The sequence below is a fragment of the Arthrobacter sp. A2-55 genome, assembly GCF_025548615.1.
Taxonomy (GTDB): domain Bacteria; phylum Actinomycetota; class Actinomycetes; order Actinomycetales; family Micrococcaceae; genus Specibacter; species Specibacter silviterrae.
The window spans coordinates 1-55,258 of the sequence record NZ_JAJLOZ010000016.1 but is presented as its reverse complement, the minus strand read 5'-3'; the positions used below and the strand labels follow the sequence as shown (position 1 = coordinate 55,258).

The window sequence follows — 55,258 nt, the reverse complement described above, 5'->3', positions numbered from 1 at the left end:
CCGGATGCCACATTTGGTCTGCAGCAGAATTTTCTCCCTCAGCCCGGGAGTTGCGGCCAGGACCTCGCCGAAAACAGCCTCCGATTTGCCGCTGCGGTAGATGTCGGCGTGATCAAAGAGTCCCACGCCTGCCTGGCGCGCCGCCTCGATGGCAGCCGCGGCCTGGTCCACCTGGGCCGTGCCGTAGTCGCTGCCGCTCCACTCGCCGCCCAGGCCCATGCAGCCATAGATGAGACGCTGGGGCACTTGCTGTTGATCGTGGTTCATGGCTCTACTTTGCCATCCTTGGCGCGCTTTGCCCTAGACGCCACGGGCCGGTTTGACTAGCGTTGTGCCAAAGCCGGGCAACGCTGCCGGCGCGAGCAACAGGGCCTGTCCGCACGGGCCTGAACCTGCCGCAATTTCATGCAAGGACACACAAGGAGCTGCACATGGTTGTCAAGAGGACCTCACACACCGGATACACCGTCCCGGGCCTTTCCCTGCAGGACGGGCACAAGGTGGCCGAGGTTTTGCAGCCCCGGCTGCACGCCCTCAATGACCTTGCCCTGACGCTCAAGCACGCCCACTGGAACGTGGTGGGCCGGGACTTCATTGCCGTGCACGAGATGCTTGACCCGCAGGTGGATCAGGTGCGGGGCATGATTGACGAAACTGCCGAGCGCATGGCCACCCTGGGCATGTCCCCCAACGGGCTGCCCGGCGCCCTGGTGGCCGCGCGCACCTGGGACGATTACGCCATCGGCCGGGCCGGCACCGCCGCCCACCTGGCCGCCCTGGACGTGGTCTACACGGGCTTCCTGAAGAGCCACCGAAAGGCCCTGGCGGAGATTGGCGCCCTGGACCCGATCACGGAGGACATGATCATCAACCAGTGCGCCAAGCTGGAGCTTTTCCAGTGGTTCATGCGCGCCCACCTGGAGGACGACGACGGCGACCTCCTGAACGCGGGTGCCAAAACGGAGCGTTCGGCCGCCAACAAGGCAAAGTAGCCGGACTGTGGGTGTCCCGGTGCCCGACGTCGGCGCTCCCCCCGCCGGTTACCCACGGTGTGCCATAGTGACCGGTGCCGACAGCGGCATCGGCAAGGCCACGGCCCTGGCCTTGGCGCGGGACGGCTTCAACGTCGGCTTCACCTGGCACGACGACGAAGCGGGCGCCGCCGACACCTCCTTGCGCATTGGGCAGCTGGGACGCCGCAGCACCTCCGTGTGGCTGGACACCACCGAGCTTGACACGTGCGCGCCCGCCGTCAGCAGGCTGGCCGGGACACTCGGCGGCCTTGGCGTGTTCGTGAACAACGTGGGGGTGGGGCTGAACAGTTCCGTGCTGGACACCTCCCCGGCCGACTGGCAGCGAGTCCTGGACACCAACCTCAACGGCGCCTTCAGGTGCCTGCAGCAGGCGGCGCGCCTGCTGGTCGACGGCGGCACAGGCGGCAGGCTCATCGCGGTCACCAGCATCCACGCCCACCAGCCCAGGTTTGGCTTCGGCGCGTATTGTGCCTCAAAGCACGGCCTCGAAGGGCTGGTCAAGGTGCTGGCGGTGGAACTGGCCCAGCATGGCATCACGGCCAATTCCGTGGCGCCCGGGGAGATTGCAACACATTTGCCCCCATCGGAGCTCCGGCATGCACACGACATCCCCCGGCCCGGCATTCCGCTGGGCCATGCCGGCACGGCGGAGGAGGTGGCCGACGTGGTCGCGTTCCTGGCCTCCCCCGCGTCCGGCTACGTCACGGGCGCCTCCTGGGAGGTCGACGGCGGCATGGCCCGGATGGGAGCGCAGGCCAGCTCCCACCTGCCGGACAACTCATGGCGCTCGGCCACCCACCATGGCACCAGCCGGGCAGGCTGATCCCGCCGGCACGCTACATCCTGCCCTTCACCTTTGCCGTGGGCCGCGCCGTCCACGGATCCTCGGGCCACGGGTGCCTGGGGTAGCGTCCGCGCATTTCGGCGCGGACCTGGGCATAGGGTCCGGACCAGAAGGAGGCCAGGTCGGCCGTCACCGCGAGGGGGCGGCCGGCCGGAGAGAGCAGGTGGAACAGCACGGGCACCCGCCCGGACACCAGGCGCGGCGTCTCCACCCAGCCGAAGCATTCCTGCAGCTTCACGGCCACGACAGGCGTTGCGTCGGCGTCCGCAACGTCCGGATAGTCGATCGTCACCCGGGACCCGCTGGGAACTTCCAGCCGCTCGGGTGCCAGCTCGCCCAGGCGGGCTGCTTCGGGCCAGGGCAGCAGCCGCCGCAGCGGATCAGCCAGCCGGATTGAAGCCGCGGGCGTCCCTCCGGCGATCCGCTCCAGTTCGGGGGCCAGCCAGTCCTCAAGCCGGTCCAGGAGCGCCGTGTCGTCCATCGCGGGCCACGGCTCCCCCAGGATGCGGTGGAGCAGGCCCAGCCGGCGCCGCAGCGCATCTGCCGGGCCGGACCAGTCCAGCAATGCCAGCCCGTCCGTCTGCAGTGCCGTGGCAACGGCAGCCCGCCCCTGTGCGCGGGAGGGCTTGAGCGGGGTCGAGGACAGGAGAATGGCGCCAAGGCGCCGCTCCCGGCGGGCCGTGACCACGCCTTTGGAAAACTGCGCCTCCACTGATTCCACGAACAGCGCCCGTGCCGCATCCAGCACGGCAGCCTCTTCCAACGGAGCGGCGGACCGGATCACGGCCCCGGTGCCGGCAGCGTCCCGCCCCTGGGCGCGGGACACCTCGGCCACCGCCAGCCAGGTGTGTCCGGCCAGCGCGCTCCCGGCCGGCAGGCCCGCCCGGGTGCCCGACGCCAGCAGATACTGGTTTCCCGGTCCCGGGACCTTCCGGGCCACCCGGTCCGGAAATGCCAAGGCCACCACGAAGGCCACTGACTCCCCCTCAGCCACCGGGAACGTTGGGGCCGGCCGCGCAGCACCGTCCGCCTTCCGTGCGATCCCCTCAAGCCGCCGCACATCGTCGCCCCAGCGGGCGCCACCCGGGTGGTGCCCGGCCCGGAGTTCACGCAGCAATGACGTCAGGTCAGCCCCGGGCGCGCGAAGGTCCCCCGCTACAAGTGCCACGGCCTCGGCCGCCCTTTTGACCCCGACGGCGGCGGCCCCGTCCAGCAGGGCCCGGGCCAGACGGGGGTCGGCGGGTATGCGGGCAAGGGTCTTGCCCAGAGGCGTGGCCAGGGCATCCACGGCATCCCCTGCGGATGCCACGGCACCCAGCCCGCGCAGCACGGCGGCGGCATCGGCCATGGCTGCCGCGGGCGGCGGGTCGGGAAGGGCCAGGCCACGGCCGGCGGGCGCACCCCAGCACGCCAGGATGAGGGCTGCCTGGGTCAGGTCGGCCACCGCCATCTCCGGTGTCTGGTGGGCGGGAGCTGCACCGAAAGCCCTTTCGTCGTAGCAGCGAACCACGGTTCCGGGACCCTGGCGCGCTGCGCGCCCGGCCCGCTGCCGGGCCGACGCCTGCGAACAGGACACCGTCACCAGCCCGGACATGCCCCGTGCAGCATCGCGGCGGGGCTCCCGGGACAGGCCGGAGTCAATGACCAGGCTCACGCCCGGCACTGTCAGGGACGACTCCGCAAGGGAGGTGGAGACAATGATCCTCGCCGGCCCGCCGGGTTCCCGTCCGGAAATGGCCCGGTCCTGGGCCGCCGGGGGGACCTGCCCGTGCAGCTCAAGGACTTCCGTCCTGCGGCCGCTACCCGCCGTGAGGGCGCGCAGGCTCGCCGCAATGTGGGCCACTTCCCAGGCGCCGGGGGCAAAAACCAGGGCGTCCACGCCTGCATCGTTGGCCAGGGCTGCGGAGTGGGCGGCAGCGGCGGTGCGAGCCACATGGTCCAAAAAGGACCGTGCCACCCCGCGCCCGTCCAGCCGGGGTTGCGGGGCGGGGGCCCACGTGACCTCAAGGGGGAACAGCGCAGACGGGCAGTCGACCACGGGGGCCGAGACGCCGCCGTCGTCCGTCAGGAGCGCGGCAAACCGCGGTGCGTCCAGGGTGGCGGACATGGCCACCAGCGTCAGCTCGCTGCGCAGCTGGCGGACCTCGGCGAGCATGCCCACCAGGAGGTCGGTTTCCAGGCCGCGCTCGTGCACCTCGTCCAGCACGACCGCGGCCGTGCCGTCCAGCCCCGGATCGTCCAGGAGGCGGCGCAGGAGGATGCCCGGGGTGACAAACTCGACCACGGTGCCGGGGCCCGTGTGGCGTTCGCCGCGCACGGTGTACCCCACCCTGCCGCCGAGGGGGCTGCCGTCGAGGGCCGCCAACCGCCGCGCCGCCGCCCTGGCGGCCACGCGGCGCGGCTGGGTGACAACGATGCGCCGGCCCGGCCCCGCATCCAGCAGCGTGGCCAGCAGCGGCGGCACCAGCGTGGTCTTGCCTGTCCCCGGGGGCGCCTGGACCACGGCCGCCCCGGTGGCGTGCGGGCCCGTGAGGCTGCGGGTGAGTGCGGGCAGGGACGTGGCGAAGGCCAGCCCGGCACCGATTGCGTCAAGGTCGAAGGGCAATGGGGTTCAACCGGACTGCAGGCCGGCGGCAAAGTGCTGGAATTTCACCACTATGGAGTACATGCCACCAGCTTAGGTGACGCGGCTACCAGCCCCGCTCGCGCCACTGGGGAAGGGCGGGCCGCTCCGCTCCCAGCGTGGTGGGATCGCCGTGGCCGGGCAGCACCACCGCGGCGTCGCCATAGCGGCCAAAGAGCCGCTGCTCCACGTCGTCCAGCAGGGAGGTGAAACGCTGCGGGTCCTGCTCGGTGTTGCCCACGCCGCCGGGAAAAAGCGAGTCGCCGCTGAAAATCAACGTGCTGCCGGCGTCGTGCAGGACGTAGGCGATGGAGCCCGGGGTGTGGCCGCGCAGGTGCACGGTGTCCAGTTCGATCCCGTCCACGGCGAGGACGCCGCCGTCGTGCAGCGGGCGGTCCGTGGACACGCCGCATTCGGCGGCAATGCCTGCGGCGTCGTCGGCGCCGGCGGCTGTGGGCGCCCCGGTCTCTGTCACAATTTCCGCCAACGCCCGCACGTGGTCCCAATGGCGGTGCGTGGTGGCAATCAGCTTCACGGCGGGAACGGCCCGTGCATCCGCCGCCGCGTCTCGGAGGAGCGCGCGGATGGCGGGGGCGTCGTCGGCCGCGTCGATGAGGATCTGGGCTCCCGTCGCCTTGGCCGTGACCAGGTAGACGTTGTTGCCCATGCTGGAGACGATGGTGCGCCGCACCGTAAAGGACGGGAGGTCGTGAATGAGGGATGAGTGCTCGGTCATGCCCCCACCCTAGCGTGGCTGCCGGGCCGCGTCCCCACCGCGCCCGGCGCCGCGGAGGAATCTCGGACCACCAGTTCCGTCGCCAGCTCCACATGGGCCGAATCAAGCGCCTCCCCCCGGGAGAGCTTCATGACGGAGCGCAGGGCGGCCCGGCCCATGTCCCGCAGCGGCTGGGCCACCGAGGTGAGCCGGGGCAGGGTCTGTTCGCACAGCGGGGTTCCGTCAAATCCCACCAGGCTCAGGTCCCCCGGCACGGACAGCCCATGGCGGCGGGCCTCGTCCAGGACGCCGAGGGCAATGACGTCATTTCCGGCAAAGATGGCCGTGGGGCGTTCGGCGAGGGCCAGCAGCGTGCGGGTGCCGGCCACGCCAAAGTCCTGCCGGAAAGTGCCCGTGAGCACGTACTCGGGGCGCGAGGCAATGCCGTGCCCCATGAGGGCGGCAAGGTAGCCGTGCAGCCGGGCCACGCTGCATTCGGCGGCGTCCGGGCCTCCCAGGAAGGCGATCCGGCTGTGCCCCAGGCCCAGCAGGTGCTCTGCCGCGGCCTTTCCGCCGGCAAAGTTCGTGGCGCCCACGCTGACAATGCCGGCCCGCGGCGGGTTGAGCGGGTCGATCACCACCACGGGGATGTTCCGGCGCTGGAAGGACTCCAGCTGCCGGGCCGTAACCTGCGAAGTGACCAGGATCAGGCCCATCCTGCCGGCCTCCACCATGCGCTGCGCCCATTCCTCATGGTTGGCCCGGTGCAGCTTGGCAGGCGTCACATTGCTGACCACCACTTCCACGTCACTGTCCGCGGCGTAGGCCAGCAGGCCCGCCAGGACCTCGATCGAGTAGTGGCTGCCCAGCCCGTCGATGACCAGGTCCACCATGGCCGGCCCCGCCGAGCGGGCCCGCCGCTGGACTGGTGACTCATAGCCCAGCTGGTCCAGGGCCGCCTGGACCCGCGCACGGGTTGCCGCCGCAACGTCATCCCTGCCGTTGATGACCTTGGACACTGTGGGGGCCGAAACTCCGGCCAAGGCCGCCACTGTGGCCAGCACCGGCTTGGACCGCTGTTCACCTTTGCTCAACACAACTCCCGGTTTTCGAAATGTTTCTCTTCCTGAATTCTGCTGTCATCACCATGTTGGCGTCAAGTCCGCTAAAAATGTCCTTGACATGTGACGCGGAACACGGCTAGCTTTTTCCCAATCGCAGAATTAGTTGCGAAATGTTTCGAACCGCCAATGACGGCCCACTTCCAACGGAGACACCATGGAACCAATTTCACCCTCCCGCAGGTCATTCCTTTCCCTCGCTGTGGCTGCGCCACTGGCCGCCTGGGGGCTGAGCGCCTGCGGGACTGCCGGCCCGGGCGGTGCAGGCGCCACCGGCGGCGCCAGCATGTGGTCGCTCACCGGCCAGCCCAACGAAGGCATCCGCAAGAACACCGTCGATGTCTTCAACAAGGCCAACGCGGACAAGCAGATCAAGCTCACGTTCTTCCAGAACGACGCCTACAAAACCAAGATCAAGACGGCCATCGGCGCCGGCCAGGCTCCCACCATCATCTACGGCTGGGGCGGCGGGACCCTGAAGTCGTATGCACAGGCCGGGCAGGTGGAGGACCTCACCGCCTGGTTTGACGCCAACCCCGACGTCAAGGCCAAGTTGTTCCCCTCGGCATTTGGCGCCGCCACCGTCGACGGGAAGATCTACGCCATCCCCACCCAGACCGTGGCGCCCATCATCTTTTACTACAACAAGGAACTGTTCGCCAAGGCCAAGGTCCAGCCGCCGAAGACCTGGTCCGACCTCATGTCCCTGGTCACCACGTTCAACGCCATGGGAATCGCCCCGCTCTCCCTGGGCGGGCAATCGCGCTGGACCTCCATGATGTGGCTGGAATTCATGTTCGACCGCGTGGGCGGCCCCACGGTCTTCAACGACATCTTCGCGGGCAAGCCCAACGCCTGGTCAAACCCCGCAGCCCTGGAGGCACTGACCAAGATCCAGGAGCTGGTCTCCGCCAACGGCTTCATCAAGGGCTTCTCCTCGATCACAGCGGACAGCAACGCCGACCAGGCACTCCTGTACACCGGCAAGGCAGCCATGATGCTCCACGGCGCGTGGACCTACGGAGGCATGAAGAACGACGGCGGCGGGTTCGTCCAGGCGGGAAAGCTGGGCTGGGTGGACTTCCCGACGGTGGAAGGCGGCAAGGGAGACCCCAAGAACACCGTGGGAAACCCCGCGAACTACCAGTCCATCTCGGCCAAGGCCACCGACGCCGAGAAGGAGACTGCCAAGAAATTCTTCAAGGAGGGCCTGTTCACGCCCGCGGAGATTGACGCCTACATCCAGAACGGCGGCGTCCCCATTGTCTCCGGGATTGAGGGCAAGCTGGCCGCCACCGCGGACAAGGACTTCCTGACGTACGTGTACACACAAAGCAAGGACGCCCCCAATTTCCAGCAGTCCTGGGACCAGGCGCTGAGTCCCACCGCCGCCGAGGCACTCCTGAACAGCATTGACCAGCTCTTCGTGAAGTCGATTACGCCGGAACAGTTCGCCGCCACCATGAATGCGACGCTGGGCAAATGAGTGCCGGCACCACCGCGGCGGCGGGCCCCGGCAAGGGACGCACAGGGCCCCTTGCCTGGCTGGCCATCCCGGCCCTCGTGTTCTTCCTCGCCTTTGCCGTGCTCCCCCTCCTGGGCGTCCTCCTGCTCAGCTTCACCACCTGGGACGGCATCGGCGCCATCTCCCTGGCCGGCCTGGCCAACTGGTTCGGCATCTTCACGGACCCGCTGATGTACAACGCGCTGTGGCTGACGCTGATCATCATGGTGGTGTCCTGGCTGGTCCAGACCCCCATCAGCCTGCTGCTGGGCACCTTCACGGCTGGGAACCAGAAGTACCGGGCGCTGCTGGCGGTGCTGTATTTCCTGCCCCTGCTGCTTTCTTCAGCCGCCATCGCGATCGCCTACAAGGCACTCCTGGACCCCAACTTCGGCTTGGCCGAGGGGCTGGGGCTGCCTGTCCTGGCACAGGACTGGCTGGGACGGCCGGAGCTGGCGCTCTTCGTGGTCATCTTCGTCATCGCGTGGCAGTTTGTCCCCTTCCACACCCTGATTTACCAGGGCGGCGTCCGGCAGATCCCGAAGTCACTCTATGAGGCAGCCGAAATTGACGGGGCCGGGCGGGTCAAGCAGTTCTTCTTCATCACCCTGCCCCAGCTGAAGTACACCATCATCACCTCCTCAACCCTGATGGTGGTTGGTTCCCTGACGTACTTCGACCTGGTCTTTGTCCTCACCGGAGGAGGGCCCGGCAACTCCACCAGGATCCTGGCCCTGGACATGTACCTCAAGGGCTTCAAGGCCAACCTGATGGGCCCGGCCAGTGCCGTGGCCGTCATCCTGGTGGCCATCGGCCTGGCCCTGGCCCTGCTCCTGCAGCGGATCGGCGGCAAGGACAACTCCGGCAGCCAATTGGAAGGTTTGTAACATGGCAACTGTCATCACCAAAAGGGCCGCAGCCGCACCCGCAAGCGACGTTCGCGTGCGGGGAAGGGCCGGGGTGCGCCTGCGCAGGCTCAACCTGCCCGCCGGCGCGGCCGGCTGGCTGTGGCTGGCCGTCATCATCATCCCCATCTACTATGTGGCCATCACCAGCCTGAAGACGCAGGCAGGCTATTTCGGCCAAAACCCGCTGGCCCTGCCCAAGGCGCCCACCCTGGACAACTACAGGATGGTGCTGGCGTCGGATTTCGCCAGGTACTTCCTCAACAGCGCCCTCATTACCGCAGGCACCCTAGTCCCGTCGCTGGCCTTTTCCTTCATGGCCTCCTTTGCCATCGTCCGCGGCCGCGGCCGCTTCCTCAAGGCCGTCAACGGGCTCTTCCTCATGGGCCTGGCCATTCCGCTGCAGGCGGTGATCATTCCGATCTACCTGATGATCATCAGAATGCACCTGTATGACAGCCTGCTGGCGATCATCCTGCCCTCCATCGCCTTTGCCATTCCGCTCAGCGTGCTGATCATGGCCAACTTCATCCGCGACGTGCCCAACGAACTCTTCGAGTCCATGCGCCTGGACGGCTGCAGCGAGTGGCAGACCCTGTGGCGCCTGGCCCTCCCGCTCACCAAGCCGGCCATCGTCACGGTGGCCATCTACAACGGGCTGGGCGTCTGGAACGGCTTCCTGCTGCCGCTTATCCTGACCCAAAGCCCGGAACTGCGCGTCCTGCCCCTGGCCCTTTGGACGTTCCAGGGTGAATACAGCGTCAACATCCCGGCCGTGCTGGCCTCCGTGGTGCTGACCACGCTGCCCATCCTGGTCCTGTACGTGGTGGGCCGGCGCCAGCTGCTCAGCGGCCTCACGGCCGGGTTCAGCAAATGACGGTGGCAACCCGCGCGGAAACCGCCACGGATCCGCGCCCCGCACTCCGGGTGGGCATGGTGGGACATGCCTTCATGGGCGCCATGCACTCCCACGCCTGGCGCACCGCGCCGCATTTCTTCGAGCTGCCGCTGGTCCCGGAACTTGCAGCCATTGCCGGGCGCAACCGGGCCGGCGCGGAACAGGCCGCACAGCGCATGGGGTGGGCCTCCGTGGAGACGGACTGGCAGGCGCTCATCGACCGTGACGACATCGACCTCATCGACATCTGCACGCCGGGCAACACGCACGCGGAAATCGCCATCGCCGCCCTGAGGGCAGGCAAGCACGTCCTGTGCGAAAAGCCGCTGGCAAACAGCGTCGCGGAGGCGGAGCAGATGACAGCCGTTGCCGAAGAAGCCGCCGCACACGGGGTGTTTGCCATGTGCGGCTACTCCTACCGGCGCACGCCTGCACTGGCCCTGATGAAGCGCATGGTGGCGGACGGGCGGCTCGGCACCGTCCGCCAGGTCCGTGCGCAGTACCTCCAAGACTGGCTCAGCGATGCGAATGCGCCCCTCACGTGGCGCCTGGACAAGGCCAAGTCCGGTTCCGGGGCACTGGGCGACATTGGCGCCCACAGCATTGACGCCGCCCAGTTCGTCACTGGGCTGAACATCACGGGCGTCTCGGCGCTGCTGGAAACCTTCACGAAGGAACGCCCGATGGGCGGCGAATTCGTGGGCCTGGGCGGCCACGGCGACGTCACGGCGGACACGCCGCGCGGGCCGGTCACCGTGGATGATGCTGCCCTGTTCACTGCGAGGTTTGACGGCGGCGCCATCGGGGTGTTTGAGGCCACCCGCACCGCCCTGGGCCGGAAGAACGCCATGCGCCTGGAAGTCAACGGCTCACTGGGCTCGGTGGCGTTCGACTTTGAGGACATGAACTTCCTGCAGTTCTATGACGGCACCGACGCCGAAGATGCGCGCGGCTTCCACCGCATCCTGGTCACTGAGCCTGTCCATCCCTATGCCGGACACTGGTGGCCCACGGGCCACGGCCTGGGCTACGAACACGGCTTCACCCACCAGGTTGCCGACCTCCTGACCGCACTGGGCAACAAAACCGCGCCAACGCCGTCGTTCCGGGACGCCCTGGGCGTGCAGCGCGTGCTGGCCGCGGTGGAGGACAGCGCCGCCAACAACAGCCAATGGACCACCATCGAGGAAAGCAAGCCATGAACCACAAAAATGCACTCATTGTCCGCGGCGGCTGGGACGGGCACCAGCCCGTCGAGGCCACCAACCTCTTCATCCCGCACCTGGAAGCCAACGGCTACACGGTCCGGGTCGAGGAAGGCCCGGCCGTATATGCCGACGCCGGCTACATGGCCACTGTGGACCTGCTTGTCCAGTGCAACACCATGAACACCATTGAACGGTTGGAGTTCGAGGGCCTGCGCGCCGCCATCGAGGCAGGGACGGGCATGGCCGGCTGGCACGGCGGCATTGCGGACTCCTACCGCAACAACTCGGACTACCTGCACCTGATCGGCGGCCAGTTCGCCTGCCATCCAGGCAAGCACCCGGACGAACGCACCGGAGGGCAGGGCGACAACTACGTGCCGTACACGGTGAACATGGCCCCGGCCGCCGCCACGCACCCCATCACGGAGGGCATCGGCGACTTCGAGCTCACCACCGAGCAGTACTGGGTCCTCGCGGACAGCTACATCGACGTCCTCGCCACCACGACGCAAATGGTGCGTGAATGGGACCCCTGGCACCGCGAGGTCACCTCCCCCGCCATCTGGACCCGCCAGTGGGGCAAGGGCCGCATCTTTGTCGCGACCCCCGGCCACCACGTGGACATCCTGCAAAATTCCAACGTCAAGACCATCATCGAAAGAGGCATGCTGTGGGCCAGCCGCTAAACACCCCCAACACCACCCCCCTCAACGTCGGCATTGTGGGCTGCGGCAACATCATTGCCCAGTACCTGGCCACATTCCCCGCCCTCCCCGCCGTCCGGCTGGTGGCGGTGGCGGACCTGGACCCGGCCCGGGCCAGCGCCGTGGCAGAAGGCCTGCCGGGCGTCCGCGCCCTGGGCGTGCAGGAGCTGCTGGACGACGCCGAGGTGGACTTGGTCCTGAACCTCACCATCCCCGCCGCGCATGCGCAGGTGGCGCTGGCCGCCATTGCCGCAGGGAAGCATGTCTATGGCGAAAAGCCCCTGGCCGCCACCACGGCGGAGGGCCGGGAAGTGCTGGCCGCCGCCGCGGCGGCCGGCGTCCTGGTGGGCAGCGCTCCCGACACGGTGCTGGGCACGGGCATACAGACCGCCCGCAAGGCGATTGACGACGGTCTGATCGGCGCCCCCGTCGCCGCCACCGCCACCATGGTGACGCCCGGGCACGAGCGCTGGCACCCCAACCCCGATTTCTACTACGTCCCCGGGGGCGGGCCGCTGCTGGACATGGGGCCCTACTACGTTTCGGCCCTCGTCACCCTGCTGGGGCCGGTCGCTTCCGTCATCGGGGCGGCCAGCCACACCCGCACGGAACGCACCATCGGCACGGGCCCGCGTGCCGGGGAAGCCATCCCGGTCACCACCGACACCCATGTGACCGGCGTGCTGGTCCACCGGTCGGGGGCGCTGTCCACGCTGGTCATGAGCTTTGACGCTGTGGCCACCCGGGCCAGCAACATCGAGGTGCACGGGACGGCCGGTTCGCTGGTGGTGCCGGACCCGAACCACTTTGACGGCGACGTGCTGCTGCGGACCCTCGACGGCGGCGCCTGGGAAACCCTGCCCGTCTCCGGCGGCTACGTGGACTCCGGCCGCGGCTTCGGCCTGGCGGATCTGGCCCTGACCCCGGCCGGGGAGGAACCGCGCGCCGGCGGACGGCTCGCCTTCCACGCCCTGGACGTCATGGAGTCGCTGCTGGAATCCGCGCGCACGGGCCGCTCCGTGGCCATCGCCAGCAGCTGCGAACGCCCCGCGGCCGTGCCGCTCACGGAAGCCGTCCCCGTTTAGGAACTTACGACAGGACGTCCTTGGTAGTGAAGCGGCCGTAGGCGAGTGCCCCGAACACTGCCACATAGCCCAGCTGCAGCAAGGCGTTGCTGCCAAAGGACGACCATTCGACGGGCTGCCGCAGCAGGTCGGCAAAGCCCAGCCACCAATGGCTGAACAGCCAGGGGTGGAGCCAGTCCAGCTGCGGCAGCGCGTCAAGAACCTGGGAGGCAATGGCAAGCACCACGGTGGCGGCCATTGCCCCGACGGGGACATCGGTGAGAGTGGAAATGAACAGGCCGATGGCACCCAGGCCCAGCAGGGAGAGCACAACGTACGCGCCCACCAGCAGGATCCGGCCCTCCGCCGTCCAAGCATCCACGAGGTCCCCGGACAGCAGCGGCACCGGCCCCACCGGGAACAGCAGCAGGCCAATGGCCGTGCCTGCCAGCACGACGGCGGCCACCGCCGCCAGTGTGAAGGCGGCGGTCCCTGCGAACTTGACCAACAGGAGACGGGCGCGCCCGGCGGGGGCCGCCAGCAGGTAGCGCAGCGTCCCCTGCCCGGCCTCCCCCGCAATCGTGTCGCCGGAAACCACGCCCACCGTGAGCGGGAGAAACAGCGGGGTGCACAGGACCAGCGACGTCAGAACCACGAACAGGCCGTTCCCTGTGATCCTGTCCAGGAACACCGGCCCGTGGCCGGCGCGGGTGCCATTCGTCAGCCGGACTGCCACGGCAATGAGCACGGGCACGGCGGCGAGCACCGCCAGCATGGCCCAGGTGCGCCTTCGGCGGAACATCAGCGACAGTTCGGAGACCAGCAGCGGCGCAGTCCGGGCGCGCGGGCGCGCTGCCGGGGGCCTTGCCGGGATTCCGGCCGGCGGAGCGGATTCAGGGGCGGTGTCAGCGGGCAACGTCGAAACCCTCCCCCGTCAATTCCACGAATCTGTCTTCCAGGCTGCCCTTGTCAACGGAGAAGCCGCGCACCCGCACGCCGAAGCCCACCAGCGCCTCAACAATGTCCTCGGCCGGGACGGCCGCAGCCGGCAGCACGGCCGTGACAGCTGCCGGGCCGGCGCCGTCGTTCACCGGTTCCACCGTGCCGGGGACCAGTCCCAGGCGGGCCAGCACGGTGCGGGCGGCGCCGGCGTCGGGCGTCAGGATGGTGACCTTGGCCTGCCCGGCGGACCGCAGCTCCTCCAGGGTGCCCTGGGCCACGAGCCTGCCGGCGCGCATGACGGCGGCGTGCGTGCAGATCTGTTCGACCTCGGCGAGCAGGTGGCTGGAGACGAAGACGGTGGTGCCGTCGTGGGCCAGCGAGGCAATCAGCTTCCGCACCTCGCGCGTGCCCTGGGGGTCAAGGCCGTTGGTGGGCTCGTCCAGGACCATCAGTTCACGCGGGCGCAGCAAGGCGTTGGCCAGCCCCAGCCGCTGCTTCATGCCCAGTGAATAGGCCTTGACCTTTTTCCCTGCCGCCGCGCCCAGCCCCACACGGTCCAGGGCCTCCTCGACACGGACCCGGCGGGTGGCGGTTGGTGCGTACGGGCAGGCCGCGTCCAGCCGTTGCAGGTTGGCCCGACCGGTCAGGTAGGGGTAAAACGCCGGTCCTTCGACGAGGGCGCCCACCCTCGGCAGCACGGCGTCGAGCGCTCGCGGCATGGCCTGGCCCAGCACGCTGGCCGTGCCGCTGGTGGCGTTGGCCAGGCCCAGCAGCATGCGGATGGTGGTGGTTTTGCCGGATCCGTTGGGGCCCAAAAAGCCAAAGACGGCGCCGGCGGGGACCCTCAGGTCCAGCTTGTCGACGGCTGCTTGGCTGCCGTAGCGCTTGCCCAGGCCATGGGTTTCGATGGCCGCGGTGCCCGGTGTTCCCCCGGCCGCCGGGCCGCCCTTCACCGGGCCGCCGAGGCCGGCTGCAGGGCAGCGAGCGGGACGGCGCCTGCGTAGAGGGCCCCGTCAGGGGTGACCAGGACGGTGAACAGGCTCGTTGAGAGCGCATGCCCGCCGGGGACTGCCTGCAGCAGCTGGGCGAGGACCGGCGTGGACGTCATGCCAGCCGGGACTGTGCCTGCGGGGGCCTGGAGGATGGCGGCCCAGCCTGTCCCGCTCACGGACACCGGCGCCTTGCCGCCGTCGAGCGTCTTGCCGGAGGAGCGTTGCGGCAGCGGCACCGCGGAGTTGGTGACTGTGGCCCCGGGCGGGGGCGTGAAGGTGAACATTGATGCCGCCGGGGCCGCCAGGGTGAGCTGGCTGAAACCGACCTCAAAGGCGGCCTTGTCCTGGCCCTTGGCCTGGACGGTGACCCTCAGGGGCATGCCGTTGTTGGCGTCGACGGCGATGGTGACCTTGGCGACCAGCGTGGCTGCCGTCCGGGGCACCAGCTCCAGGCTGTACGCCGGCTCCCTGGCAACAGTCACGTTGGCCCCCAGGCTCACGGCCGTGCCGGGGTCAAGGTTTTTCAGGATGTCCGCGGCGATGGCGGCCGGGGTCTGGACGGGGGAACCGGGGACCTGGTTGGCGTCGTGGGGCGCCATGGGCGGCAGGGTCGCCACCCCGGGCACAGGCTTGGAGTTTGGCGGCGCAAGGCCGCCGGTGGCGGCGCCGGGGCGCAGCGGGTTCGACACCGTGTACTTGGTGGCTGTGTTGGCCGCGGAATCATAGGTCCACACCGTGGTGCCGTGATGTACCACGTCACGCTCGGCAAGGCTGTCCATGAGCTGCACGCGCTGGCTTCCTGCGCCGTCCAGATATACGCGCGCCGTGTGCGGCGCGGTCAGGAATGCCACCAGCTGGCCCAGTCCCGCGGCAGGCCCGGCGGCGCCGGACTGGCTCGAGGCGCCGCCCGTGGCGATGGCAGGCAGCTGGGGCAGTCCCAGGTCAGCGGTTTCCTCCAGCGTTCCGGAGAGTGGCTGTGGATGGCTGGCGACGGCCAGTGCCAGCACCTGGGCCGCCGTCCTGGCGGGAACGGTGGCGGGCGCCTGGGCCTGCAGTGGCCCGGCCAGGACCACCCCGGCAACGATCGCCGGCATGGCGGCGGCCGGCATCCACCGCACCCAGCGGCGGCTCATGGCCGCCAGCCCAAGACTGGCCCACACTCACAACACATGCCTTAAGGCTACGCCTTCCGGGCCCCGCGGAACTGTGAATTCACCGCCAAATCGGCTTGGCCGCCACGGCCTCCACCCGGCGCTGGCCGGCTGGCTGTAAGGTCGGCACCATGGGCTCCATCGCCGTCGTCATTCCGTCCCGCAATGACGCCCCCATGCTTGCCGCATGCCTGGCCGCGCTGTCTGGGCAAACCCGGATGCCGGACCAGGTCATTGTGGTGGACAACGGCAGCACCGACAACACTGCCGAAGTGTGTGCCACGGCAGGGGTGCGCAGGATCGTCTCGCCCCTGCCGGGCATCGCGCCGACGTCAGCCCACGGCCTGGATGCCGCGGATGCTGACATCCTTGCGCGGCTGGATGCCGATTCCCGGCCGCCCCGGGATTGGCTGGCGAGGGTGGAGGCGGCCCTGGAGGAAGCGGGGCCGCTGTCCCTGGTGACGGGCCCGGGTGACTTTTATGGCGGCAGCAGGCTGGTCTGCTGGCTGGGGCGGACGGCCTATCTGGGCGGCTATTTCCACGTGGTGGGTTTCCTGCTGGGGCACAAGCCGGTGTTCGGCTCAAACTTCGCCATGACGGCGGACGTGTGGGCCAGGATTGGCCCGGTGGTGGACAGGGAGTCGCCCCTGGTCCATGACGACCTGGACATCTCCTACCGGCTGCGCCCCGACATGCACGTTGTGTACGACCCCACGCTGCGCATGCCCGTTTCGGCCCGCCCGTTCCGCAGCTGGGGTGAGCTGGGCCTGCGGCTGGCCAAGGCGTGGACCACCTTCGCCCTCGAATTCCGCACCGAACCGCCCCTTCGCCGCCGGCTTCAGCGGCGCCGCTGGGCCAGGAACCACCCCGCCTAACCGGACGAGATGAGGGCCAGCAGGTCCCGGGAGAGCTGGTTCGGCGAAGTTTCGCAGGGGCTGTGCCCGCCCGGGTACACGGCCAGCCGGGCTCCCGCAGCCCGGGCAAAGGCGGCGTGCAGAGTGGTAGGCCACAGGTCGTGCTGCCCCACGGCCACCAGCTTGGGCAGCGGGGCGGCGGCGAGCGTGGCCGCCACGTCCGGCGTGTGCTTCATGAGCGCCACTATGTCCCGAACGGACTGCCGCCGCGTCAAGGTGAACCTGTTGCGGACAAACCGCAGCCGGCCCGGCGGGACCGGAATAAAGTTGCGCCGGATCCCCCAGACCATCAACGCCGCACCCACCCGCCCGGTGGCCAGTCCCGTCGCGGGGCCGATCCTGCTGACGCCGCGAAAGGCCTGCCCGGCCAGCGGGGGGCAGCTGAGCAGGGTGATGCTGGCAAAGAGTTCAGGCCGCGCGGCCAGGGCCAGTGCGGCAACCGTGCCGGCAAAGGAATAGCCCACCACATGGACAGGCCGCCCCGCGGCGGCCGTCACGGTGCCGAGCACGGCCAGCACGTCCTCCACAAAGAGTCCGTAGCTGTAGCGGGGCTGTGGCGGCACCAGGTTTTCGGGGCCGGCCCCGCCCGATTCGTATTGGCCGGCCAGGTCAAAACTGATGGCATGGCAGCCGGCCGCCGCGAGAAGGGGCATCATCAGGACAAAGTCCTCCTTGGAGCCCGTGGCACCTGGGACCAGCACCACCGGCACGCCGTCAGGTTCGCCCAGGGCAATGGCAGCCAGCACCCCGCTGGGGACCCGGTAGGTAGTGCGGCGGAAGCCGGCCGGGAGAACGGCCCAATCCAGGTCCGGCAGCCCGGCGTCCAGCCGTGCCTCCGGGTCCGGCACCCCCTCGGCAGCCGGGCCGGGCACGGAAGCCGGCCACGCACCGCCGTCGTGCCTCGTCCTGCCTTGGTGGCGGTGCATCCAAGCCCCCTGCCCCTGGCCCTTTCGGAAACGGCGGATCCGGCGGATCCGCCCGTGCAGCTATGCGGCCACCCGCCGTATAAAGGATTGTAGGCGCCGGTACACTTCCTGGGACTCGGGAAAGCGGAAATTCTGCTGCCAGGTGTGCTCGGTGTTTGCCCTCTCCCACCCGTAGACCAGGGAATCCACCCGCACGCCATGGTTGCGGAGGCTGGCAATCAGGTTCATGTTGGCCCGGTAAAAGAAGTCGCGCTCGGAGGTGGTGATGAAGACCGGCGGGCAGCGGGAATCCAGCCACTCGATGGGCGACATGTAGTGGGCGGCTTCCCGCAGCCTCAGCCGGGCGTCCCTGCCGGCAGGCGCCGAGCCGTGCGGCATCAGCATGCGGATGAAATTCAGGCTCAGGACAAATCCGGGATCAAAGAACACTGAAAAGTCGGCCACGGAGCAGTGCTGCACCAGGCCCCGCACGCTGGCCGTCGGCAGGGCGGGCGCCAGGCGGTAGTGCTGCGCGAGCAGGGGGCGGAACATGGCGGCAGCCATGAGCGCTGCGATTTGCCCGCCGGCCGAGTCGCCGCCCAGCACCATTCGGCCCGGATCCCCGCCCAGCCGGCCAATGTTCGCCCGCACCCAGGCCAGGGCGGCGTTGGCATCCTGGAGCACGTGGCCCAGCTGGAAGCGCGGGGCCTTGCGGTAGTTGACGTTGACCACCACCATTCCCCCGGCCGCCTGGCTGGCACAGTACTTGGTCAGCGGTTCCTTGTCCCCGGACGTCCAGCCGCCGCCGTGAAAGTACACGTAGACGGGCAGCGGGCCCGCCCCGGCCGGCTCGGGTGCCATGACGTCCAGGCGGTGCGAGGGGAGGTGATCGCCCACAAAGTCAATGTCGCGCCAGCTCCGCACCCCGGGCACGGGATCTGCATTGAAACGGACCCGTTCGGCGTTCTTGACGGAGTGCATCAGCAGCCGCCACGCCCAGACGGGGACGCGGCGCAGTACCGCCCGCGCGCGCCGGCCCAGCGAAAATACGCCCCCGGAGCGGGGGCGCAGCCGTTCCTCCATTGGCCCCACGCTACTCCCCGGGGACGGGCGCCGTCAGGGGAAGCGTAGTGTGGAAAGCATGGCTGACATCACTATTTTCACGGTGGGCCACTCAACGCATCCCATGGACCAGTTCCTTGCCTTGCTGGGCGCCCACGGCATCAAGGCACTGGTGGATGTGCGCACCATTCCCAAGTCCCGGCACAACCCCCAGTTCATGGAGGACGTCCTGGCGGCTGAGCTTCCCGCCGCCGGAATCACCTACCGGCGCGCCGAGGCCCTGGGCGGCCTGCGGCCGGCACACAAGGACAGCATCAACACCGGGTGGCGCAATGCGTCCTTCCGCAACTATGCGGACTACATGCAGACGCCGGACTTCGCCGCCGCTGTGGACCGTCTGCTGGCTGGCGCTGCGGATTGCCCCACGACCATCATGTGCGCCGAGGCGGTCCCGTGGCGCTGCCACCGCTCCCTCATTGGGGACGCGCTGCTGCTTCGCGGCGCCACGGTGCTGGACATCATGACGCCGGCGTCGGCCAAGCCGCACCAGCTCACTCCTTTCGCCCACGTGGACGGGCTCACCCTGAGCTACCCGCCGCTGCCGGACGCTGCGCCTGTCCAGGCACAGCGTTGAGCGGCACCGGGACAACGCCCCGCACAGCTCCGCCAGCCGGTCCGTCCGGTGGCCCGGCCCGCAACGCCTTCCTGGCCCTCGTCACGGCTGCGGCCTTCCTGACGTTTGCCCAGGCGTTCATGGTGGCACCCATCCTGCCGCAGCTGGCCGGCGCATTCGGCACTGACGTTGGCATGGCGGGCCTGGCCGTTCCCGCGTACCTGGTGCCGTATGGCGTCATGACGCTCTTTTGGGGGCCGCTCTCGGACAGGATCGGCCGGCGGCCAATTATCGCCGGGTCCATGGTGGTCTTTGCCGCCCTGACTGCCGTCACCGCGCTGTCGCCGTCGGCCGGGGTATTCATCGGCATGCGGGTGGCCACCGGCGTCGCAGCGAGCGGCGTGGTGCCAATTTCGCTGGCCCTGATTGGCGATGTCTTCGCCTTTGCCGAACGCGGAAGGGCTCTCGGCTGGCTCTTCGGCGGCATGGCGGGCGGGATCGCCGTGGGATCCACGGCCGGTGCGCTGGCGGAACCCTTCCTTGGCTGGGCCGGCTTGTTTGTGGCCTCGGGGGCGGGGATCCTGGCCTTGGCCGGACTCGCCGTCCTGCTGCTGCCGGCCCCGCGGCCCGCGTCCGGGGTGCTGCCATGGGCCGCCGTCGCCTCGGGCTACTGGCGCCTGCTGGCCACAGGGCGCGGCGCACGGACCTACGGCTACGTGCTGCTCAACGCCGTGCTGCATTCGGGCATCTACACCTGGTTGGGCGTGTTCCTGGCCCACCGCTTTGGACTGGGCCCCATTGGCGTGGGCCTGGCGCTGCTGGGCTACGGCATACCCGGGTTCCTCTTCGGACCTCTCATCGGCCGGCTCGCGGACAGCTTGGGGCGGGCGCGGATCATCCCGGCAGGCATGCTGGTGGCTGCCGTGTGCGCACTGGTCCTGGCGGCCGCCGCCCCGCTCCCCGTTGTGGTTGCGGCCATCGCGGCATTGTCCCTCGGGTACGACATGACGCAGCCGCTGTTTGGTGGGATCGTTACCGACCTCCCCGGCAGCATCGGCCAGGCCGTGGGTCTCATGGCCTTTGTCCTGTTCCTTGGCTTTGGCACCGGAAGTTTGATCTTCCAGGCCGTCCTGGGGGCAGGCTTCCCCGTGGCCCTGGCCGCTTTTGGCATTGCGGCGCTCGTGGCCGCTGCCGCCGCCGTCCCGTTATTCCGTACCGAACGCCCGCAGTAAACGCCCGCAGTGAAGGCCCGCCAACTCCGCCACCGAACCCCGTCCTGAACCCTGCCCGAATATTTGTGTGCGCAGGCTTCCCGGACCCGTTCGCGTGCCGTAATATTCGAGCCAGCCGGCACCGCACGGGTGCCCTCCCCAGGAGCCGACCATGCCACATGCAGACCATGAAGTGCTCATCCAGCGCAGCCCCGCCGACGTCTTTGACTTCCTGGCCAACGGCCTCAACAACCCGCTGTGGCGCACGGGCGTTTCGCACGTGCGCCTCGCCAGCGGCACCGCCGGAGTTGTTGGTGCGGTCTACAGCCAAAAGATGGCCGGCCCCGGCGGGCGCACCATCGACGGCGACTACAGGATCACCGAGTCGGAGCCCGGCGTCAGGCTGCGCTTTGAGGTGGTGGCCGGCCCCGCCCGCCCCACCGGCAGCTTCACCCTTTCAGGGCACGACGCCGGCACCTCCGTGGCGTTCAGCCTGGACCTTGAGCCGAAAGGGTTCATGAAACTCATGGGACCCATGATCACCAAAACCATGAAGTCCGAAGTCGCCCAGCTGGATAACCTCAAGCGGGTGCTTGAAGAGGGCCGGTAGGGGCCGTTCGCTGCGCACCCTAGACTTCCGGGCCTCCGTTCCCCATGACACCCACACCTGGCGTGCCGGCGGCCAGTTCGTACCGTTGCAGCACCGCGCCCTTGGGCGAGGCGATGACGGGTTCGAGAAGTGTGAGGTTCGCAGGAACCACTCCTTCGGCGAAGACCTTCTTGCCACTGCCCAGGAGGATCGGGTAGACCCACAGGGTGAGCCGGTCGAACAAGCGGTCGGCGAAGAGTGTCTGTACGAAGTCGAGGCTGCCTATGACGTGCAGGCCCTCATGCCGCGCGCGCAGTTCATGCACCCCGGCTGCGATGTCGGGACCGAGCTGCGTGGAGTTGTCCCAGGGAAGGGCATGCGGCTGGCGGGAGGCCACGTACTTGGGGACACGGTTGAACAGCTCCGCTATGGTCCCTTTCTGCTGCGGCCAGTACGCCGCGAAAATCTCATATGTCCTTCGCCCAAGCAGCAGGGCGTCCAGATCTTGCATTCCGGCTTCGACCTGCCCGCCGACAACGCTGTCCATGAGCGGTGCCTGCCAGCCGCCAAACGTGAAACCGCCGCCGGCGTCCTCGTCCGGCCCGCCGGGAGCCTGGGCCACGCCGTCGAGGGTGGTGAAGAGGTCGATGTGGATGAGTCCCATGTCGTGCTCCGTTCCCGCGGAAGCGAGTCAGGCAGCCTTCGGGCGCCAGACGCCGAAGCGGTTCCCCTGCGGGTCGACAAGGTGGGCGAACTCGATGGCGCCGTTGTCAACCAGCGGCACGGCAACGCTGGCGCCCAGCCCCACGGCCTTGGCAATGCTCGCGGCAACATCCTCCACCTGCACGTAGAAGATGGCCCAGTTCCCGCCGCCCATTGAGGAGGTGTCCCACAGGCCACCCTGCTCGCCGTTGACCATGCTGTAGCTGGCCTCCGACGGCGGCCCCACGGGCCAGTCGAACATGCCCGAGTAAAACGCCTTGCTCGCTGCGGGATCCGGCGTGCCGATTTCAAAGTAGTTGACCGAATGGGACATGGCGGACCTTCCGGGACGGGGTGGAATTTTGGTGTACGCCACCAGTTTGGCCTTGCCGGGCGCCCCGCACAAGGGGCCGCTACCGGCCGACGGTGAACAGCCTGCGCACCACCCTCCCGTCGGCGAGCGCGTCAAGCGCCTCGTTGATCTCGGACAGTGGCTTGGTGTCAGTGTGCAGGAGCTCCACAGGCAGGCGCCCCTCCCGCCACATTTGGATGTAGGCCGGGATGTCGCGGGCCGGGTCAGCGTCCCCCATGTAGGAGCCCAGAAGCCGCTTGCCGGTCCCGGCAAATTGCAGCGCCTGGACCTGGAGCAGCTGGTCCGGGTGCGGCAATCCGACCGATACCAGGGCCCCGCCGCGCGTCAGCAGGGCCAGGCAGGCTTCCATGACCCTGGCGCTGCCCACTGCCTCAATGGCCACATCGACACCGTCGCCGGCGTGGTCGGCAACGAGCGCCGGCGCCTGGTCGGGGGTTCCGGCAAAGTGCGCCCCGCACTGCAGGGCCAGGGCCTGCTTCTCGGGCAGCGGGTCAATGGCAATGACAGTGGTGCCGGATATTCCAGCCGCGCCCATGACGGCGGAGAGTCCCACGGCCCCGAGCCCAAACACAATCACGGATTGGCCCGGCGCCACCTTGGCCGTGTGGACCACTGCCCCCATGCCGGTGAGGACGGCACAGCCGAACATGGCGGCAATGTCGAAGGGCACGTCGCCATCCACCACCACCAGCGACTCCCGTGCCACCAGGGCGTATTCGGAAAAGGCGGACACGCCGAGGTGGTGGTTGATGCGCTCGCCGGAGACCGTTCGGAGCACGGCGTCCCCGTGCAGCAGGTCCCCGGTACCGTTTGCTGCGGCGCCCCGGTGGCAGAGGGCGGGGCGCCCGCCGGCGCAGGCCCGGCACTGCCCGCAGCTGGGCACGAAGACCGTCACCACCCGGTCCCCCGGGGCCACCCCCGCGACGGCAGGCCCGACGGCGGCCACGGTGCCGCTGGCTTCATGCCCCAATGCCATGGGCAGCGGCCGGAGCCGGGAGCCGTTGATGACGGACAGGTCGGAGTGGCAAAGGCTGGCGCGCTCAATCTTGACCAGGACCTCGCCCGCCCTCGGCTTGGGCACCGGCAGCTGCTCCATCCCCAACGGTGCGCTTGCGGCATAGGGGCGGCCTTCCTGCGAGGAACGGAGCACGGCGGTGGTCATCAGTTTCTGGTCCATGTGATTCAATCTACAACTCGGCGGCTGCGCCCTCCGGGAATAGCTGACGGCAGGGGAGGCGTTGCCGCAAGCGGACCGCGTTGTCAAAAGATGAGGAAGAAACCTGCCGTGAATTTGTTTTCCCCAGTCACCCTCGGGGACCTGGACCTGCCCAACCGGCTGGTCATGGCCCCTCTCACCCGTTCCCGCTCCGGCCTGGACGGCGTCCCCGGCGACCTTGTCGTGGAGTACTACCGCCAGCGCGCCTCCATGGGCCTGCTGGTGTCCGAGGGCACCTACCCCAGCTTTGCCGGGCAGGCCTTCGTCCGGCAGCCCGGCCTGGTGACGGACGAACACATTGCCGGTTGGAAGCGGGTGACGGACGCAGTCCATGCCGACGGCGGTCGCATCATCGCCCAGGTCATGCACTCGGGCAGGGTCACCCACCCTGAAACAAACGGTGGACGGCAGGTGGTGGCCCCCAGTGCCGTGGCCATTGACGGCGTCACCCGCACCTACGCGGGGAAGCTGCCCTACCCGCTCCCCCATGCCTTGGATGAGGGCGAGCTGCCAGGCGTCGTTGGAGAATTTGTCCAGGGTTCCCGCAACGCAATGGCCGCCGGCTTTGACGGCGTGGAACTCCACGGGGCCAACGGCTACCTGCTCCATGAGTTCCTGGCGCCGTCCGCCAACCGGCGCACGGACGCCTATGGCGGGAGCCCGGAAAACCGGGCCAGGTTCGTCATCGAGACCGCGGCCGCCGTTGCGGAGGCCATAGGCGCCGGGAGGACATGGCTGCGCATCTCCCCCGAACACAATGTTCAGGGCGCCCTGGAGACTGATCCTGCCGATGCCCTGGCCACCTACTCCGCCCTCATGGACGGGCTGGCACCCCTCGGACTGGCCGGGCTGAGCATCCTGCACCAGGATCCCGACGGCGGGCTGGTCCAGGAATTGCGCAGGCGCTTTGGCGGTCCGGTGCTGGTGAACACGGGCTTTGCCACCGTCACCACGCTGCAGGACGCCGAGGCGGTGGCCGGCTGGGCTGACGCCGTGGTGGTGGGCCGTCCCTCACTGGCCAACCCCGACCTGGTCCGGCGCTGGTCCGAGGGCCTTCCCCTCAACGAGCCTGACCACACCACGTTCTACACCGAAGGTCCCGCCGGCTACACCGATTACCCGTTCTGGTCGAATTAAGAGTTGCCCACCCGCCTCAAAACCACAAAACGTTCGACGGCCGCACCCGCGGGAGTGCCGCCGTCGAACTTTGTTGAAAATGATGGATTGGCAAAAAGCAAGGCAATTCTGCAACATGACGCAACATTTCTTTATTATTACGCCGGAGGGGACCACGCTGGTGTCATGAGCACAACACGCACCTTTGTCCCCGTCCTGGACCTGTCAACAGCCCGCGGCGAAGACGGCGGCTTCAACCCGGACTTCATTGACGCACTGCGCGACGCCGCCCACCATGTGGGCTTCTTCCAGGTCACCAACTACGGTGCCCGGGACGGCCAGGCGCAGGAGCTGCTGGACACCCTGGCGGGATTCTTCCAGCTGCCGCTCCAGGAACGCCTGGACCTGGACAACCGGACGTCGGCGCAGTTCCGCGGCTACACCCGGCTGGGCACCGAGATCACCCGGGGCCGCGCCGATTCCCGCGAACAGATCGACTTCGGCCCGGACCGCGAACCGCTGGCCGACGTCCCGGCGGACAAGCTCTTCCTGCGGCTGCAGGGCCACAACCAATGGCCTGCGGGATACCCGGAGCTGGAAAAGGCCGCGGAACAATGGGCGCAGCTCATGTCCGGCATTGGCGCGGAACTGCTGGCCGGGATCAGCACCGCCCTGGGCCTGCCGGAGGACTACTTTGCCGCACCCTTCGCAGGGACGCCGGCGTGGATGGGCAAGTTGGTCCACTACGTGGGCGGCCAGGTCCCGGAAGCCGGCACGCAGGGCGTGGGCTCGCACGCGGACTATGGCTTTGTGACCCTGCTGCTTCAGGACGCAGTGGGCGGGCTGGAAGTCCAGCCCCACGGCCAGGAGGAATGGATCCCCGTCGAGCCCATCCCGGGGGCCCTGGTGGTGAACCTGGGCGAAATGCTGGAGGTTGCCACGAACGGCTACCTGATGGCCACCATCCACCGCGTCACCGCTCCCCCGCCCGGCGTGGACCGGTACTCCGTGCCGTTCTTCTGGTCGCCGCGCCTGGACGCCGTCATCGACCCGGTGCCCCTGCCGCCGGAGCTGGCAGCCGAAGCCCGGGGCGTCAGCGACGACCCCGACAACCCCATGCTGTCCTCCTACGGGGCCAATGTGCTCAAGGGCTGGGTCCGCGCGCACCCGCAGACGGCGGCCATCCACTACCCCGAACTTGGCGGTTAGCCGGCCATGGGCAGCGCCGCGGACACGGGTCCGGCAGCGGCAATCGACGTCATGGACTGGCGGCTGCGCACTTTCGCGCTGTACGCCGCCGTGCGCAGCAGCGCCACGTCCGACGGCGCCGCGGCGTCCCATGCGCTGTGGGTGAGGGAACGCGACAACATGTTCGCCACCCACCCTGCGTCGGCCCTGAACGCCGCGAAGAAGGCCGGATTCGAAGGCCTGAAAATTGCCGCCTACGACCCTTCGTTTCGCTTCGACTGCCGGCTATCCGGCGACGGGGCCGGGGAGGAAATGCTGGTCCGGACCGGCACCGATGGGACGGTTCCGTTCCAGCGGCTGGGCACCTTCGACATCCCCGGCGTGGGCCGGCTGGCAGCGTGGCAGCTGCGCAGTTACGGCGGCGGCATATTTGTGCCCTTCCGGGACGGCAGTTCGGGAAAGCCAGGTGGCAGCTACGGGGCCGGCCGCTACCTGCTGGACACCATCAAGGGCGCTTTCCTGGGGCACGACGGCGGCGAATTCACACTGGACTTCAACTTCGCCTACAACCCATCCTGTGCCTATGACGAGGCATGGGCCTGCCCCCTGGCCGGGCCCGCCAACCGGCTGGCGATCGAAGTTCCCGTCGGCGAGCTGTACCTGCCCGAACTCGCCACCTGACGCGCCAACGGTCACTTAACGTGGATGTTGCAGTAAAACATCCACGTTAAATGCCCGCTCGCGCGAGGTTTTCGCGGGCAGCTACGCAGTCCCGAGCTCGTCCAGGACAGCCATGGCAGCGTTGTGCCCGCCCAGGCCGCTGACCCCTCCGCCGCGGCGGGCGCCGGCACCGCAGATCAGGATCCGCTCATGGCCCGTGTCAACGCCCCACCGCTGCGCCGGGGTGGCGCGCGCCGCACCGTCCTCCAGGAACGGCCACTCAAGCGGCCCATGGAAGATGTTCCCGCCCGGCATGTTCAGGGCGTGTTCCAGGTCAAGTGTCGTCTTGGTCTCCACGCAGGGAACCCCGGCGGCATCGTTCAGCAACAGTTCCTCGACAGGCTCGGCCAGCACCGAATTCAAGGACGCCAGCGCTGCATCCTGAAGTTCCTGCCTCATGGCCTCATTGTTTGACTCGTTGAGCCAGCGGTGGGGTGTGTGCAGCCCAAAGACTGTCAACGTCTGTGCCCCGGTGGCCGCGAGCTCGTCGGAGAGGATGCTGGGGTCGGTCAGGGAGTGGCAATAGATTTCACACGGGAGCGGCCCCGGCATCTCCCCGTCTGAGGCAGCACGGTAGGAGTCCTCCAGGTGCCCGTAGCCTTCGTTGATGTGGAAGGTTCCGCCAAACGCAGCCTCCGCCGAAACAGACTCGTCCCGGAGCCGCGGCAGCCGGCGCAGCATGAGGTTGACCTTGACCTGGGCACCCTCCGGTCCCTGGACACCGGTCATGGCTTCGCCCAGCAGCCCCCGCAGCACGGCGGGTGCCACGTTGGCCAGCACGTGGCGGCCCCTTACCACCGCCTCGGTGCCGAAACGGCGGTAGCTGACTTCGCCGTCGTGCGTCACCCGGGTCACCTCGGCGCGGGTCAGCAGCTGGGCACCGGCTTCGCGGGCCGCACGCTCGAGTTCGGCGGTGACGGCGCCCATTCCGCCGATGGGGAGGTCCCAGTCACCGGTCCCGTTGCCGATGACGTGGTAGAGGAAGCAGCAGTTGGCGGCGAGCGACGGGTCCTCCAGCGAGGTGAAGGTGCCGATCAGGGCATCGGTGGCGATCAGGCCGCGCACCGTGTCGTTGCCGAAGCGGGCAGTGATGGCCCGGCCGATGGGCTGCTCTATCAACTGGTTCCAGAGGGCGTCGTCGCCAAGCAGCGCACGGGCCTCGGACCGGGTCGGCAGGGGTTCGCAGACGGTTGGGAAGAGTGCGCGTGCCAGCCGTGCGGTGTCGGCGTGGAATCCGGCCATGGCGTCAAAGTCCTCGCCTGCGCCGAGCCGGTCAAAGGAGGCCCGGCTCGCCGCCGCGTCGCCGTGGTCCACCAGCAGTCCCGCACCCGGGCGGGCCGGGTCAGGGGTGTAGGAGGAGTAACGGCGTCTGGCCAGCTCCAGCTCGAGTCCCATTTCCTCGATGATGCGCTTCGGCAGCAGGCTCACCAGGTAGGAATAGCGTGACAATCGTGCGTCCACGCCCTTGAAAGCCGTGGCTGAAACCGCCGCGCCGCCAAGGTGGCCGTCCCGTTCAAGGACCAGCACACTTTTGCCTGCGCGGGCCAGGTACGCGGCTGCAGTCAGCCCGTTGTGGCCGCCGCCAACGATGACGACGTCGTGGGTGGTGGGTGCCATGGGCTCACCTTTCGCCAGGGCCGGCCGTGCTCAGCCGTCCAGGAATGCCTCAATGCGGAGGATGTCTGCACGGGCAATGCCCCGCCGGGGATCCGGCGAGATGCCCAGAATACCCCGGCCCAGGAAGGCCATCCACGCGAGGGCGGACTCCTCAAAGCCAAGCTGGTCGTCTATCCAGACCGCGCGCCCCGGGCGGTGGCGGGAAATGTCGCGCTGGATGGCCTCCAGCTTCCACCACTCGCGGGTTCCCTTTTGTTCGCTGTAGCGCAGCACCGGCCAGTGGCGCCCTTCCAGGCCGATGGCGTGGCAAAGGTACTTGGGTGCCATGTCCTCCCAACTGGTCAGCCAGACAAAATGCACGCCGGGGCGGGCGGAGAGCCGGTTGAGCTCCTCCACCAGTTCCGGCGCCCAGTGGACGCCCAGCATGCCAATCTCCACCTGCTCAAACCCCGTCCCCCAGTCCGAAAACCCCTCTGGCCCGAACGGGCAGAGCACCCCGTCAACGTCGAGGTAGACGGTGGCGCGCGGCGCGTCAGTCATCGCCGGTCACCGTGCGCCGCCGCACGCTGAGCAGGTCCATGCCCGGGCGGTACGCCAGGTAGCGTTCCACGGCGTCGAGGACCTCCACCGCGTGGGCCCTGTCTGCGGCCACCAGCGCGGCCCCAATGACCGCGCGCCTGTGCAGCTCCTGGAATTCCACCTCGGCGACGGACACGTCAAAGCGCCTGCGGACTTCCGCAACCACGGGGCGCAGCACGGACCGCTTTTCCTTCAATGACTGGACATCGCCCAGCAGCACGTCGCATTCCATCCAGCCGATCCACATAACACCATGGTCCTCCTGCTCTGCGCGCTGGCACAGTGCGGGAGGATCATGGCTACGGCAACGCCAGGCAAACTCAGGACACGGCAATGCCCTCCATGCCGGAGCCGTTGTCCGCCGACAGCCCCGTGACTGCACCCACGCTGGCCAATGTTCCGTCCTGTGCCACCGAGAATTCATCAATGGCACCGGCCCCCGTGGCGAGTTGGTACAGGAAGTGGCCGTCGGCAGTGGAGGCGATGTCCACCGGTCCGGCGTCGGTTGTGGCGGACACCCCGCTTGGCTGCAACAGGCTCAGCCCGCCCCCGGCACCGACCCGGTAACCGGTGATGGTGGCGCTGCCCGCGTTGGCCGCATACAGGTAGCCGCGGGCATTGGTGGTCCAGCACGTTGCGGCCTGGCCGTTGGCTACCGGCCCGGACACCAGGCTCAGCCCGCCCCCGGCACGCAGCTGGTAGGCCGAGACACTGCCGCTCGCGTTGGCCACCTGCAGGCGCCCGCCGGCGTCGAACGTCAAGGCGAAGGGCACAGCCCCGGCCGACGGCGTGACCACGGGCGCCGCCGTCGGCTCACCGGAGCGGCCCAAGCTGAAGACGTCCAAGGTGTTGTGCGCCTTGGTGGCGACCACCAGGTGGGCCCGGTCAGGGCTGATTGCCACCTGCGCGGGGGCCTGCAGGAAAGCGGGCACGTCCGCGTTGCCCAGGCCCAGTGTCCGGGTGGAACCCGGCAGCGGGACAACCCGGCCGTCCACCTCCCGGAATCCGGAGACCGATCCTTGGCCCCCGGCGTTGAGGACGTAGGCCAGGCCTCCGCTGACGGCCACCGACGTCGGGAACAAGCCCCGGCTGGGCAGGACCTCGCGCAGCTGCAGCCGGTCGCCGTGGACCTTGAAGACGGTCACTGTGTTGCTGCCGGCATTGACTGCGAACAACAATTGGGCCGGGGAGTCGAAGGTCAGCGAACCCTGGGAGGCGAGCGGGTCCACGGCGGCGCCTGTTTCCGCGCCGCCCAGCCCGCCCGTGGCATAGCTTCCCGCCCGCGTCAGGGTGCCGGCGTCGGACCGGTCGAAAACCGTCACGGAGTTGCCGGCGGCGCCATTGTTCTGGACGAACACGGCACCGGCCGGGGACCCGTGCCATTCAGGGCCGGCCGCCACGGACGGCACGGCCCCCAGTAGTCCGGCGCCAAAGGTTGCGGCCGCGGCGGCTGCACCCAGGGCGATCTTTTTGATGGTTGCATGGTCAGTGAACATGTGATCTCCTCAGATTATGGTTTCACTGCATGATCAGTGCGCCGGACCGCCGATTCGTTACACGGGCCCAGCATGTCCGCACTGAAACCCGCCCCAATCCAGCCGGCGCTGCAACCCACCGAGCTGGCCTTGGCCGCCCGGCTGATTGCCGGCGACGAGGCGGCCTTCGCTGAAATCGTGGCCGCCTATTCACCTCTCATGCTGCACGTGGCGCGGGGGTTCGTGGCGACGCGGACCTCGGCGGAGGACGTGGTGCAGGAGACCTGGCTGCAGGTCTGCCGCAGCCTGGAGGGCTTCGAAGGGCGCTCCACCCTGCGCACCTGGGTGCTCGCGATCACCCGCAACGTGGGCCGGCGGCATGGGGCCGCGGAAGCCAGGGAGCTGGCCTGGTCCCAGCTGGACGACGGCGGCGGAACCGTCGATCCGCAACGGTTCCGGGGCAGCCAGGATCCGTGGGCCGGCGGCTGGACCACAGCCGGCGCTCCCGTGGCGTGGAGTCCGGAACAGCTCGCCCTGGACGGGGAGGCCCTGACCCTGGTGACCCGGTGCCTCCGCGAGCTGCCGTTGCGCCAGCGCACGGTGGTGGAACTGCGCGACGTGGACGGCCTTGACGCCGGGGCCGTGTGTGATATTTTCGGCATCAGTGCCAGCAACCAGCGGGTGCTGCTGCACCGCGGCAGGGCCAAGCTGCGCCAGCTGCTCGAAGACTACTACGGCGGCCGGGAGGCGGCACCATGACACCGTCCAGCCCGCTGACCTGCCGACAGGTGGTCGAAATGCTCACCGACTACCTTGAGGGGGCCCTCGCCCCCTCCACGGCGGCAGCCCTTGAGGAACACCTGGCCACCTGCCCCGGCTGCAGCACCTACCTGGCGCAAATCAGCCACACCGTCCGGCTGTTGGGTGCAGTCACCCCGGACGAGCTGCCGGAGTCCACGCAAAAGGGGCTGGTGGCGGCGTTTCGCGGGCTCCGCCCGCCCAAGACCTGACCGCTCTGCGGCGACCGGCCGGCCCGTCACTCCGCCCGTGGCCCTATGCTGGTGCCATGACGAAGACGTCCATTGAGTCCGCTGCAAAGTTGTCTGCCATGCTGGCCTCCACCGGCTACCTGGCCGATGAAGGCCTGGCCACCATCGGCTACCTGTCCCTGGCCATGGAGCGCCCGCTCCTGCTCGAAGGGGAGCCCGGCACGGGCAAAACCTCGCTCGCGGAGGCCATTGCAGAGTCATTTTCCCTGCCCCTGATCCGGCTGCAGTGCTACGAGGGGATCGATGCCTCCCAGGCGCTCTACGACTGGGACTTCACCGCCCAGATCCTGCACCTGCGCAGCGTTGAGGCCCGCGGCGGAGGCGGCCTCAGTGCCGCCGAACTGGAGAGCTCCCTGTATGACGGGCGCTTCCTGCTGGCACGGCCCATCCTGAAGGCCCTCCAACAGAGTCCGGCAGTGCTGCTCATTGACGAAATTGACCGGGCGGACGACGAATTTGAGGCATTCCTGCTGGAAGTGCTCTCCACCTACCAGGTTTCCATCCCCGAATTCGGCACCGTCAAGGCCGCCACGCCGCCTGTGGTGGTGCTGACCTCCAACCGGACCCGCGACCTCCACGACGCCTTGAAGCGCCGCTGCCTCTACCACTGGATCGACCACCCCGGCCTGGCCCGCGAGGTGGAAATTGTGCGCACCCGCCTGCCCGAGGTGCCGGCCCTGCTGGCCCAGCAGGTGGTCCGGGTGGTTCAGCAGATCCGCGCCACGGACGACATCCTCAAGCCGCCGGGCGTGGCAGAGACCCTTGACTGGGCCCGCGCCCTGCACCAGCTGGGCCGGGCCGAGCTGGACCTTGCCTCCGCCGCGGCCAGCATTGGCGCCCTGTGCAAATACCGGGAGGACACGGAGCGTGTCACGGCGGCCTTGGCCAGAATGCTGGGCTGATGCATGCCGGAGCGCTCAGCCATCCTTGAGGCCGCGGGCCCGCCCGGGCACAGTGCCGAGGAAATCCTGTTGGCCTTCGCCGCCGCCGTGCGCGCGGCCGGCGTTCGGGTGACGGCGGACCGGGCCCGCAGTTTTGTCGATGCGGCTGCCAGGCTTTCGATGGGCCAGCCGATGCTGTTGCGCGGCAATGTTTTTTGGGCGGGCCGGGCCACCCTTTGCGGCGCCCCCGAGGACCTGGCCACCTACCAGCGCACGTTTGAGGCCTGGTTTGCACCGCACCACGCGCCGCCGCAGGCCAGCCAGGGTGCCCCCACCACGGTCAGGGAAGCCTCGCTGGAGGACGACGCCGGCACGTCCGGGAACGGCGAGGACCCGGTGCACGCCGTGGCCAGCCGGCTCGAGCTGCTCCGGCACCGCGACGTGGCCACGCTGGACGCCGCCGACCGGGCCCGCCTCAACCGCATGTTCGGCGAGCTGCAGGTTCGCCTGCCCACCCGCCGCACGCGGCGGAAGAAGCTCAATCCGCATGGGGATGTGGACAGGGTCCGCACCCTGCGCGACCAGCTGCGCCGGAGCGGGGAACCGGGCCCGCTGCGCCTGGCCAAGGCCCCCCGGAAGCCGCGGCGGCTGGTGTGGCTGATCGACGTCTCCGGCTCCATGGCCCCGTATGCGGACAGCCTGCTGCGCCTGGCCCATTGCGTGGTGGCTGCGGCGCCGCGGCAGGTGGAAGTGTTCACCCTGGGCACCCGGCTGACCCGTGTGACGGCGGCGCTGCGCGCTCCGGACCCGGACGTGGCGCTCCAGCAGGCCGGGCGCGCCGTCCCGGACTGGTCCGGCGGCACCCGCCTGGGCGAGGTGCTGCGGGCCTTCAACAACCGTTGGGGGCAGCGCGCGGTGGCGAGGGGCGCCGTCGTCGTCATTGCCAGTGACGGCTGGGAGCGGGGCGACCCGGCGCTGCTGGGCCGGCAGGTGGAGCGGCTGCACCAGGTGGCCCGGGCCGTCATCTGGTCCAACCCGCACCGTGGGAAATCGGGCTACGAGCCGGTGCAGCAGGGAATCAAGGCCGTCCTGGCGCACGTTGACTGTTTTATGGGGGGCCACTCGATGAAGGGTTTTGAGGAGTTGTTGGATGTGATGGGCAATGCGTGAAGTGTTGAAGGATTTGCTCGAGGCCGTGGCAGGCGGGCACACCGTGGGGCTGGGCACCGTGGTGCGCACCTTCCGGTCGGCGCCCCGGCCCGCGGGGGCGTCGATGATGGTCGACGCCGACGGCCGGGCGGTGGGCTCCGTCTCGGGCGGCTGCGTGGAAGGCGCCCTGTACGAGCTGGCGACCGCGGTGGTGGAGGACGGCTCTCCCGTGCTGCAGCGCTATGGCATCACCGACAATGACGCCTTCGAGGTGGGCCTGACCTGCGGTGGCATCATGGATGTCTTTGTCGAACCCGTCTCACTGGCCACGTTCCCGGAGCTGCAGGGCGTGGCCGACGACGTGGCAGCCGACCGTCCCGTGGCGGTGGTGACGGTGATCGAACATCCGGATCCGGCCTGGCTGGGCCGGCACCTGGTGGTGCGCCCCGACGGCTTTGAGGGCACGCTGGGCAGCTCCCGCGCCGACCACGCCGTCAGCGACGACTCCCAGGGGCTGCTGGCCGCCGGGCGCAACACCACGCTCATGTACGGCCCGGACGGCGAGCGCCGCGGCGACGGCATGCGCGTGTTTGTGGCCAGTTTTGCCCCGCAGCCGCGCATGCTGGTGTTCGGGGCCATTGACTTTGCCGCCGCCGTGGCCCGGCAGGGCAGCTTCCTGGGCTACCGGGTGACGGTGTGCGACGCCCGCGCCGTGTTCGCCACCAAGGCCCGCTTCCCCGTGGCCGACGAGGTGGTGGTGGAATGGCCGCACCGGTACCTGCAGGCACAGCTCGACGCCGGCCAGGTGGACCCGCGCACCGTGGTGTGCGTGCTGACCCACGACCCGAAGTTCGACGTCCCGCTGCTGGAGGTGGCGCTGCGCCATGACCTGGCGTATGTGGGCGCCATGGGTTCGCGCAACACGCACGACGACAGGCTGGGGCGCCTGCGCGAGGCCGGATTGACCGAGGCGGAGCTGTCCCGTCTCTCCAGCCCCATCGGCCTGGACCTGGGATCGCGCACGCCGGAGGAAACCGCTGTCTCGATTGCCGCGGAGATCATTTCCCTCCGGTGGGGCGGAAAGGGCACCCGGCTCAGCCACATGGACGTGCGCATCCACCACGAACCCCTGGTTGACGGGGCGCACGGGGACCCGGCCGTGGATTCGAAAGTGCCCTAACTAAAAGCCCCCCGGTGGGGTAACGTGGCTCACATCAGGGCTGGAGGCGGGCAGTCGTGCACGTTTCCCGAAACGATGAGGAGATCTCAATGCCGAGTTCCAAATCCATTAGCGTTGACGTTGACGGCGTCACGTACACCGACGACGTCGAGCCGCGGCTGCTGCTGGTCCAGTACCTCCGCGAACGGCTGGGCAAGACGGGCACATTGATTGGCTGTGACACCACCAACTGCGGCGCCTGCACCGTCCATTTGGACGGTGTGAGCGTGAAATCGTGCACCATGTTCGCCGTCCAGGCCGACGGGCACCAGGTGACCACCATTGAGGGCCTCGCCCAGGACGGCAAGCTGGCCCCCATGCAGGAGGCATTCCACCAGTGCCATGCACTGCAGTGCGGCTTCTGCACCCCGGGCATGATCATGCAGTCCACCTCCCTCCTGAAGGAAAACCCCCACCCCACGGAGACGGAGATCCGCGAGGGCCTGGAAGGCAACCTGTGCCGGTGCACCGGCTACCAAAACATCGTGGCCGCCGTGAAGAGCGTGGCCGACGGCGTGGAATACGGCGACTCCGGCGTATCCGTGGCCGAGTCACTGGTTGACGGAAACGCCGAAACGGCAGGTGTGTCATGACCGCCACGGCAGAAACCCGCCCTGAGATCGGCACCGCCCGCCTGCGCAAGGAGGACGCACACCTGATCACAGGCCGGTCCCGCTTCACGGACAACATGGTGCTGCCGGGCATGCTGCACCTGGCCATGGTCCGCAGCCCCTTCGCCCACGCCAGGATCACCGCCATTGACGTCTCCGCAGCCAAGGCCTCCCCCGGTGTTTTCGCCGTGCTGACCGGCGCCGACGTTGCCGGGGAGCAGGGGAGCCTGCCGAACGCCTGGCCGATCACCCCGGACCAAAAGGCGCCCGCCCACCCGGCCATCGCGGTGGACGAGGTGGCTTTTGCCGGGGAGGTTGTGGCCGTCGTGATTGCCCGCAGCGTGGCCGCCGCCCGGGACGCCGTCGAACTGGTGGACGTTGACTATGAGGAGCTGCCCGTGGTCATGGACCTGGAGGAGGCTGCCACGGACAAGGTGCTGGCGCACACGTCACTGGAGTCCAACAAGTCCGCCACGTGGGTGTTTGACTCCGGTGAGGCCGGCACCGGAACGGCCAATGCGGACGCACTGGCCAACTCCGATGTGGTCGTGGAGCGCACCCTGTACCAGCAGCGGCTCATCCCCGCGTTCATGGAACCGCGGTCCATCGTGGTCGACCCCACCGGCCAGCAGATCACCATGTGGAGCGCCACCCAGATCCCCCACATCCTGCGGCTCATGCTGGCGCTGACGCTGGGCATCCCCGAAAGCAAGCTGCGTGTCGTGGCCCCGGACGTGGGCGGCGGATTTGGCGGCAAGCTGCAGGTCACCCCGGAAGAGGTCATCACCCTGCTGGCGGCCCGGCGCATGGGCAAGCCTGTCAAGTACACCGAGACCCGCAGTGAATCCCTGCAGGCGGGGCACCACGGCCGCGCACAGGTGCAGCGGCTGAAGATCGGCGCCACGAAGGACGGCATTGTCACGGGCCTGCACGTGGACCTGCTGGCAGACATGGGCGCCTACCTGGGCCTGGTCACCTCCGGCGTCCCCATCCTGGGTGCGTTCATGTACAACTCCATCTACAAGTTCCCCTCGTACCACTTCGAGTGCCACAACATTTTCACGAACAAGGCGTGGACGGACGCCTACCGCGGCGCCGGGCGGCCGGAAGCCACGTTCGCCATTGAGCGGATGATGGACGAGCTCGCGGTTGAGCTGAACATGGACCCGCTGGAACTGCGCGAGAAGAACTGGATCAAGCACGACGAGTTCCCGTTCGCCACCGTCGCAGGGCTGGAGTACGACACCGGCAACTACGAGGCCGCCACGGCGAAGGCAGTGGAGCTTTTCGGCTACGAGGAACTGCGTGCCGAGCAAAAGCGCCGCCGCGACGCCAAAGAGAAGGTGCAGCTTGGCATCGGGGTCTCCACGTTCACGGAGATGTGCGGACTGGCCCCGTCAAGGGTGCTGGGTTCGCTGAGCTACGGGGCCGGAGGCTGGGAACATGCCCAAGTGCGGGTGCTGCCCACAGGCAATGTGGAAGTTGTCACAGGCTCATCGGCGCACGGGCAGGGCCACGAAACGGCCTGGAGCCAGCTGGTGGCCGACCGTTTGGGCGTGCCGTTTGAAAACGTTGAGGTACTTCACGGCGACACGCAGGTGTCCCAGAGGGGCCTGGACACCTACGGCTCCCGTTCACTCTCCGTGGGCGGGATGGCAGTGCTGGCCGCGGCGGACAAGGTCATTGAGAAGGCCAAGGTCATTGCCGCGCACCTGATGGAGGCCAGCGAGGACGACCTTGAATTCACCAATGGATCGTTCACCGTCAAGGGCACGGACCAGTCAACCGCGTTGGGCGAAATTGCCCTGGCGGTATTCGCCGCGCACAACTTGCCCGACGGCGTGGAGCCCAACCTGGATTCCGAGGCCACCTTTGATCCGGTGAACTTCTCCTTCCCGCACGGCACCCACCTGGCGGCCATGGAGGTGGACACGGAAACCGGCGAGGTCAACGTCCTCAAATATGTCTGCGTCGATGACGTCGGGGTGGTGGTCAATCCGATGCTCGTGGAAGGCCAGGTGCATGGCGGCCTGGCCCAGGGCATCGCCCAGGCCCTGTATGAGGAAGCCGTCTACGACGACGCAGGCACCTTGGTGACCGGTTCCTTTGTGGACTACCTGGTCCCCAGTGCCCCGGACCTGCCGCACTACATCACTGACCGCACCGAAACCCGGGCCACCAGCAACCAGCTGGGTGCCAAGGGTGTTGGCGAGGCGGGCACCATCGCCTCCACGCCGGCCATTGTCAACGGCATACTTGACGCCGTGCGCCACCTGGGCGTGAAGGACATCAAGATGCCGTGCACGCCCTCCCGGGTGTGGCACGCCCTGCAGGAAGCCGAGACCACCGGAGGTGTGCAATGATCCCGAGCGCATTTGACTATGCAGCCCCAGCCACCGTGGAGGAGGCCCTGGGACTCCTGTCCAAGGCGGCCGCCGACGGAAATGACGTCAAGGTGCTGGCGGGCGGGCAAAGCCTGATCCCGGTCATGAAGCTGCGCATGGCCGATCCCTCCCTGGTTGTTGACCTGGGCAGGATCGGCGGGCTCTCCGGCGTCACCGACAATGGCAACTCCTTGGTGATCGGTGCCATGACGCCCCACCACGTGATGGCCACCGACCCACTGGTGGCCCAACACCTGCCGCTGCTGCAGCAGGCCGCGGCCACGGTGGCCGACCCGCAAGTGCGGCACCGCGGAACCTTTGGCGGCGCCCTGGTCCACGCGGACCCTGCCGGCGACATGCCGGCTCCCGTGCTGGCCACCGGAGCGACGTTTGTGCTTGCAGGGCCCGGCGGGGAGCGGCGCGTTGATGCTGCCGACTTCTTCCAGGGCTACTTCACCACGGCCGTGGAGGAGGGCGAGATCCTCACCAGCATCGAGGTGCCCAAGTACACCGGATGGGGTTCGCACTACGAAAAGTTCACCCGCGTGGCACAGCAGTGGTCCATCGTGGCCGTGGCCGCGCTGGTCCGGGTGGAGGGCGGCGGCATTGCCGAGGCCCGGATCGGGCTGACGAACATGGCCAGCACCCCGCTGCGCGCCACAGGGGTGGAGGCGGCCCTGGCCGGGGCACCCCTGACCGTCGAGGCCATCACGGCTGCGTGCTCCCATGCGGGCGAAGGCACCGAGCCGGCCAGCGACCTCAATGGTGACGCCGGATACCGCAAGCACCTGGCCCAGGTGCTTGCCACGCGGGCCGTGCTGGCCGCCGTCGGACTCTAGGAACAGGACTGAAAGGCAGCGATGGAACTCAAGCACCACTTCACCGTCCCCAGTTCGCTGGCGGAAACATGGCACTCCTTCAACCAGCTGGAGGACATTGCCCCCTGCTTCCCGGGGGCCGTGCTGACCTCCGTGGAGGGGGATGCCTTCACCGGCACCGTCAAGGTCAAGCTGGGCCCCATTGCCATGATGTATGCAGGCACTGGCCAGTTTCTCTCCCGTGACGACGCCACCCACACTGTGGTCATCGAGGCTCAGGGCAAGGACAAGCGGGGCAACGGCACTGCCGGGGCCACCGTGACGGCCGTGCTGTCGGACGACGGCGGCGGCGGAACCACCGTTGACGTCTCCACCGACATGAACGTCACGGGCAAGCCGGCCCAGTTTGGCCGCGGAGTCATCCAGGACATCTCGGACAAGCTGCTGGAGCAGTTTGTGCAATGTGTCATCGGCAAGGCCGGCCAGGCTGCCGAGCCGCCGGAATCCGAACCAACGGAGCCGCCGGAATTCGAACCGCCGGAGCCTGCGGAATTCGAGCCACCGGAGCCAGCCGGAGCCGGGACTGATACTCCTAAAGCCGCCGCTCCCAAGCCCGCCGCGAAACACCTGCCGCCAGCGGCACCGGCGGCCGAGCTTGACCTGGGTGCGGCCGTGTGGCCGGTGCTGGCAAAACGCTTTGCGCCGGCCCTGCTCGGGATCCTGGGCGCCCTGGCACTGGCCGTGTGCGTGGCCAGGCGGAAGCGGCGCCGCGGATAGGTCCACACAGCAGCAGGCAGGGGCACCGCCACCACGTGGCGGTGCCCCTGCCTGTACCGGTTAGTTGACGTCGTACTCGCGGTAGGTGTGTCCGTCGAGGGCGTGCATCACAATGTGGGAGGGCCGCTCGCCACACTTCATGTGTGCGGCCGCGACGGCCTCCTTTTGCGTGTGGAACTGCTCGTGCAAGGTGGTGCGGAACTGGTGGAGCTCCCACTTCATTCCGTCGGCACCCTCGCAGGGACGGACATGGTAGACAAAGCGGTGGACGGCCTTCTTCTCAAGCGTTGCAGTGGACATGGAATCCTCCTCCAGATTGGTCAACGTGCTTGCACAGGGCCCCACCGCTCCCATTGAAATGCAGTTGTTGCCCTGACTCCAGTTCACTCCTGCGGGCGGTGATTGGCAAGCAGTGATTTCCACTCGCGGGCACCTGTGGAGCTACACGGGATCAAGCCCGGCAGAGTGGTGGAAAACTTCGGCACAGCTACCTCGGGCAGCCAGGCGCCGGAATTCTGCCGGTTCCAGGGCAGCGGCGCCCGCCGGGAGGCAGGCCAGCAACGGAATGGGCAACGCCTCCAGGAAGTCGAGGTTGCTGCGCTCCACCATGCTTGGCTGGTCCGGCAGGGAGCCCACCACCAGCCCGGCGGCCGTGAGCCCCCGGTGAGTGAGGGCCTCCAGGGTCAGCATGGTGTGGTTGAGTGTGCCCAGTCCGCTGCGGCACACCACCACCACTCCCCCTCCGAGCGCTGCGGCCAGGTCCGCGACGGTGTGCCCATCGCCGTCGAGCTCCACCAGCAGCCCGCCGGAACCTTCCACGAGCACGTGGCGGTGGGTGGCGGCCAGCCTCCGGACGGCTGCTGCGTGGTCCGCCAGCGTGGGCAGGATCCGCCCCTCCAGGGCGGCCGCCGGTACGGGCGCCATGGGCCGGGCCAGCCGGATGCCTTCCTCCGCCGTTGCCGCACCGGACAGCCGCTTAACTTCCGCTGCGTCGCCTGCTTCGTTGCCGGCAACACCTGTTTGAACCGGCTTGTAGACGGCCACCGAGTGGCCGTCGGCGAGCAGTGCGGAGGCGAGGGCCGCCGTCGTGACCGTCTTGCCGACGTCGGTGTCCGTGCCGGTGACCACGGTGACGGCGGAAAAATGCAGGGGCAGGCGGATCATGGTGAGGTCCTTTCGGCGGTGACGGACAGGGGTGTCTGGAAAGAGAGCAGGCGCAGCCACGCGGGTTCCGGGCCGCTCAGGCGCAGGGCGGGCAGTGCCCGCGCGGCGGCCTGCACCACCAGCACGGTCTCCAGCTCGGCCAGTTTGGCCCCGAGGCAGCGGTGCAGCCCGTGGCCGAAAGCCAGCGAATAGGCCGTGGGGGCAACGTCCACCGGGTGCCGGCCGGAGAGTTCAAGCAGGATTTCGGCACCCGCCGGCAACGCCGCGCCGTCCAGGACAGTGTCACGAAGTGCAGACCGGCGCCAGGTGTGGACCGAGGATTCCGTGGCCAGGACGTGGCGCACATGGGCCCTGGCGGCGTCCGCGTCGGCAAGGTCAGCCCACCGCCGGCCGTCGGGGCGGCCCCGGGTTCCTGCTTCGATGCCCCGGTACAGCGCCGTGTTGATCAGCTGGGAGGTGGTTTCCTGCCCCGCGATGACCAAAAAGTACCCGAGCGAGCACGTTTCGGCCGTGGACAGCCCGGCCTCCTGCAGCACGCCAAAGAGCGATTGGCTGCCCTTGCTGGCCAGCACCTCCGCCCGCAGCCAGGCATAAAAGTCGGCGGCGCTGCGGGCCAGTTCCAGCTGCCGGTCGGCGTCAGGCCAGCCCCAAAACAGTTCCAGCGAGTCCCGGCTCCACTGCTTGAGCACCTCCAGCGGCGGGTTGTCCTGGCCGGTGAGCCCGGCCATGATGACTGGCGGAACGTGCCGGGCCAGCGAGTCGGCCAGGTCCACTGGGCCGTTTTCCAGCGCTGCGGCGGTGGCGGCCAGCCGCTGCCGGGCCAGTTCCTTGACGCGGGGCCCGACGGCGGCAACCTTGGCCGGCGTAAAGAAGCGGCCCACCAGCGTCCGCACCGCCCGGTGCTGCTCCCCGGATGCCGAGGCGAGCACCGGCGGCAGGGCAAACCGGGCCCGGCTCAGGATCCTCAGGGCGGCCGGGGTCAGCGGCACCACGGAGGTCAGGGCGTTGCTGGGGGCAAAGTCGTCCGTGCGGCGCATCGCCTCCCGGACCACGGCGGGGCTGCCGACCACGTGGTAGCTCATGACAGGGTCCTTTCCCCGAATGCATGGACGGTTGTGGCGTGGGTGAGCGTCCCTTCGACGGCCCGCCGGACCAGCGCCCCCGCACGTGCAATGCCGCCGGGAGACAGCCCGGCGCTGGCAGCCAGCCGCAGGCGGGAGATCCCGTCCGGGACACTCGGCGGGCGGAAGCAGCCGACCAGCACACCGTGGGAGCGCAGGCTCGCGGCAGCCGCGGCAGCGGCCCCGGCGGAAGCCATGGGGACCGACTGGACAGCGCCGGGCGAGAGCTCAATCATGCACAGCTCCGCCAGCAGCTGTGCATTCCGGTGGAGTGCGGCGGCGAGCTCGGGCTCCGCCAGGACGATGGCGGCCGCCGTTGCCGCGGCCGCGGCGGAAGCAGGGGCCAGGGCCGTATCGAAAATGAAGGAACGGGCCGTGTTGACCAGGTGCTCCCGCAGCACCGCCGGTCCCAGGACGGCGCCGCCCTGTGCGCCCAGCGCCTTCGACAGGGTCACCGTGAGCACCACATGGCGGGCACCCGCCAGCCCGGCGGCATGGACCGCACCCCTGCCGCCGCCGGCAACGCCGATCCCGTGGGCCTCGTCCACCAGGAGCCAGGCGTCGTGGTCGGCGCACGCGGCCGCGAGTGCCGTGAGGCAGGCGGCGTCGCCCAGCACGGAGTACAGGGACTCAACAACCACCACGGCGCGTGGCTGGTTCCTTTCGGCCAGCGCGGTCCGGACAGCGGCCGTGTCGCCGTGGGGCACCGTCACGACGGGTGAACGCGACAACCGGGCCGCGTCCAGCACGGACGCATGCACATGCGCGTCCAGGACCAGCAGCGTGCCGGGGCCCCCAAGGGCCGTCAACACGCCCAGGTTCGCCGTGTAGCCGGAGGAAAACGCCAGGGCTGACTGCGCCCCCGTGAGACGGCACAGCTGTTCCTCCAGGTGGACGTGGACAGGCAGGGTGCCGGTCACAACACGGGAGGCCCGGGCGCCTGCGCCGTGTCGTTTCAGTGCCTCGCAGGCAGCGGCCACCACGCGGGGGTCGCGGGACAGCCCCAGGTAGTCATTGGAGGCGAGGTCGAGAAGCGGCTCCGCCGGGACGGCGTTTCGGACCAGGCCGCGGCGCGCGCGGACGTCGGCGCGGCCCTGCAGCCACTCTTCCATGGCGGGGGCGCGCATCAGCCGTGCACCCGGGCCACAGCCGTGCAAAGCCCGGCACCGATCGCGGCCACATCGCCGGCACTGCTGACATAGGGCGGCATGGTGTAGACAAGATCGCGGAATGGCCGCACCCACACGCCGTGTTCGACGGCGGCGCGCGTCACGGCGGCCACGTCCACGGGCACGTTCAACTGAATGACGCCGACGCCGCCCAGCACCCGGACATGGGCCACGGAGGACAGCCCGGCGGCCGGGGCCAGGGCGGCATGCAGACCGGACTCCAGGGCAGCCACCTGCTGTTGCCAGCCGCTGGATTCAAGCAGCTGCAGGGAAGCAACAGCCACGGCGCAGGCCAGCGGGTTGCCCATGAACGTGGGCCCGTGAAGCAGGGCGCGAAGCGGGGAATCGGTGACGGCCAGCGCCACCGCGCGCGTGCACAGCATGGCTGCGAGGGTCAGGTATCCCCCGGTCAGGGCCTTGCCCACGCACATGATGTCGGGGGTGACGGCGGCCCATTCGGCGGCAAACAGCTTTCCCGTGCGTCCAAACCCCGTGGCGATCTCATCCAGGATGAGCAGCAGCCCGTGCTCGCTGGCCACGCGCCGGGCGGCACGGACGCATTCGGGGGCATAAATGTGCATGCCCCCGGCGCCCTGAAGCACGGCTTCGACAATGATGGCCGCAAGTTCCTCCCGGTGTCTGTGGACAGTGTCTTCCAGGACAGCAATCCAGGCGTGGACCTCGTGGGGGTCGGAGAGCAGTTCGCCGTTCACCAGCCGCGCCTGCGGCGGGCGGGGCAGGAACAGCTGTTCGGCGACCATGCGGGGAAATTCCGCGTGCATTCCGTCCACGGGGTCGCACACGCTCATGGCCGCAAAGGTGTCGCCGTGGTAGCTGCCGCGCAGCGCCAGAAAGCGCGTCCGCCGCGGCAGGCCGGTGGCCCGCTGGTACTGCACGGCCAGCTTGAGCGCGACTTCAACGGACACGGAACCCGAGTCGGCCAGGAAGACATGCGCCAGGCCGTCAGGGGCCAGGTCAACGAGCCTCTCCGCCAGTTCGACGGCGGGTTGATGGGTCAGCCCGCCAAACATGACATGGGAAAACTGGCCTGCCTGGCGGGACAGGGCTGCGTCCAGCTCAGGGTGCCGGTAGCCGTGGACGGCAGACCACCAGGAGCTCATGGCGTCCACCACCTCGAAGTTGGTGCCATCAGCGGCCTGCAAGTGGAGCCTGGTTCCGGACGCCGATGTGACAGCATAGGGTGCCGGCCCGTCGAGAGGGGCATACGGGTGCCAGAGGAGCCCGCGGTCCCGCTCCACGAGGGAAGGGGTCCGGACCTTAGGCATTCGGCGCCACCGTGGTGCCGGCGCCGCGCCGGCGGATGGCCGGGAGGGCACCCGGGGCAACCGGCGCGCCCGGGGAGGCACCGGCGTCGTGCATGGAAGCGCCTGCGGACTGCGGCGGGGCGCCCTGGCCAAGGACGGTGAAGCCGGCGTCGGCGATCATGTCCAGGTCGGCCTGGCCGGGCTGGCCCTCGCTGGTGAGGTAGTCGCCGAGGAACAGCGAGTTGGCGATGTTCAGGGCCAGCGGCTGGAGGGACCGCAGGTGCATTTCGCGGCCGCCCGCCATGCGGATTTCCGCTGCGGGGCAGGCGAAGCGCACCAGGGCCAGGATGCGCACGCATTGGGCGGGCGTGAGCAGCCAGGTGCCTTCCAGGGGGGTGCCGTCGAAGGGCATGAGGAAGTTGACGGGGATGGAGTCGCTGTCCAGCTCGCGGAGTGCGAAGACGGCGTCGACGAGGTCCTCGTTGCTCTCACCCATGCCGACGATCAGGCCCGAGCACGGGGAAAGTCCGGCACTTTTCGCGTGTTCCACGGTGCGGACGCGGTCGGAGAATTCATGGGTGGAGCAGATGTCCTGGTACCTGGCTTCGCTGGTGTTCAGGTTGTGGTTGTAGGCGTCCACCCCGGAGGCCTTGAGGCGCTCGGCCTGGCCGTCCTTGAGAATGCCCAGGCAGGCGCAGACTTCAACGTCCGGGTGCTGGTCCTTCAGGCCATCCACCATGCCGGCCACGCGGTCCACGTCGCGGTCGGTGGGGCCCTTTCCGCTGGCCACCAGGCACACGCGGGAAGCGCCGGCGGCGATGCCGCTGGCAGCCTGGGCCAGGGCTTCTTCCGGCTTGAGCCAGGTGTACTTGAGGATTTGCGCTGCCGAGCCGAGCCGCTGAGAACAGTAGGTGCAGTCCTCGGGGCACAGGCCGGACTTGAGGTTGACGAGGTAGTTGACCTTGACGCTATTGTCAAAGTAGGCGCGCCTCAAACGGGAGGCGGCGGCCACCACGTCCAGCAGCTGGGCGTCGGTGGATTCCAGGACGGCGAGTGCGTCCTGGCTGGTCAGGGTGGCGCCGGACAGCTGGCGGTCGGCGAGGTCTTGGAAGTAATTGAACACTGTTCAAGTATCAAAATTGGCGGGGCTGTTGTCAAATGAGGCCGTCATGCAGCCGCTATCAGCATGCGCAATTGCCAGGGCCCCGACAGGGCATCGGGCAGGCCTCACATGGGGCAAAATGGGTGGTGTGCCAACCGGCACCGAGACTTTGGAGGGTCCCCCCTATGCCGCTGACGCGTGAGCAGGTCATTGACACCGCCTATGGAATTCTGCGCGACTTTGGCCTGGCCGACTTGTCGATGCGCAGGCTGGCGCGCGACCTCGGCGTGCAGCCGGGCGCCCTGTACTGGCACGTGAAAAACAAGCAGGACCTGCTGGGCGTCCTGTCTGTCATGATCCTGGCGCCGGCTGGTGTTGAGGAGGTGGACGGCAAGGTTTCCCGGAACAGTGGCGGAAGCGGGGGCAGTGGTCCCATCGGAGACGGCAGTGGTCTCTCCACGGGCGGCGTGGCTGCCTCCATTGAAGGCATCCGGCAGGCAGCCAAGGATATTCGGAACGCGCTGTTGGCTGTGCGCGACGGCGCCGAAGTGGTTGCGTTGACGCATGCCCTGGATCCTGGCGCGCTCGCAGCCCTCCACAGCCTGGCTGCCAGCTTTGCAGGTGCCGGGCTGCCGGAAGCCCAGGCCGAATGGGCAGGCACTGCCCTGGTTCATTACATTTTGGGCACCGTTACCGACGAACAGACCCGTGCCGGGCTGATCGACGCGGGCGTGCTGGACGGAATCGTTGACGCCTCCGCTGATGCCGCGGCCTTTGCCTTCGGCCTGGACCTGCTGCTGGAGGGGTGCCGCACAGTAAGCGGTCAGGCGGGCTAGCTTTCGGCGGCCGATTTTTCGATGGGGATGCCGTCGGCGTGGTTGGTACAGCGCAAGCATAAATGGTCACGGTTCCGGCAGCACCCGATTGCCGCCGGACGGTGCGGGACGCCGCTACGCCAGGTGCTTGCGAACCATGTCGGAGACAGCCTTGCCGTCAAAGCGCCCGGCAATCCTGGCCGTGATCGGCTTCATGGCCTGCCCCATCTGGCGCATGGTCAGGGGCCCGTCGGCGGCTTCCAGGCCGGCGATGACCTCCTCCACAATTGCCTGGGCCTCGTCCTCGGACAGCGGCTGCGGCAGGTAAGCCTCAATGACCTCAGCCTCGGCAAGTTCGGCAGCAGCCCGATCCGACTCCCCCGCTTCGTCGTAAATGTGGGCCGTCTCCCGGCGCTTGGCCGCCTCCTTCTGCAGCAGCGAGGTCAGCTGCAGCTCGTCCAGCTCGACCGGTGCCTTGCCCGCCTTCTCCTTTGTCTCAATTTCACCCAGAACGTTGCGGACGGTGGCAAGCGCCACCTTGTTGCCGGATTTCATGTGGGTGACGACGTCGGACTTGAGCTGTTGTTTCAGCGCAGACATTGGCTTCCTTCGATTGCAGGCGTGGGTGGACGTGCCACCGCTCCCCCAATTATCCCCCGTGCCTGCCCCGGCCACATCCCAGCCACTTCCCGGCATCTTCCGGGCATGGACGAGGTTGCCAATACAGGTATTGGCAGTGCCTCCCTGGGCCGCGCCGGCCAGCGTAGGCTGGGTCGCATGGACCACAAGACCGAGATCAGGGAGTTCCTCTCCAGTCGCCGGGCCCGGATCACCCCTGAGCAGGCCGGGCTCCCCGCGTATGGCGGCCACCGCAGGGTCAAGGGGCTGCGCCGGGAGGAGGTCTGCCTCTTGGCCGGCGTCAGCATCGACTACTACGTGCGCATGGAGCGCGGCAACCTGGCGGGGGTGTCCGACGTCGTGCTGGAATCCGTGGCACGCGCCCTGGCCCTGGACGACGCCGAACGCGACCACCTGTTCGACTTAGCCCGGAAGTCGGTTTCAGCCCAACCCGTACGACGGCGGCCATTACCCCGACAGGTGCGCCCCAGCCTGATGCAGGTGCTGGAGTCAATTCCCGACGCGCCGGCCTGGATCCGCAATGCCCGCCATGACATGCTCGCGGCGAACCCCATGGCGAGGGCCCTCTACGCGCCCATGCTGGCCGATCCCCGGCAGCCGCCCAACACGGCCAGGTTCATCTACCTGGATCCGGCGTCGAAGGACTTTTTCACTGATTGGGACCGGGCGGCCGACGACATTGCCGCCATGCTCCGGCTCGAGGCGGGCAAAAACCCGCGGGACGCTGCATTGACGGAGCTGATCGGCGAACTGTCCACCCGCAGCGAGGTGTTCCGCCAGCGCTGGGCTGCCCACAACGTCCGCTTCCACCGGACCGGCTTCAAGCAACTTCACCATCCCGTGGTGGGCAGCCTTGAGCTGAACTTTGAGGCCATGGAGTTCCCTTCCGACCCCGGCTTGACCATGCTGGTGTATACCGCGGCGGCCGGAACCCCCACGGCAGATGCGCTGAAGCTGCTGGCGAGCTGGGTCAGTACGCAGGCACAGTCCGCGCCCTCAACAGCGCAAGGCTAGGGCTCGCCGTCCCTGTCATCTCTGTCTGGTGCGTTGCCTGCGTGTGGGGCCGGGGAGGGGTGGGGCTGTTGAGACGTAGCTGTGGCCGGTGGGTGTGGTGACGGTGGTTTGGCTGGTTTCGCCGGTGGTGCTGGTTTCGCTGGTGGTGTTGGTTTGGTTGGTGGTTGTGGTCCAGCCGGGTGCTTCCTTGGCCTGGTTGCAGGCGGTGCAGAGTCCTTGGCCGTTGGCGATGCTGGTTTCCCCGCCGGCGGCCCAGGACTTGATGTGGTCGTACTCGCGGATGGGCGCGTCGCAGTAGGGTGTGGCGCAGGTTTGGTCGCGCAGGCGCAGGAACTCCTTCATGCCCTCGGGGAAGAGGCGTCCCTTGGAGTCCATGGCGAGCAGGGCGTTGCTTTCCGGATGGGTGAACAGCCGTTTCAGCCACACCCTGGGTGAAAAGGCGGGTCCGGCGCCCGGCGCCTGTCCTGGCGCCTGTCCGCCGGGCTGCCCTGGCGCCTGCCCGCCGGGCTGTCCGGCGGGCTGTCCGGCCGGTGGTCCGCCGGGAGGGGCCGCCGGTGGGCCGCCGTCTGGGGTGCCGTAGACGAGGGCGCGGGCTGCGGGGGCCGGGATGGGTTCGTGTCCGACGAGGAGGGCGGGGTCGCTGGCGCCGTCGAAGAGGGCGCGGTCGGTCATGACCAGTTCCAGGGCGACGTCGGGCTCGGAGACCGTGGTGCACAACCGGTTCCCGGGCACCCCGGCCCCGGCACCGCCGGCAGTGCCTGCGGTGCCGGCTGTGCTGCCTGGTTCTGGGATGTTGTCGGTTTCGGGGGTGTCGGTGGTGCAGGGGTCGTGGCGGGTGAGGCGGTGCAGGAGGGTGTCGGCCATGAGTTGGCCGGTGCCGCGTTCGTCGCCGGCGGCCTTGGCCGCGTCGGCGATCCTGGTCAGCAGGTGCAGGGCCCGCACGCCCTGGCGCAGGGGGAGCAGGGCGGTGAGCAGGGTCATCCCGTCCGCGGCGGGGCGCAGGGAGACGTAGCGCTCCGATTCGGCCCGGGCATACCGTTGGGCGACCGCGGCCGGGTCCAGGGCCAGGCCGGCCTTTTTGGCCGCGGCCCCGAGTTCCCGGTTGCCCATGGTCGCGAGCCGGTCCTGGTCGGCGCACACCAGCGCGTCCACGGCGGCCCGGTGCTCCAAGGTCAGGCAGGCGGTCTCGCGGGCCAGGATCCCGGCCCCGTACTCGCTGAGGATTCCGGCGCTGAACGCGGCCATGGCGTGCGGCATCTCCCTAACCACCACCTGGGCGAGGCCGCACAGCTGCCGGCCGCGCGCCGCGGATTCGTGCCGGGCCAGGGCCACCTGTTCGGCCACGCCCTTGCCCAGCTTCTCCCGTACCACCCCGGCCCGGGCCTGGGACAGGCGCTGCTGGGCCATGAACACTGCCTCGGCCTGGGCCTGCGCGGCGGCCGCGGCATTCTTGACCTCCTCCAGCCGGGCGATCACGTCCACCAGGGCGGACGGGTCCACCGCGGCCACCACCGCCCCGTCATAGCCGGCGGGCCCACGGGCAGCCGCCGCACCATTCACCGCACCATTCACCGCGCCGTTTGCCGTGTCGTTTGCCGTGTCGTTCGCCGTGGCGTTCGCAGTGGCGTTTGCCGTGCGGTCCGGGATCGCGGACGGGCCGGCTGTTTGCCCGCCGCCGGTGGCGCGGCGCGTTCCTCCGGAAGCTGCTAAGCCACGGCCCGCGGGCTTGCCGGCCCCCGGCACGGGTGCCGGGTCTGTTGGCCCGGCACCGGTGGTGCCGCCCAGGGCCAGCACGACGTCGGTGGCCGCGGCAGCCTGGGACTGGGCCTTCGTGGCCGTTCCCCTGGCGGCGGAGACGTAGTGGGCCAGGTCCGCGAGGTTTCCCGCCGGGGCGCCGGCACGGATTTGCTGGCCGAGCCGGGCCGCGGCGTCCTCGGCCCGCCGGCACGCCCCCGCGGCGAGCTCGTGCGCCAGGGCCGCATCCAGCTGGGCCAGCACGACAGGGTCAAACGCCCCCGCACACTGCTCCAGCAGGAGCCCGGCGGTGGACACCAGCACGGAACAGCCCTGCCCGGACGACACCGCGGCCCCGGCGAACCCCGGCCGCACACCCGGGGTCCCCGATGCCGGTTCCGGGGCTGCCAGGGGCACTCCGGACGTCGCTTCCGCGGATGCGAACGGCAGCCCCTGTCCCGGGGTGGTCTGGCCCGGGGTGGTCTGGCCCGGAGTCCTTTGGCCCGGGGTGGTTTGGCCCGGGGTGGTTTGGCCTGGGCGGCGGGGCTGCTGCGCGCCGGTGGCACGGGCGGGGCCGGGAACCGCGCTGCCGTTGTCCTGTTCCAACCATTCCGGTGCCGCCACGCTTCCCACCCGCCTTGAGAATCATCTGGTCAATATCAGAAAATATATTCCCCAAGAATTCAGTGGAATATATTTTCTTTGTACCTCTATTCTACGTCCGGGCACTGACATTTCCGGCCGCCGGTGCTTGAAAGCGGCAAATCTGTGGATAACTATTTTTGGCCAAACAGCACCCCTCAGCCGGCGTCGACCATGCCCTCGGAAGCGGACTCCGGGGCACTACCTGCCTCCCTCGATCTTCCGGCTGCGCTGCTCCTCCGCCTTTGGCCCGTAGGGGTACACGCCCACCTGAGGCTGGCTGCCGTGCCGCGGTCACCCTCGCTGCCACGCTGATCTGGACCAAGACGGACGTGGCTCACACGCCGTAGCGGACGACCTCGAGCGGCCCCTCCCCGGGTGTCGGCGGCTCGAACCGCCCGAAGTACTCCGTCGCCGTCTGCTCAGTGAGCGGCCAATCGTCCGCCCGGCTGCCGTGTCGGTCACCGACCCGGCTCAGGATGGTCTCAAGACTCGTCGCGATGTAAACAGTCTCCGGCACGATCCCCTGCGGTGCGAGCAGCATGCGGAACTCATCGCGTTGTCGCCGGAACCAGAATCCGAAGTCGAGCACGACATCGTTCCCCGCCGCGACATGGCGCAGCAAGCGCAACTTCAGGTCTGCCGCCACCTCGGCGACCACTTCGGCGGAGGGCATCGTGGTGATTCCGCGATCCCAGAACTCCACCTCGAACGACAAACGCGTCCAGCCCTCGCGTTCCAGGCGCTTGGCGTATGTGGTCTTGCCGGCACCACCTGGCCCGCACATCATCACGACCCGAGAGGGTCCTGTCATGTTCACTGCCACCGGACCAAGGTTACGCCCCGCCACTGACGTTGAGACTTGCAACGCTCCGCTCATCGCTGGTCTGGTTCAGATCGGACTTAATCCACATGCCCCGGCACCCCTTAGCTGGCGTCGACCATGTCCTCGGAGACGGGTTCCGGGGCGACCCTGCGCGCCCGCAGCCCCAGCAGCACCATGGGGACCAACACGGCAAGCGCCACAATGTTGACCCAGAAGAAGCCGCCCGCAGCCAGCACCGGACCGGCCAGGGCGGCCATCCCGGCAGCGCCAAAGTTCATCATCATGTCATTGGCGCCCTGCAGCGGCACCCGGATGTCCTCCGGCACCGACTGGGTCAGCAGGGAGGAGCCGCCGATCAGGCAGGCGGACCAGCCCAGCCCCAGCGTGGTGAGTGCAATCGACATGAACAGCGGGTTGCTGCTGTCCGACACGGCCGCGCCCAGCCCAATGGCGGCTAGGAAAATGCCGCAACCGAGCATCACCACATGGAAGGCGCCCACGCGGTCCACGAGCCAGCCAAACACGGGGCTGGCGGCATACATCCCCAAAATGTGGAGGCTGATCACGATGCCAATGATCTCCAGCGAGTGTCCGTGCGCGTTCATGGCCACCGGCGTCATGACCATCACGCCCACCATGATCATGTGCCCGCCCGTCACCGCCCCGAGGGCAAAGAGGGCGCGCGGCTTGCGGGCGGCCAGGCGCAGGGCGGCCCACGCTCCGTGCTGGCTGGAAGCCCGGCCCCGCCCGGAAACTTTGCTCCGCCCGGCAGTCTTGCCCCGCGCCGGAGGCCTGGACCGCCCGGGAGGGACGACGGCGGCACCCGGCTTCCCGGCGTCGTGCCTGTCCTGCGGGGGCTGGGAGGGGAGGGGCCCGCCGCCGGCGCTGGGTGCCCCGAGGAAAAACGTGGCGATGACCAGCGCCGCCGTGATGAATGCGACCAGGGAGAAGAGGAACGGGCCGGACAGCGGCACCATGCCCAGGCGGATGCCAAGCTGGCGGCCGGGCTCGGACAGGTTGGGGCCTGCCACGGAACCCACGGTGGTGGCCCAAATGACGATCGCCATGGCCCGGCCGGCCTTCTCGGGCGGGGCCCCGTCCACGGCGGCGTATCGCGCCTGCAGTCCTGAGGCGCTGGCCGCCCCGAAGAGCAGCATGCCCACGGCCATGAGCCAGAACTCGCCCAGCGTGGCGGCCAGGAGCACCAGGGCGGCCCCCGCAGCGCCGAGGGCGAAGCCCGTGCTCAGCGCCCAGCGGCGCCCTGCCCGTACGGCCAAATTGGCCAGCGGGACCGCCACCAGCCCGGCACCCAGGGTGGAGGCCGTCTGCACAAAGCCGGACGCCGCCGTGGTGCCTGCCAGCTCCGCGGCCAAGATGCCGCCCACGGAAATGCCGGAGGCAACGCCTACGCCGGACAGCAACTGGCCAGCCACCAGGACCAGCTGGTTGCGGCGGCGGGACGGCTCGGCACCGTGGCTGGCAACGGGAGGAGGCATGCATGAATCCTAGGTGTCGTGGGACGATGTGCCCAAGGGCATTCGGTCAAGCACAAGTGTGACAGAGGAGCAGCACGTCATGAAAGATCTGCCGGGGCGCACGGCCCGGAACGCGTCGGCACGGTTTGACGCCATCACGGCGGATGAGCTGCGTGCTGCCGGCAGCTTGAAATGGACGGGCGTTGAGGACCGGCTGCCGGCTTGGGTGGCGGAAATGGACTTTGGCCTGGCGGCACCCATTGCCGGTGCCGTGCAGGAGGCGGTGGCGCGCGGGCTGGTGGGCTATCTCCCCGGCGGCCTCATCGACGAAATGGGGGCGGCCTGCAGCGAATTCCTGCTGGCCCGGCACGGCTGGGAGGTGCCGGCCGACTGGATCCGGCCCGTGGCCGACGTGCTGACGGCGCTGGAGTGGACGGTCAGGCATTTCAGCGCGCAGGGGGCCAAAATTGTGGTCCCCACGCCGGCCTACATGCCGTTTTTGGAGCTGCCCGCGGTGTACGGCCGGGAGCTGGTCACGGTGCCCATGCTCCGGACGGGTTCGGGGTGGGAGCTGGACTTTCCCGCCCTCGACGCGGCGCTGGCCGGCGGCGGCCTGCTCATTTTGTGCAACCCCCACAACCCGCTCGGGAAGGTTTACAGCCGGGATGAGCTGGCCCGGATTGCGGAGATCGTTGCGGCGAACGGTGCCCGGGTGTTCTCCGATGAGATCCATGCGCCCCTGGTGTATGACGGCGGCACCCACGTTCCGTACGCTTCCGTCAGTCCCGCCGCGGCGAACCACACAGTGACGGCCACGTCCGCGTCGAAGGCGTGGAACCTGGCCGGGCTGAAGGCGGCGCAAATGATCCTTTCCAACGCCGCGGACCGCGAACTGTGGGCCGGCGTGGGCCATTTTGTGGAGCACGGCCCCAGCACTCCCGGGGTGGTGGCAAACATCGCAGCCTACCGGGACGGCGGTGCCTGGCTGGCAGAAGTGCTGGCGTATTTGGACGGCAACCGGCAGCTGCTGGGCGGGCTGCTGGGCGAACACCTGCCCGGGGCAGCGTACATCCAGCCGGCCGGGACCTACCTGGCCTTCATCGACTGCACCCCGCTTCCCCTGGGCGGGGCCGTTCCGGCTGACTACTTCCGCGACCACGCCCGGGTGGCCCTCGTGGACGGCGCCGCCTGCGGCCGACCCGGCTGGGTGCGGCTGAACTTTGCCACGCCGCGGCCCATTCTGCGCCGGATTGTTGAGGAGATGGGGGCAGCGGTCCGCCGGCAGGCGGCTGCTACCGAAGTGCGGCAGCCGCCGTCGTGGTGACAGCCGCCGTCAGCACGTCCAGGGCGGGGGACTGGATCTTCCATCGCTGCCAGTAAAGCGGCACCCGGGTGATGCGGCCGGGAACCAGTTCCACCAGGGTTCCGGCGCGCAGGCCCGCGCGGCAGTGCGGTTCCGGCATCAGGCCCCAACCCAGGCCCAGCTCCACGGCGCGGGCGAACTGGATGGTGTCCGGAATGAACTGCTGGGGGCCGGAAAGGGGCACGCCGGCCAACGCGGCAAGGAAGTTGTCCTGCAGCGTGTCCGTGCGGTCAAATTGCACTGCCGGTGCGGCAGGAAAGCGCTGCGCCTGGAAGCCGCCGGGGAACCAGCGCGCCATGAAGCCCGCGGAGGCCACTGCGCGGTACCGCAGGGAGCCGAGCGGGGCAACGGAGCAGCCCTGGACGGCGTCGGGCGTGGCGGTGACGGCGGCCATGACCTCCCCGGTGCGAAGCAGGCCTGCCGAATGCTGCTCATCCTCGCGCAGCACCTCAAAGCTGAGCCCTGCGTCTTCCGGCACGGCGGCCAGCGCGTCGACAAACCACGTGGCGAGGGAATCGGCGTTGACCACCATGGGAATCGCCGTGCCGCGGGCGCCGGCCAGGCCCAGTTCCGCCGCGCAGTCGGACTCCAGCTGGCGCAGCTGCCGGGCCAGCTTGTGCACCACGACGCCGGCAGCCGTGGCCCGGACGGGGGCCGTGCGCTGCAGCAGCACCTGCCCGGCTGCCTGCTCCATGGCCTTGATGCGCTGGGAAACGGCCGACGCCGTGACGTGCAGTTCGCCAGCCGCTGAGTCGAAAGTGCCGTGTTCAAGCACCGCCAGGAACGTCCGCAGCTGCTCCGTTTGAAAGTTCAACATTAGAGTTCCTTATGTATGTCAAGAACAATTAGCTGTACTTGATATGGCCAGCCTAGTAGCTTCGGTGATGTGACTCCACTCGATATTCTGTCCTCAGCGGCCACCGGACTCGGCGCCGGACTGGCCCTCATCATTGCCATCGGCGCGCAAAACGCGTTTGTGCTGCGCCAAGGCCTGCGCGTGGAACATGTGGGCCTGGTGGTCCTGGTCTGCATGCTCAGCGATGCGGTCCTCATCGCCGCCGGGATCGTCGGCATCGGTGAATTGATCCGCGCCGCGCCCGCCGTGGTGGTGGTGATCCGCCTGGCCGGGGCGGCCTTCCTGCTGGCCTACGGCGTTTTCGCAGCCCGGCGGGCCTTCCGCCCCGGCACCCTGACGGCATCCGGGCGGCAGGGCGCGCTGGGCCGCAAGGCGGTGCTGGCCACGGTGCTGGCGCTGACCTGGCTGAACCCCCACGTGTACCTGGACACCGTGCTGCTGCTGGGCACGCTGGCCAACCAGCACGGCGAGCTGCGGTGGTGGTTTGGTGTCGGTGCGGTGTTGGGCAGTGTGTTGTGGTTCAGCGCGCTCGGCTTTGGCGCCAGGCTCCTGCGCCCTGTGTTCGCCAAGCCGGCCGCATGGCGGGTGCTCGACGGCGCAATCGCCGTAGTCATGGCCTTCCTGGCGGCGCGGATGGCTTTTGGATTTTAGATGAAGTCCATTTCCACCTGCAGGAACTCCTCCGCGGAGCGGACCGCCGCCGCAAACGCCTCCTCTTCGGTGGGCGATTTCTTGGGCGTGCGGGTGAACCATTCGTGGTTGTTCATGTGGACCTTGGTGAACCCGCGCCCGGGCGGGGCGTAAAACACCGCGAAACGCTGCACGGGCCACTCCGGGCCTGTTTCGATCGCCACCAGCAGGGCAGCGTTCAAGGCGGGGTTGTACCACTGCGCGATGGGCCTGCGCCGGTCCTGGTCAAAGAGGCCGCCGGCATAGCGCGACGCCGGCACGGGGCCCATCTCCGTGCACAGCCGGTCCCACCACAGCGGCAAGATGTCGCTGTCGTGGCGAATCCAAAGCGCCGGGACCACCGGCGGATCATTCTGCGTGCCCACTCTTCAATTTTAGCCAAAACTGGTGGGCTTGCCAGTGTCTTTCGTGACCGGGCAGCGAGGTGCTATTCGCAGCCGATCCCGTCGCCGTCGCGGTCAAACTTCTGCTGGAATCCCGGCTGGCCGGCATGGATGGGCGCCTTGCCGG

The 55,258-nt window shown here is 68.8% G+C and carries 57 protein-coding genes (1 of these 57 cut by a window edge); 28 read left to right on the top strand and 29 right to left on the bottom strand.

The genetic code is table 11. The features are described from left to right. Positions 1-267: the beginning of an aldo/keto reductase family oxidoreductase gene (locus LPN03_RS06680; RefSeq protein ID WP_262453626.1), read on the bottom strand. It extends 693 nt beyond the left edge of the window; the window shows 267 of its 960 coding nt (coding positions 1-267); it begins with the start codon at positions 265-267; the stop codon falls past the left edge of the window. A gap of 164 nt (positions 268-431) precedes the next feature. Between LPN03_RS06680 and LPN03_RS06675 the strand changes: the two genes are divergently transcribed. After that, on the top strand, positions 432-992 hold the full coding sequence (locus LPN03_RS06675; RefSeq protein ID WP_262453625.1) for a Dps family protein: 561 nt from the start codon (positions 432-434) through the stop codon (positions 990-992). A gap of 7 nt (positions 993-999) precedes the next feature. Next, positions 1,000-1,857 (top strand): SDR family oxidoreductase, encoded by an 858-nt coding sequence (locus LPN03_RS06670; RefSeq protein ID WP_410468568.1) that lies wholly within the window; start codon positions 1,000-1,002, stop codon positions 1,855-1,857. 13 nt (positions 1,858-1,870) lie between these two features. On the opposite strand, the gene hrpB is transcribed toward LPN03_RS06670, so the two are convergent. The 3 genes from hrpB to LPN03_RS06655 all read right to left on the bottom strand — a co-directional run bounded on the left by hrpB (position 1,871) and on the right by LPN03_RS06655 (position 6,313). Then, on the bottom strand, positions 1,871-4,483 hold the full coding sequence (gene hrpB, locus LPN03_RS06665; protein ID WP_262453624.1) for an ATP-dependent helicase HrpB: 2,613 nt from the start codon (positions 4,481-4,483) through the stop codon (positions 1,871-1,873). An 85-nt stretch (positions 4,484-4,568) separates the two neighbouring features. Beyond that, positions 4,569-5,237: an MBL fold metallo-hydrolase gene (locus tag LPN03_RS06660; RefSeq protein ID WP_262453623.1), complete on the bottom strand. Its 669-nt coding sequence runs from the start codon at positions 5,235-5,237 to the stop codon at positions 4,569-4,571. Next, the gene (locus tag LPN03_RS06655; protein ID WP_316255623.1) at positions 5,234-6,313 is read right to left on the bottom strand and encodes a LacI family DNA-binding transcriptional regulator; all 1,080 of its coding nucleotides are present in this window, start codon (positions 6,311-6,313) and stop codon (positions 5,234-5,236) included. Before LPN03_RS06655 ends, LPN03_RS06660 begins: the two co-directional genes overlap by 4 nt. A gap of 181 nt (positions 6,314-6,494) precedes the next feature. Here LPN03_RS06655 and LPN03_RS06650 point away from each other — a divergent pair, with 181 nt between their 5' ends. From LPN03_RS06650 to LPN03_RS06625, 6 genes are read left to right on the top strand one after another with little or no spacing between them, the layout of a single operon-like run. Beyond that, positions 6,495-7,823: an extracellular solute-binding protein gene (locus tag LPN03_RS06650; RefSeq protein WP_262453621.1), complete on the top strand. Its 1,329-nt coding sequence runs from the start codon at positions 6,495-6,497 to the stop codon at positions 7,821-7,823. After that, the gene (locus LPN03_RS06645; protein WP_262453620.1) at positions 7,820-8,728 is read left to right on the top strand and encodes a carbohydrate ABC transporter permease; all 909 of its coding nucleotides are present in this window, start codon (positions 7,820-7,822) and stop codon (positions 8,726-8,728) included. Before LPN03_RS06650 ends, LPN03_RS06645 begins: the two co-directional genes overlap by 4 nt. 1 nt (position 8,729) lies before the next feature. After that, positions 8,730-9,623 carry a carbohydrate ABC transporter permease gene (locus LPN03_RS06640; RefSeq protein WP_262453619.1) on the top strand — a complete coding sequence of 298 codons (894 nt, stop codon included), beginning with the start codon at positions 8,730-8,732 and terminating at the stop codon, positions 9,621-9,623. Continuing rightward, on the top strand, positions 9,620-10,846 hold the full coding sequence (locus tag LPN03_RS06635; protein ID WP_262453618.1) for a Gfo/Idh/MocA family protein: 1,227 nt from the start codon (positions 9,620-9,622) through the stop codon (positions 10,844-10,846). Before LPN03_RS06640 ends, LPN03_RS06635 begins: the two co-directional genes overlap by 4 nt. After that, positions 10,843-11,538: a ThuA domain-containing protein gene (locus LPN03_RS06630; RefSeq protein WP_262453617.1), complete on the top strand. Its 696-nt coding sequence runs from the start codon at positions 10,843-10,845 to the stop codon at positions 11,536-11,538. The genes LPN03_RS06635 and LPN03_RS06630 overlap by 4 nt, the downstream gene beginning before the upstream one ends. Further along, positions 11,523-12,641: a Gfo/Idh/MocA family protein gene (locus tag LPN03_RS06625; RefSeq protein WP_262453616.1), complete on the top strand. Its 1,119-nt coding sequence runs from the start codon at positions 11,523-11,525 to the stop codon at positions 12,639-12,641. The genes LPN03_RS06630 and LPN03_RS06625 overlap by 16 nt, the downstream gene beginning before the upstream one ends. Positions 12,642-12,645: 4 nt before the next feature. Here the strand turns inward: LPN03_RS06625 and LPN03_RS06620 are convergent, their stop codons facing one another. From LPN03_RS06620 to LPN03_RS06610, 3 genes are read right to left on the bottom strand one after another with little or no spacing between them, the layout of a single operon-like run. Next, complete coding sequence (locus LPN03_RS06620) at positions 12,646-13,536, bottom strand: ABC transporter permease (RefSeq protein ID WP_410468567.1); 891 nt, start codon at positions 13,534-13,536, stop codon at positions 12,646-12,648. After that, entirely contained in the window at positions 13,526-14,515 is a 990-nt protein-coding gene (locus tag LPN03_RS06615) for an ABC transporter ATP-binding protein (protein ID WP_262453615.1), read from the bottom strand. Before LPN03_RS06615 ends, LPN03_RS06620 begins: the two co-directional genes overlap by 11 nt. Next, on the bottom strand, positions 14,512-15,714 hold the full coding sequence (locus LPN03_RS06610; protein ID WP_262453614.1) for a LolA family protein: 1,203 nt from the start codon (positions 15,712-15,714) through the stop codon (positions 14,512-14,514). Before LPN03_RS06610 ends, LPN03_RS06615 begins: the two co-directional genes overlap by 4 nt. Positions 15,715-15,836: 122 nt before the next feature. On the opposite strand from LPN03_RS06610, the gene LPN03_RS06605 reads away from it, so the two are divergent. Continuing rightward, positions 15,837-16,580, top strand: coding sequence for a glycosyltransferase family 2 protein (locus tag LPN03_RS06605; RefSeq protein ID WP_165182552.1), 744 nt, complete (start codon positions 15,837-15,839; stop codon positions 16,578-16,580). On the opposite strand, the gene LPN03_RS06600 is transcribed toward LPN03_RS06605, so the two are convergent. Together LPN03_RS06600 and LPN03_RS06595 are read right to left on the bottom strand one after the other, a co-directional pair. Then, entirely contained in the window at positions 16,577-17,545 is a 969-nt protein-coding gene (locus tag LPN03_RS06600; RefSeq protein WP_262453613.1) for an alpha/beta hydrolase, read from the bottom strand. The genes LPN03_RS06605 and LPN03_RS06600 overlap by 4 nt on opposite strands. Before the next feature lie 60 nt (positions 17,546-17,605). Then, the gene (locus LPN03_RS06595; RefSeq protein WP_316255614.1) at positions 17,606-18,607 is read right to left on the bottom strand and encodes an alpha/beta hydrolase; all 1,002 of its coding nucleotides are present in this window, start codon (positions 18,605-18,607) and stop codon (positions 17,606-17,608) included. Positions 18,608-18,665: 58 nt separating this feature from the next. Between LPN03_RS06595 and LPN03_RS06590 the strand changes: the two genes are divergently transcribed. The 3 genes from LPN03_RS06590 (at position 18,666) to LPN03_RS06580 (ending at position 21,020) form a co-directional block, all read left to right on the top strand. Then, positions 18,666-19,220: a DUF488 family protein gene (locus tag LPN03_RS06590; protein ID WP_262453612.1), complete on the top strand. Its 555-nt coding sequence runs from the start codon at positions 18,666-18,668 to the stop codon at positions 19,218-19,220. Continuing rightward, positions 19,217-20,431, top strand: coding sequence for an MFS transporter (locus LPN03_RS06585; RefSeq protein ID WP_262453611.1), 1,215 nt, complete (start codon positions 19,217-19,219; stop codon positions 20,429-20,431). Before LPN03_RS06590 ends, LPN03_RS06585 begins: the two co-directional genes overlap by 4 nt. A 151-nt stretch (positions 20,432-20,582) precedes the next feature. Beyond that, on the top strand, positions 20,583-21,020 hold the full coding sequence (locus LPN03_RS06580) for an SRPBCC family protein (protein WP_165182555.1): 438 nt from the start codon (positions 20,583-20,585) through the stop codon (positions 21,018-21,020). 19 nt (positions 21,021-21,039) lie between these two features. Here the strand turns inward: LPN03_RS06580 and LPN03_RS06575 are convergent, their stop codons facing one another. The 3 genes from LPN03_RS06575 to LPN03_RS06565 form a co-directional block, all read right to left on the bottom strand. Then, a complete protein-coding gene (locus tag LPN03_RS06575) occupies positions 21,040-21,663 on the bottom strand; it encodes a dihydrofolate reductase family protein (RefSeq protein WP_262453610.1) in 624 nt (207 codons plus the stop codon). A 27-nt stretch (positions 21,664-21,690) separates the two neighbouring features. Next, positions 21,691-22,035: a VOC family protein gene (locus LPN03_RS06570; protein ID WP_262453609.1), complete on the bottom strand. Its 345-nt coding sequence runs from the start codon at positions 22,033-22,035 to the stop codon at positions 21,691-21,693. Positions 22,036-22,114: 79 nt separating this feature from the next. After that, the gene (locus LPN03_RS06565; protein WP_262453630.1) at positions 22,115-23,236 is read right to left on the bottom strand and encodes an alcohol dehydrogenase catalytic domain-containing protein; all 1,122 of its coding nucleotides are present in this window, start codon (positions 23,234-23,236) and stop codon (positions 22,115-22,117) included. Positions 23,237-23,341: 105 nt separating this feature from the next. On the opposite strand from LPN03_RS06565, the gene LPN03_RS06560 reads away from it, so the two are divergent. The 3 genes from LPN03_RS06560 to LPN03_RS06550 all read left to right on the top strand — a co-directional run bounded on the left by LPN03_RS06560 (position 23,342) and on the right by LPN03_RS06550 (position 26,275). Next, positions 23,342-24,427 carry an alkene reductase gene (locus tag LPN03_RS06560; RefSeq protein ID WP_262453608.1) on the top strand — a complete coding sequence of 362 codons (1,086 nt, stop codon included), beginning with the start codon at positions 23,342-23,344 and terminating at the stop codon, positions 24,425-24,427. Positions 24,428-24,592: 165 nt separating this feature from the next. After that, positions 24,593-25,615, top strand: coding sequence for an isopenicillin N synthase family dioxygenase (locus LPN03_RS06555; protein ID WP_262453607.1), 1,023 nt, complete (start codon positions 24,593-24,595; stop codon positions 25,613-25,615). 6 nt (positions 25,616-25,621) lie between these two features. Next, entirely contained in the window at positions 25,622-26,275 is a 654-nt protein-coding gene (locus tag LPN03_RS06550) for a DUF1684 domain-containing protein (protein ID WP_262453606.1), read from the top strand. 81 nt (positions 26,276-26,356) lie between these two features. Here the strand turns inward: LPN03_RS06550 and LPN03_RS06545 are convergent, their stop codons facing one another. From LPN03_RS06545 to LPN03_RS06530, 4 genes are all read right to left on the bottom strand, one after another. Continuing rightward, positions 26,357-27,931, bottom strand: coding sequence for a phytoene desaturase family protein (locus tag LPN03_RS06545; RefSeq protein ID WP_262453605.1), 1,575 nt, complete (start codon positions 27,929-27,931; stop codon positions 26,357-26,359). Positions 27,932-27,961: 30 nt separating this feature from the next. Continuing rightward, positions 27,962-28,471 (bottom strand): HAD domain-containing protein, encoded by a 510-nt coding sequence (locus LPN03_RS06540; protein WP_262453604.1) that lies wholly within the window; start codon positions 28,469-28,471, stop codon positions 27,962-27,964. Continuing rightward, complete coding sequence (locus tag LPN03_RS06535; RefSeq protein ID WP_262453603.1) at positions 28,464-28,757, bottom strand: DUF503 domain-containing protein; 294 nt, start codon at positions 28,755-28,757, stop codon at positions 28,464-28,466. The genes LPN03_RS06540 and LPN03_RS06535 overlap by 8 nt, the downstream gene beginning before the upstream one ends. A 73-nt stretch (positions 28,758-28,830) precedes the next feature. Continuing rightward, positions 28,831-30,006 (bottom strand): lactonase family protein, encoded by a 1,176-nt coding sequence (locus tag LPN03_RS06530; protein WP_165182564.1) that lies wholly within the window; start codon positions 30,004-30,006, stop codon positions 28,831-28,833. A 72-nt stretch (positions 30,007-30,078) separates the two neighbouring features. On the opposite strand from LPN03_RS06530, the gene LPN03_RS06525 reads away from it, so the two are divergent. The 9 genes from LPN03_RS06525 to LPN03_RS06485 all read left to right on the top strand — a co-directional run bounded on the left by LPN03_RS06525 (position 30,079) and on the right by LPN03_RS06485 (position 38,873). Beyond that, a complete protein-coding gene (locus LPN03_RS06525) occupies positions 30,079-30,744 on the top strand; it encodes an RNA polymerase sigma factor (protein ID WP_262453602.1) in 666 nt (221 codons plus the stop codon). After that, positions 30,741-30,995: an anti-sigma factor family protein gene (locus tag LPN03_RS06520; RefSeq protein WP_262453601.1), complete on the top strand. Its 255-nt coding sequence runs from the start codon at positions 30,741-30,743 to the stop codon at positions 30,993-30,995. Before LPN03_RS06525 ends, LPN03_RS06520 begins: the two co-directional genes overlap by 4 nt. A 56-nt stretch (positions 30,996-31,051) precedes the next feature. Continuing rightward, positions 31,052-31,936 (top strand): AAA family ATPase, encoded by an 885-nt coding sequence (locus LPN03_RS06515; protein ID WP_165182567.1) that lies wholly within the window; start codon positions 31,052-31,054, stop codon positions 31,934-31,936. Positions 31,937-31,939: 3 nt separating this feature from the next. Continuing rightward, a complete protein-coding gene (locus LPN03_RS06510; RefSeq protein ID WP_262453600.1) occupies positions 31,940-33,085 on the top strand; it encodes a vWA domain-containing protein in 1,146 nt (381 codons plus the stop codon). Then, positions 33,078-34,244 (top strand): XdhC family protein, encoded by a 1,167-nt coding sequence (locus LPN03_RS06505; RefSeq protein ID WP_262453599.1) that lies wholly within the window; start codon positions 33,078-33,080, stop codon positions 34,242-34,244. Before LPN03_RS06510 ends, LPN03_RS06505 begins: the two co-directional genes overlap by 8 nt. Positions 34,245-34,333: 89 nt before the next feature. After that, a complete protein-coding gene (locus tag LPN03_RS06500) occupies positions 34,334-34,876 on the top strand; it encodes a (2Fe-2S)-binding protein (protein WP_165182570.1) in 543 nt (180 codons plus the stop codon). Next, a complete protein-coding gene (locus tag LPN03_RS06495; protein WP_262453598.1) occupies positions 34,873-37,257 on the top strand; it encodes a xanthine dehydrogenase family protein molybdopterin-binding subunit in 2,385 nt (794 codons plus the stop codon). Before LPN03_RS06500 ends, LPN03_RS06495 begins: the two co-directional genes overlap by 4 nt. Continuing rightward, positions 37,254-38,117, top strand: coding sequence for an FAD binding domain-containing protein (locus tag LPN03_RS06490; RefSeq protein WP_165182572.1), 864 nt, complete (start codon positions 37,254-37,256; stop codon positions 38,115-38,117). Before LPN03_RS06495 ends, LPN03_RS06490 begins: the two co-directional genes overlap by 4 nt. Before the next feature lie 21 nt (positions 38,118-38,138). Beyond that, complete coding sequence (locus LPN03_RS06485; protein WP_165182573.1) at positions 38,139-38,873, top strand: SRPBCC family protein; 735 nt, start codon at positions 38,139-38,141, stop codon at positions 38,871-38,873. A gap of 60 nt (positions 38,874-38,933) precedes the next feature. On the opposite strand, the gene LPN03_RS06480 is transcribed toward LPN03_RS06485, so the two are convergent. The 6 genes from LPN03_RS06480 to bioB all read right to left on the bottom strand — a co-directional run bounded on the left by LPN03_RS06480 (position 38,934) and on the right by bioB (position 44,715). Then, entirely contained in the window at positions 38,934-39,173 is a 240-nt protein-coding gene (locus LPN03_RS06480; RefSeq protein WP_165182574.1) for a DUF2188 domain-containing protein, read from the bottom strand. Positions 39,174-39,314: 141 nt separating this feature from the next. Next, positions 39,315-40,037 (bottom strand): dethiobiotin synthase, encoded by a 723-nt coding sequence (gene bioD, locus LPN03_RS06475; RefSeq protein ID WP_165182575.1) that lies wholly within the window; start codon positions 40,035-40,037, stop codon positions 39,315-39,317. Continuing rightward, a complete protein-coding gene (locus tag LPN03_RS06470) occupies positions 40,034-41,119 on the bottom strand; it encodes a cytochrome P450 (RefSeq protein WP_165182576.1) in 1,086 nt (361 codons plus the stop codon). The genes bioD and LPN03_RS06470 overlap by 4 nt, the downstream gene beginning before the upstream one ends. Then, complete coding sequence (locus LPN03_RS06465; protein WP_262453597.1) at positions 41,116-42,285, bottom strand: aminotransferase class I/II-fold pyridoxal phosphate-dependent enzyme; 1,170 nt, start codon at positions 42,283-42,285, stop codon at positions 41,116-41,118. The genes LPN03_RS06470 and LPN03_RS06465 overlap by 4 nt, the downstream gene beginning before the upstream one ends. Next, positions 42,285-43,613 carry an adenosylmethionine--8-amino-7-oxononanoate transaminase gene (locus LPN03_RS06460; protein ID WP_262453596.1) on the bottom strand — a complete coding sequence of 443 codons (1,329 nt, stop codon included), beginning with the start codon at positions 43,611-43,613 and terminating at the stop codon, positions 42,285-42,287. The genes LPN03_RS06465 and LPN03_RS06460 overlap by 1 nt, the downstream gene beginning before the upstream one ends. Continuing rightward, positions 43,606-44,715 (bottom strand): biotin synthase BioB, encoded by a 1,110-nt coding sequence (gene bioB, locus LPN03_RS06455; protein WP_262453595.1) that lies wholly within the window; start codon positions 44,713-44,715, stop codon positions 43,606-43,608. The genes LPN03_RS06460 and bioB overlap by 8 nt, the downstream gene beginning before the upstream one ends. Positions 44,716-44,879: 164 nt before the next feature. Between bioB and LPN03_RS06450 the strand changes: the two genes are divergently transcribed. Then, positions 44,880-45,530, top strand: a complete 651-nt coding sequence (locus LPN03_RS06450) for a TetR/AcrR family transcriptional regulator C-terminal domain-containing protein (RefSeq protein WP_165182580.1) — start codon at positions 44,880-44,882, stop codon at positions 45,528-45,530. Between the two features lie 114 nt (positions 45,531-45,644). Here LPN03_RS06450 and LPN03_RS06445 read toward each other — a convergent pair whose 3' ends face one another. Continuing rightward, the gene (locus tag LPN03_RS06445) at positions 45,645-46,109 is read right to left on the bottom strand and encodes a GatB/YqeY domain-containing protein (RefSeq protein WP_165182581.1); all 465 of its coding nucleotides are present in this window, start codon (positions 46,107-46,109) and stop codon (positions 45,645-45,647) included. A 177-nt stretch (positions 46,110-46,286) separates the two neighbouring features. On the opposite strand from LPN03_RS06445, the gene LPN03_RS06440 reads away from it, so the two are divergent. Further along, entirely contained in the window at positions 46,287-47,162 is an 876-nt protein-coding gene (locus tag LPN03_RS06440) for a helix-turn-helix transcriptional regulator (RefSeq protein WP_262453594.1), read from the top strand. Between the two features lie 15 nt (positions 47,163-47,177). Here LPN03_RS06440 and LPN03_RS06435 read toward each other — a convergent pair whose 3' ends face one another. The 3 genes from LPN03_RS06435 to LPN03_RS06425 form a co-directional block, all read right to left on the bottom strand. Continuing rightward, on the bottom strand, positions 47,178-49,520 hold the full coding sequence (locus LPN03_RS06435) for an HNH endonuclease (protein WP_262453593.1): 2,343 nt from the start codon (positions 49,518-49,520) through the stop codon (positions 47,178-47,180). Positions 49,521-49,875: 355 nt separating this feature from the next. Beyond that, positions 49,876-50,364 (bottom strand): AAA family ATPase, encoded by a 489-nt coding sequence (locus LPN03_RS06430; protein WP_262453592.1) that lies wholly within the window; start codon positions 50,362-50,364, stop codon positions 49,876-49,878. Between the two features lie 101 nt (positions 50,365-50,465). Next, a complete protein-coding gene (locus tag LPN03_RS06425) occupies positions 50,466-51,860 on the bottom strand; it encodes an MFS transporter (RefSeq protein WP_262453591.1) in 1,395 nt (464 codons plus the stop codon). A gap of 79 nt (positions 51,861-51,939) precedes the next feature. Here LPN03_RS06425 and LPN03_RS06420 point away from each other — a divergent pair, with 79 nt between their 5' ends. Continuing rightward, a complete protein-coding gene (locus tag LPN03_RS06420) occupies positions 51,940-53,163 on the top strand; it encodes a MalY/PatB family protein (RefSeq protein ID WP_262453590.1) in 1,224 nt (407 codons plus the stop codon). On the opposite strand, the gene LPN03_RS06415 is transcribed toward LPN03_RS06420, so the two are convergent. Beyond that, positions 53,132-54,019: a LysR family transcriptional regulator ArgP gene (locus LPN03_RS06415; RefSeq protein WP_262453589.1), complete on the bottom strand. Its 888-nt coding sequence runs from the start codon at positions 54,017-54,019 to the stop codon at positions 53,132-53,134. The two genes, LPN03_RS06420 and LPN03_RS06415, sit on opposite strands and share 32 nt — an antisense overlap. A gap of 69 nt (positions 54,020-54,088) precedes the next feature. Here LPN03_RS06415 and LPN03_RS06410 point away from each other — a divergent pair, with 69 nt between their 5' ends. Then, positions 54,089-54,709 carry a LysE/ArgO family amino acid transporter gene (locus LPN03_RS06410; RefSeq protein WP_165183670.1) on the top strand — a complete coding sequence of 207 codons (621 nt, stop codon included), beginning with the start codon at positions 54,089-54,091 and terminating at the stop codon, positions 54,707-54,709. Here LPN03_RS06410 and LPN03_RS06405 read toward each other — a convergent pair. Both LPN03_RS06405 and LPN03_RS20925 read right to left on the bottom strand, forming a co-directional pair. Continuing rightward, a complete protein-coding gene (locus tag LPN03_RS06405) occupies positions 54,706-55,113 on the bottom strand; it encodes a hypothetical protein (RefSeq protein ID WP_262453588.1) in 408 nt (135 codons plus the stop codon). The genes LPN03_RS06410 and LPN03_RS06405 overlap by 4 nt on opposite strands. Positions 55,114-55,175: 62 nt before the next feature. Further along, on the bottom strand, positions 55,176-55,244 hold the full coding sequence (locus LPN03_RS20925; protein WP_410468569.1) for an excalibur calcium-binding domain-containing protein: 69 nt from the start codon (positions 55,242-55,244) through the stop codon (positions 55,176-55,178). Positions 55,245-55,258 lie beyond the last annotated feature (14 nt).

Bases quoted from the DNA above. Each gene is read 5' to 3' on its own strand.
- LPN03_RS06420 (WP_262453590.1), top strand. From the start codon at position 51,940: ATGAAAGATCTGCCGGGGCGCACGGCCCGGAACGCGTCGGCACGGTTT.
- LPN03_RS06440 (WP_262453594.1), top strand. From the start codon at position 46,287: ATGGACCACAAGACCGAGATCAGGGAGTTCCTCTCCAGTCGCCGGGCC.
- LPN03_RS06500 (WP_165182570.1), top strand. From the start codon at position 34,334: ATGCCGAGTTCCAAATCCATTAGCGTTGACGTTGACGGCGTCACGTAC.
- LPN03_RS06425 (WP_262453591.1), bottom strand. From the start codon at position 51,860: ATGCCTCCTCCCGTTGCCAGCCACGGTGCCGAGCCGTCCCGCCGCCGC.
- LPN03_RS06470 (WP_165182576.1), bottom strand. From the start codon at position 41,119: ATGAGCTACCACGTGGTCGGCAGCCCCGCCGTGGTCCGGGAGGCGATG.
- LPN03_RS06520 (WP_262453601.1), top strand. From the start codon at position 30,741: ATGACACCGTCCAGCCCGCTGACCTGCCGACAGGTGGTCGAAATGCTC.
- LPN03_RS06490 (WP_165182572.1), top strand. From the start codon at position 37,254: ATGATCCCGAGCGCATTTGACTATGCAGCCCCAGCCACCGTGGAGGAG.
- LPN03_RS06570 (WP_262453609.1), bottom strand. From the start codon at position 22,035: ATGTCCCATTCGGTCAACTACTTTGAAATCGGCACGCCGGATCCCGCA.
- LPN03_RS06515 (WP_165182567.1), top strand. From the start codon at position 31,052: ATGACGAAGACGTCCATTGAGTCCGCTGCAAAGTTGTCTGCCATGCTG.
- LPN03_RS06595 (WP_316255614.1), bottom strand. From the start codon at position 18,607: ATGGAGGAACGGCTGCGCCCCCGCTCCGGGGGCGTATTTTCGCTGGGC.
- LPN03_RS06540 (WP_262453604.1), bottom strand. From the start codon at position 28,471: ATGACTGACGCGCCGCGCGCCACCGTCTACCTCGACGTTGACGGGGTG.
- LPN03_RS06550 (WP_262453606.1), top strand. From the start codon at position 25,622: ATGGGCAGCGCCGCGGACACGGGTCCGGCAGCGGCAATCGACGTCATG.
- LPN03_RS06640 (WP_262453619.1), top strand. From the start codon at position 8,730: ATGGCAACTGTCATCACCAAAAGGGCCGCAGCCGCACCCGCAAGCGAC.
- bioD (WP_165182575.1), bottom strand. From the start codon at position 40,037: ATGATCCGCCTGCCCCTGCATTTTTCCGCCGTCACCGTGGTCACCGGC.
- LPN03_RS06645 (WP_262453620.1), top strand. From the start codon at position 7,820: ATGAGTGCCGGCACCACCGCGGCGGCGGGCCCCGGCAAGGGACGCACA.
- LPN03_RS06505 (WP_262453599.1), top strand. From the start codon at position 33,078: ATGCGTGAAGTGTTGAAGGATTTGCTCGAGGCCGTGGCAGGCGGGCAC.
- LPN03_RS06465 (WP_262453597.1), bottom strand. From the start codon at position 42,285: ATGCGCGCCCCCGCCATGGAAGAGTGGCTGCAGGGCCGCGCCGACGTC.
- LPN03_RS06560 (WP_262453608.1), top strand. From the start codon at position 23,342: ATGAGGAAGAAACCTGCCGTGAATTTGTTTTCCCCAGTCACCCTCGGG.
- LPN03_RS06605 (WP_165182552.1), top strand. From the start codon at position 15,837: ATGGGCTCCATCGCCGTCGTCATTCCGTCCCGCAATGACGCCCCCATG.
- LPN03_RS06660 (WP_262453623.1), bottom strand. From the start codon at position 5,237: ATGACCGAGCACTCATCCCTCATTCACGACCTCCCGTCCTTTACGGTG.
- LPN03_RS06450 (WP_165182580.1), top strand. From the start codon at position 44,880: ATGCCGCTGACGCGTGAGCAGGTCATTGACACCGCCTATGGAATTCTG.
- LPN03_RS06495 (WP_262453598.1), top strand. From the start codon at position 34,873: ATGACCGCCACGGCAGAAACCCGCCCTGAGATCGGCACCGCCCGCCTG.
- LPN03_RS06565 (WP_262453630.1), bottom strand. From the start codon at position 23,236: ATGACCACCGCCGTGCTCCGTTCCTCGCAGGAAGGCCGCCCCTATGCC.
- LPN03_RS06675 (WP_262453625.1), top strand. From the start codon at position 432: ATGGTTGTCAAGAGGACCTCACACACCGGATACACCGTCCCGGGCCTT.
- LPN03_RS06590 (WP_262453612.1), top strand. From the start codon at position 18,666: ATGGCTGACATCACTATTTTCACGGTGGGCCACTCAACGCATCCCATG.
- LPN03_RS06415 (WP_262453589.1), bottom strand. From the start codon at position 54,019: ATGTTGAACTTTCAAACGGAGCAGCTGCGGACGTTCCTGGCGGTGCTT.
- LPN03_RS06535 (WP_262453603.1), bottom strand. From the start codon at position 28,757: ATGTGGATCGGCTGGATGGAATGCGACGTGCTGCTGGGCGATGTCCAG.
- LPN03_RS06485 (WP_165182573.1), top strand. From the start codon at position 38,139: ATGGAACTCAAGCACCACTTCACCGTCCCCAGTTCGCTGGCGGAAACA.
- LPN03_RS06635 (WP_262453618.1), top strand. From the start codon at position 9,620: ATGACGGTGGCAACCCGCGCGGAAACCGCCACGGATCCGCGCCCCGCA.
- LPN03_RS06510 (WP_262453600.1), top strand. From the start codon at position 31,940: ATGCCGGAGCGCTCAGCCATCCTTGAGGCCGCGGGCCCGCCCGGGCAC.
- LPN03_RS06445 (WP_165182581.1), bottom strand. From the start codon at position 46,109: ATGTCTGCGCTGAAACAACAGCTCAAGTCCGACGTCGTCACCCACATG.
- LPN03_RS06460 (WP_262453596.1), bottom strand. From the start codon at position 43,613: ATGCCTAAGGTCCGGACCCCTTCCCTCGTGGAGCGGGACCGCGGGCTC.
- LPN03_RS06555 (WP_262453607.1), top strand. From the start codon at position 24,593: ATGAGCACAACACGCACCTTTGTCCCCGTCCTGGACCTGTCAACAGCC.
- LPN03_RS06530 (WP_165182564.1), bottom strand. From the start codon at position 30,006: ATGTTCACTGACCATGCAACCATCAAAAAGATCGCCCTGGGTGCAGCC.
- LPN03_RS06580 (WP_165182555.1), top strand. From the start codon at position 20,583: ATGCCACATGCAGACCATGAAGTGCTCATCCAGCGCAGCCCCGCCGAC.
- LPN03_RS06575 (WP_262453610.1), bottom strand. From the start codon at position 21,663: ATGGGACTCATCCACATCGACCTCTTCACCACCCTCGACGGCGTGGCC.
- LPN03_RS06600 (WP_262453613.1), bottom strand. From the start codon at position 17,545: ATGCACCGCCACCAAGGCAGGACGAGGCACGACGGCGGTGCGTGGCCG.
- LPN03_RS06630 (WP_262453617.1), top strand. From the start codon at position 10,843: ATGAACCACAAAAATGCACTCATTGTCCGCGGCGGCTGGGACGGGCAC.
- LPN03_RS06525 (WP_262453602.1), top strand. From the start codon at position 30,079: ATGTCCGCACTGAAACCCGCCCCAATCCAGCCGGCGCTGCAACCCACC.
- LPN03_RS06480 (WP_165182574.1), bottom strand. From the start codon at position 39,173: ATGTCCACTGCAACGCTTGAGAAGAAGGCCGTCCACCGCTTTGTCTAC.
- LPN03_RS06650 (WP_262453621.1), top strand. From the start codon at position 6,495: ATGGAACCAATTTCACCCTCCCGCAGGTCATTCCTTTCCCTCGCTGTG.
- LPN03_RS06545 (WP_262453605.1), bottom strand. From the start codon at position 27,931: ATGGCACCCACCACCCACGACGTCGTCATCGTTGGCGGCGGCCACAAC.